At 60.3% G+C, this 57671-nt stretch carries 48 protein-coding genes and 1 pseudogene (2 of these 49 cut by a window edge); 37 read left to right on the top strand and 12 right to left on the bottom strand.

The genetic code is table 11. From position 1 onward, the window contains the following. The 5 genes from aceE to msrA all read left to right on the top strand — a co-directional run. Positions 1-1937, top strand: partial view of a pyruvate dehydrogenase (acetyl-transferring), homodimeric type gene (gene aceE / locus M9827_RS00855; protein WP_123448340.1) — the 3' portion only. Its footprint begins 709 nt before the window's first position; the window shows 1937 of its 2646 coding nt (coding positions 710-2646); its start codon lies off the left edge, out of view; it ends in the stop codon at positions 1935-1937. Positions 1938-1948: 11 nt separating this feature from the next. Continuing rightward, on the top strand, positions 1949-3904 hold the full coding sequence (gene aceF, locus M9827_RS00850) for a dihydrolipoyllysine-residue acetyltransferase (RefSeq protein WP_250602881.1): 1956 nt from the start codon (positions 1949-1951) through the stop codon (positions 3902-3904). A 274-nt stretch (positions 3905-4178) separates the two neighbouring features. After that, the gene (locus M9827_RS00845; RefSeq protein WP_250602880.1) at positions 4179-5576 is read left to right on the top strand and encodes an alkaline phosphatase D family protein; all 1398 of its coding nucleotides are present in this window, start codon (positions 4179-4181) and stop codon (positions 5574-5576) included. Positions 5577-5830: 254 nt separating this feature from the next. Beyond that, a complete protein-coding gene (locus M9827_RS00840) occupies positions 5831-8527 on the top strand; it encodes a putative bifunctional diguanylate cyclase/phosphodiesterase (RefSeq protein ID WP_250602879.1) in 2697 nt (898 codons plus the stop codon). A 202-nt stretch (positions 8528-8729) separates the two neighbouring features. Beyond that, positions 8730-9395: a peptide-methionine (S)-S-oxide reductase MsrA gene (gene msrA / locus M9827_RS00835; protein WP_250602878.1), complete on the top strand. Its 666-nt coding sequence runs from the start codon at positions 8730-8732 to the stop codon at positions 9393-9395. A 129-nt stretch (positions 9396-9524) separates the two neighbouring features. On the opposite strand, the gene M9827_RS00830 is transcribed toward msrA, so the two are convergent. Further along, complete coding sequence (locus M9827_RS00830) at positions 9525-10364, bottom strand: 23S rRNA (adenine(2030)-N(6))-methyltransferase RlmJ (RefSeq protein WP_007915674.1); 840 nt, start codon at positions 10362-10364, stop codon at positions 9525-9527. A gap of 423 nt (positions 10365-10787) precedes the next feature. Between M9827_RS00830 and M9827_RS00825 the strand changes: the two genes are divergently transcribed. Then, on the top strand, positions 10788-11219 hold the full coding sequence (locus tag M9827_RS00825; RefSeq protein ID WP_250602877.1) for a T6SS amidase immunity protein Tai4 family protein: 432 nt from the start codon (positions 10788-10790) through the stop codon (positions 11217-11219). A 90-nt stretch (positions 11220-11309) separates the two neighbouring features. Here M9827_RS00825 and M9827_RS00820 read toward each other — a convergent pair whose 3' ends face one another. From M9827_RS00820 to putP, 4 genes are all read right to left on the bottom strand, one after another. Further along, complete coding sequence (locus M9827_RS00820; protein ID WP_038360201.1) at positions 11310-11630, bottom strand: hypothetical protein; 321 nt, start codon at positions 11628-11630, stop codon at positions 11310-11312. 330 nt (positions 11631-11960) lie between these two features. Beyond that, positions 11961-12674, bottom strand: a complete 714-nt coding sequence (locus M9827_RS00815) for a DUF4123 domain-containing protein (RefSeq protein ID WP_250602876.1) — start codon at positions 12672-12674, stop codon at positions 11961-11963. Further along, positions 12664-14679 (bottom strand): type VI secretion system Vgr family protein, encoded by a 2016-nt coding sequence (locus M9827_RS00810; RefSeq protein WP_250602875.1) that lies wholly within the window; start codon positions 14677-14679, stop codon positions 12664-12666. The genes M9827_RS00815 and M9827_RS00810 overlap by 11 nt, the downstream gene beginning before the upstream one ends. 353 nt (positions 14680-15032) lie before the next feature. Continuing rightward, on the bottom strand, positions 15033-16517 hold the full coding sequence (putP, locus tag M9827_RS00805) for a sodium/proline symporter PutP (RefSeq protein ID WP_123448331.1): 1485 nt from the start codon (positions 16515-16517) through the stop codon (positions 15033-15035). 458 nt (positions 16518-16975) lie between these two features. Here putP and putA point away from each other — a divergent pair, with 458 nt between their 5' ends. The 3 genes from putA (at position 16976) to M9827_RS00790 (ending at position 23818) form a co-directional block, all read left to right on the top strand. Beyond that, on the top strand, positions 16976-20929 hold the full coding sequence (putA, locus tag M9827_RS00800; RefSeq protein WP_250602874.1) for a trifunctional transcriptional regulator/proline dehydrogenase/L-glutamate gamma-semialdehyde dehydrogenase: 3954 nt from the start codon (positions 16976-16978) through the stop codon (positions 20927-20929). 212 nt (positions 20930-21141) lie between these two features. Further along, on the top strand, positions 21142-22944 hold the full coding sequence (locus tag M9827_RS00795) for an acyl-CoA dehydrogenase (RefSeq protein WP_250602873.1): 1803 nt from the start codon (positions 21142-21144) through the stop codon (positions 22942-22944). Then, positions 22931-23818: a hypothetical protein gene (locus M9827_RS00790; protein WP_250602872.1), complete on the top strand. Its 888-nt coding sequence runs from the start codon at positions 22931-22933 to the stop codon at positions 23816-23818. Before M9827_RS00795 ends, M9827_RS00790 begins: the two co-directional genes overlap by 14 nt. Before the next feature lie 68 nt (positions 23819-23886). Here the strand turns inward: M9827_RS00790 and M9827_RS00785 are convergent, their stop codons facing one another. Beyond that, a complete protein-coding gene (locus M9827_RS00785) occupies positions 23887-25824 on the bottom strand; it encodes a methyl-accepting chemotaxis protein (RefSeq protein ID WP_250602871.1) in 1938 nt (645 codons plus the stop codon). 251 nt (positions 25825-26075) lie between these two features. Between M9827_RS00785 and M9827_RS00780 the strand changes: the two genes are divergently transcribed. Continuing rightward, positions 26076-26447, top strand: a complete 372-nt coding sequence (locus M9827_RS00780) for a hypothetical protein (protein ID WP_250602870.1) — start codon at positions 26076-26078, stop codon at positions 26445-26447. 57 nt (positions 26448-26504) lie between these two features. On the opposite strand, the gene M9827_RS00775 is transcribed toward M9827_RS00780, so the two are convergent. Both M9827_RS00775 and M9827_RS00770 read right to left on the bottom strand, forming a co-directional pair. Next, positions 26505-26807 carry a cell division protein ZapA gene (locus M9827_RS00775; RefSeq protein ID WP_016987569.1) on the bottom strand — a complete coding sequence of 101 codons (303 nt, stop codon included), beginning with the start codon at positions 26805-26807 and terminating at the stop codon, positions 26505-26507. Next, a complete protein-coding gene (locus M9827_RS00770) occupies positions 26804-27034 on the bottom strand; it encodes a hypothetical protein (RefSeq protein WP_007909525.1) in 231 nt (76 codons plus the stop codon). Before M9827_RS00770 ends, M9827_RS00775 begins: the two co-directional genes overlap by 4 nt. Before the next feature lie 171 nt (positions 27035-27205). Here M9827_RS00770 and M9827_RS27915 point away from each other — a divergent pair. The 5 genes and pseudogenes from M9827_RS27915 to selO all read left to right on the top strand — a co-directional run. Further along, a pseudogene (locus tag M9827_RS27915) lies at positions 27206-28036 on the top strand (MCP four helix bundle domain-containing protein); the annotation flags it as partial. 30 nt (positions 28037-28066) lie between these two features. Beyond that, positions 28067-28939 carry a methyl-accepting chemotaxis protein gene (locus tag M9827_RS27910; protein WP_371042268.1) on the top strand — a complete coding sequence of 291 codons (873 nt, stop codon included), beginning with the start codon at positions 28067-28069 and terminating at the stop codon, positions 28937-28939. 317 nt (positions 28940-29256) lie between these two features. After that, positions 29257-30999, top strand: coding sequence for a potassium/proton antiporter (locus M9827_RS00760; RefSeq protein ID WP_250602868.1), 1743 nt, complete (start codon positions 29257-29259; stop codon positions 30997-30999). A 34-nt stretch (positions 31000-31033) separates the two neighbouring features. Next, complete coding sequence (mscK, locus tag M9827_RS00755; RefSeq protein WP_250602867.1) at positions 31034-34387, top strand: mechanosensitive channel MscK; 3354 nt, start codon at positions 31034-31036, stop codon at positions 34385-34387. 48 nt (positions 34388-34435) lie between these two features. Then, complete coding sequence (gene selO, locus M9827_RS00750; RefSeq protein WP_250602866.1) at positions 34436-35899, top strand: protein adenylyltransferase SelO; 1464 nt, start codon at positions 34436-34438, stop codon at positions 35897-35899. Positions 35900-35905: 6 nt separating this feature from the next. On the opposite strand, the gene mazF is transcribed toward selO, so the two are convergent. Next, positions 35906-36268, bottom strand: a complete 363-nt coding sequence (gene mazF / locus M9827_RS00745; protein ID WP_077570482.1) for a type II toxin-antitoxin system toxin MazF — start codon at positions 36266-36268, stop codon at positions 35906-35908. Further along, positions 36268-36537, bottom strand: a complete 270-nt coding sequence (gene mazE, locus M9827_RS00740; protein WP_008077592.1) for a type II toxin-antitoxin system antitoxin MazE — start codon at positions 36535-36537, stop codon at positions 36268-36270. Before mazE ends, mazF begins: the two co-directional genes overlap by 1 nt. Positions 36538-36773: 236 nt before the next feature. Between mazE and trxC the strand changes: the two genes are divergently transcribed. Next, positions 36774-37208: a thioredoxin TrxC gene (gene trxC / locus M9827_RS00735; RefSeq protein ID WP_250602865.1), complete on the top strand. Its 435-nt coding sequence runs from the start codon at positions 36774-36776 to the stop codon at positions 37206-37208. Positions 37209-37339: 131 nt separating this feature from the next. On the opposite strand, the gene M9827_RS00730 is transcribed toward trxC, so the two are convergent. After that, entirely contained in the window at positions 37340-38110 is a 771-nt protein-coding gene (locus tag M9827_RS00730) for a ParA family protein (protein ID WP_016772022.1), read from the bottom strand. Between the two features lie 356 nt (positions 38111-38466). On the opposite strand from M9827_RS00730, the gene M9827_RS00725 reads away from it, so the two are divergent. The 21 genes from M9827_RS00725 to M9827_RS00625 all read left to right on the top strand — a co-directional run bounded on the left by M9827_RS00725 (position 38467) and on the right by M9827_RS00625 (position 57496). Further along, positions 38467-39192, top strand: a complete 726-nt coding sequence (locus M9827_RS00725) for a beta-ketoacyl synthase chain length factor (protein WP_250604192.1) — start codon at positions 38467-38469, stop codon at positions 39190-39192. Then, positions 39168-39980 carry a lysophospholipid acyltransferase family protein gene (locus M9827_RS00720; protein WP_250602864.1) on the top strand — a complete coding sequence of 271 codons (813 nt, stop codon included), beginning with the start codon at positions 39168-39170 and terminating at the stop codon, positions 39978-39980. The genes M9827_RS00725 and M9827_RS00720 overlap by 25 nt, the downstream gene beginning before the upstream one ends. Then, positions 39958-40233: a phosphopantetheine-binding protein gene (locus tag M9827_RS00715; protein WP_250602863.1), complete on the top strand. Its 276-nt coding sequence runs from the start codon at positions 39958-39960 to the stop codon at positions 40231-40233. Before M9827_RS00720 ends, M9827_RS00715 begins: the two co-directional genes overlap by 23 nt. 9 nt (positions 40234-40242) lie before the next feature. Continuing rightward, entirely contained in the window at positions 40243-40497 is a 255-nt protein-coding gene (locus tag M9827_RS00710) for an acyl carrier protein (RefSeq protein WP_007909503.1), read from the top strand. Then, positions 40494-41039, top strand: a complete 546-nt coding sequence (locus M9827_RS00705) for a COG4648 family protein (protein WP_007909501.1) — start codon at positions 40494-40496, stop codon at positions 41037-41039. Before M9827_RS00710 ends, M9827_RS00705 begins: the two co-directional genes overlap by 4 nt. After that, positions 41036-42715 carry an acyl-CoA synthetase family protein gene (locus M9827_RS00700; RefSeq protein ID WP_250602862.1) on the top strand — a complete coding sequence of 560 codons (1680 nt, stop codon included), beginning with the start codon at positions 41036-41038 and terminating at the stop codon, positions 42713-42715. Before M9827_RS00705 ends, M9827_RS00700 begins: the two co-directional genes overlap by 4 nt. 77 nt (positions 42716-42792) lie before the next feature. After that, positions 42793-43527 (top strand): glycosyltransferase family 2 protein, encoded by a 735-nt coding sequence (locus M9827_RS00695; protein WP_250602861.1) that lies wholly within the window; start codon positions 42793-42795, stop codon positions 43525-43527. Next, a complete protein-coding gene (locus tag M9827_RS00690; protein ID WP_250602860.1) occupies positions 43524-44471 on the top strand; it encodes a lysophospholipid acyltransferase family protein in 948 nt (315 codons plus the stop codon). Before M9827_RS00695 ends, M9827_RS00690 begins: the two co-directional genes overlap by 4 nt. Continuing rightward, the gene (locus M9827_RS00685; protein ID WP_250602859.1) at positions 44452-45996 is read left to right on the top strand and encodes an HAL/PAL/TAL family ammonia-lyase; all 1545 of its coding nucleotides are present in this window, start codon (positions 44452-44454) and stop codon (positions 45994-45996) included. Before M9827_RS00690 ends, M9827_RS00685 begins: the two co-directional genes overlap by 20 nt. Next, positions 45989-46414 (top strand): acyl-CoA thioesterase, encoded by a 426-nt coding sequence (locus M9827_RS00680; RefSeq protein WP_250602858.1) that lies wholly within the window; start codon positions 45989-45991, stop codon positions 46412-46414. Before M9827_RS00685 ends, M9827_RS00680 begins: the two co-directional genes overlap by 8 nt. After that, positions 46411-47013 carry an outer membrane lipoprotein carrier protein LolA gene (locus tag M9827_RS00675; protein ID WP_250602857.1) on the top strand — a complete coding sequence of 201 codons (603 nt, stop codon included), beginning with the start codon at positions 46411-46413 and terminating at the stop codon, positions 47011-47013. The genes M9827_RS00680 and M9827_RS00675 overlap by 4 nt, the downstream gene beginning before the upstream one ends. After that, entirely contained in the window at positions 46997-49336 is a 2340-nt protein-coding gene (locus M9827_RS00670) for an MMPL family transporter (RefSeq protein ID WP_250602856.1), read from the top strand. The genes M9827_RS00675 and M9827_RS00670 overlap by 17 nt, the downstream gene beginning before the upstream one ends. Further along, positions 49333-50496, top strand: a complete 1164-nt coding sequence (locus M9827_RS00665; protein WP_250602855.1) for a cation:proton antiporter — start codon at positions 49333-49335, stop codon at positions 50494-50496. The genes M9827_RS00670 and M9827_RS00665 overlap by 4 nt, the downstream gene beginning before the upstream one ends. Then, entirely contained in the window at positions 50483-51730 is a 1248-nt protein-coding gene (locus M9827_RS00660) for an NAD(P)/FAD-dependent oxidoreductase (RefSeq protein WP_250602854.1), read from the top strand. The genes M9827_RS00665 and M9827_RS00660 overlap by 14 nt, the downstream gene beginning before the upstream one ends. Continuing rightward, positions 51727-52452 carry a class I SAM-dependent methyltransferase gene (locus tag M9827_RS00655; RefSeq protein WP_250602853.1) on the top strand — a complete coding sequence of 242 codons (726 nt, stop codon included), beginning with the start codon at positions 51727-51729 and terminating at the stop codon, positions 52450-52452. Before M9827_RS00660 ends, M9827_RS00655 begins: the two co-directional genes overlap by 4 nt. Before the next feature lie 158 nt (positions 52453-52610). Next, complete coding sequence (locus M9827_RS00650; RefSeq protein ID WP_502943368.1) at positions 52611-53066, top strand: hypothetical protein; 456 nt, start codon at positions 52611-52613, stop codon at positions 53064-53066. After that, the gene (locus tag M9827_RS00645; protein ID WP_250602851.1) at positions 53063-54259 is read left to right on the top strand and encodes a beta-ketoacyl-[acyl-carrier-protein] synthase family protein; all 1197 of its coding nucleotides are present in this window, start codon (positions 53063-53065) and stop codon (positions 54257-54259) included. Before M9827_RS00650 ends, M9827_RS00645 begins: the two co-directional genes overlap by 4 nt. Next, the gene (locus M9827_RS00640; protein WP_250602850.1) at positions 54256-54720 is read left to right on the top strand and encodes a hotdog family protein; all 465 of its coding nucleotides are present in this window, start codon (positions 54256-54258) and stop codon (positions 54718-54720) included. The genes M9827_RS00645 and M9827_RS00640 overlap by 4 nt, the downstream gene beginning before the upstream one ends. Beyond that, positions 54713-55441 carry a 3-oxoacyl-ACP reductase FabG gene (fabG, locus tag M9827_RS00635; RefSeq protein ID WP_250602849.1) on the top strand — a complete coding sequence of 243 codons (729 nt, stop codon included), beginning with the start codon at positions 54713-54715 and terminating at the stop codon, positions 55439-55441. The genes M9827_RS00640 and fabG overlap by 8 nt, the downstream gene beginning before the upstream one ends. Next, positions 55441-56667 (top strand): beta-ketoacyl-ACP synthase, encoded by a 1227-nt coding sequence (locus M9827_RS00630; RefSeq protein ID WP_250602848.1) that lies wholly within the window; start codon positions 55441-55443, stop codon positions 56665-56667. Before fabG ends, M9827_RS00630 begins: the two co-directional genes overlap by 1 nt. Before the next feature lie 25 nt (positions 56668-56692). After that, positions 56693-57496, top strand: a complete 804-nt coding sequence (locus M9827_RS00625; protein ID WP_250602847.1) for a hypothetical protein — start codon at positions 56693-56695, stop codon at positions 57494-57496. A gap of 57 nt (positions 57497-57553) precedes the next feature. Here the strand turns inward: M9827_RS00625 and M9827_RS00620 are convergent, their stop codons facing one another. Next, on the bottom strand, positions 57554-57671 hold the 3' portion of the coding sequence (locus M9827_RS00620) for an addiction module antidote protein (RefSeq protein ID WP_038360089.1). It continues 170 nt past the right edge of the window; the window shows 118 of its 288 coding nt (coding positions 171-288); its start codon lies off the right edge, out of view — the gene reads right to left on this strand; it ends in the stop codon at positions 57554-57556.

Genomic DNA, 57671 nt, shown 5'->3' with positions numbered 1-57671 from the left:
TCTCCCTGGCCGGCCGCGAGAAGCTGGACAACCTGATCTTCGTCATCAACTGCAACCTGCAGCGCCTCGACGGCCCGGTTCGCGGCAACGGCAAGATCATCCAGGAGCTCGAAGGCGTGTTCCGCGGTGCGCAGTGGAACGTGACCAAAGTCATCTGGGGCCGTTTCTGGGACCCGTTGCTGGCCAAAGACGTCGACGGCATCCTGCAACGCCGCATGGACGAAGTCATCGACGGCGAGTACCAGAACTACAAAGCCAAAGACGGCGCGTTCGTGCGTGAGCACTTCTTCAACACGCCTGAACTCAAGGCAATGGTTGCCGATCTGTCCGACGACGAGATCTGGAAACTCAACCGTGGCGGCCACGACCCGTACAAGGTCTACGCGGCGTACCACGAAGCGGTCAACCACAAAGAACAACCAACCGTCATCCTCGCCAAGACCATCAAAGGTTATGGCACCGGTGCCGGCGAAGCGAAGAACACCGCGCACAACACCAAGAAAGTCGACGTCGACAGCCTGAAGTTGTTCCGCGATCGTTTCGACATTCCGGTCAAGGACGAAGAGCTGGAGAACCTGCCGTTCTTCAAGCCGGAGCCAAACAGCGCCGAAGCCCGCTACCTCAGCGAGCGTCGTGCAGCCCTGGGCGGTTTCGTGCCTCAACGTCGCGCACAGAGCTTCAGCGTACCGACTCCGGATCTGGACACCCTCAAAGCCATCCTCGATGGTTCCGGCGACCGTGAAATTTCCACCACCATGGCCTTCGTGCGGATCCTCGCGCAACTGGTCAAGGACAAGGAAATCGGCCCGCGCATCGTCCCGATCATCCCGGACGAAGCCCGTACCTTCGGTATGGAAGGCATGTTCCGTCAGCTCGGCATCTACTCGTCCGTTGGCCAGCTCTACGAGCCAGTCGATAAAGACCAGGTGATGTTCTACAAGGAAGACCAGAAAGGTCAGATCCTTGAAGAAGGCATCAACGAAGCAGGCGCCATGAGCTCCTTCATCGCTGCCGGTACTTCGTATTCGAGCCACAACCAGCCAATGCTGCCGTTCTACATCTTCTACTCGATGTTCGGCTTCCAGCGTATTGGCGACCTGGCCTGGGCTGCCGGCGACAGCCGCACCCGTGGCTTCCTGATCGGCGGCACCGCCGGCCGTACCACCCTGAACGGTGAGGGTCTGCAACACGAAGACGGTCACAGCCACCTGCTGGCCGCGACCATCCCGAACTGCCGCACCTACGATCCAACCTACGGCTATGAGCTGGCGGTGATCATTCAGGACGGCATGAAGAAGATGACCGAAGAGCAACAGGACATCTTCTATTACATCACCGTGATGAACGAGTCGTACCAGCAGCCAGCCATGCCGGCCGGTGCCGAAGAAGGCATCAAGAAAGGCATGTACCTGCTCGAAGAAGACACCCGCGATGCGGCGCACCACGTCCAGCTGATGGGCTCCGGCACCATCCTGCGTGAAGTCCGTGAAGCGGCGAAGATTCTGCGTGAAGAGTTCAACGTCGGCGCTGACGTGTGGAGCGTTACCAGCTTCAACGAACTGCGTCGCGACGGCCTGGCCGTAGAGCGCAGCAACCGTCTCAAGCCTGGCCAGAAGCCTAAGCTGAGCTATGTCGAAGAGTGCCTGAACGGCCGTAAAGGTCCGGTCATCGCCTCTACCGACTACATGAAACTGTTCGCCGAGCAGATCCGTCAGTGGGTACCGTCCAAGGAATTCAAAGTCCTGGGCACCGACGGTTTCGGCCGCAGCGACAGCCGCAAGAAACTGCGTCATTTCTTCGAAGTCGACCGTCATTTCGTGGTGTTGGCAGCCCTGGAAGCACTGGCTGACCGTGGTGATATCGAACCTAAAGTCGTGGCTGAGGCCATCGTCAAGTTCGGCATCGACCCGGAAAAACGCAACCCACTGGACTGCTGAGGAGACATTTTGTGAGCGAACTCATTCGCGTACCTGACATCGGCAGCGGTGAAGGTGAAGTAATTGAACTGTTTGTGAAGGTCGGCGACCGTATCGAAGCCGACCAGAGCATCCTGACCCTGGAATCGGACAAGGCCAGCATGGAAGTGCCGGCCCCGAAAGCCGGCGTCATCAAAAGCCTGAAAGTGAAGCTGGGCGATCGTCTGAAAGAAGGCGACGAACTGCTCGAGCTGGAAGTCGAGGGCGCCGCTGAAGCGGCCCCTGCTCCTGCCGCTGCGCCTGCTGCAAAAGCTGAAGCCAAACCGGCTGCCGCTCCTGCTGCCGCTGCTCCAGCCGCTGCCCCTGCTGCCGCTTCGGTTCAGCAGGTGCACGTGCCGGACATCGGTTCGTCGGGCAAGGCGCAGATCATCGAGATCCAGGTCAAGGTCGGCGACACCGTCGAAGCTGATCAATCTTTGATCACTCTGGAATCGGACAAGGCGAGCATGGAAATCCCGTCGCCTGCCGCTGGCGTGGTCAAGGCCATCAGCGTCAAGCTCAATGACGAAGTCGGCACTGGCGACCTGATTCTGGATCTGGAAGTGGCGGGTGCTGCGGCCCCTGCGGCTGCCGCTCCGGCCCAGGCTGCTGCACCGACCGCTGCCGCTGCGCCTGCTCCGGCAGCCGCGCCAGCAGCTCCGGTTGCCGACAGCGTTCAGGACATCCACGTTCCGGACATCGGCTCGGCTGGCAAAGCCAAGATCATCGAAGTGTTGGTCAAGGCGGGCGATACCGTTGAAGCCGACCAGTCGCTGATCACTCTGGAATCCGACAAGGCAAGCATGGAAATCCCATCGCCTGCCGCTGGCGTGGTGGAAAGCGTTTCCATCAAGCTGGATGACGAAGTCGGTACCGGCGACCTGATCCTCAAGCTGAAAGTCAAAGGCGCGGCCCCTGCTGCTGCCCCGGCTCCAGCTGCCGCAGCTCCGAGCGCTCCGGCACCTGCCGCTGCTGCTCCGGCTGCCGCTGCACCTGCTGCCGCTCCAGCCGCCCCGGCCAAGCCCGGCGCGAAGGTTCACGCCGGCCCAGCCGTGCGTCAACTGGCCCGCGAGTTCGGCGTCGAGCTGAACGCTGTCGGCGCCAGCGGCCCGCACGGCCGTATCCTCAAAGAAGACGTGCAGACTTACGTCAAAGCGATGATGCAGAAGGCCAAGGAAGCACCGGCCGCTGCAGCGGGCGCAACCGGTGGCGCGGGCATCCCGCCGATCCCGGTCGTCGACTTCAGCCGTTTCGGCGAAATCGAAGAAGTGCCGATGACTCGCCTGATGCAGATCGGCGCGTCGAGCCTGCACCGCAGCTGGCTGAACATCCCGCACGTGACTCAGTTCGATTCGGCTGATATCACCGAGCTGGAAGCCTTCCGCGTCTCGCAGAAAGCCGTTGCAGAGAAGGCCGGCGTCAAGCTGACCATCCTGCCGCTGCTGCTCAAGTCGTGCGCGCACATGCTCAAGGAGCTGCCGGACTTCAACAGTTCGCTGGCGCCAAGCGGCAAGGCGATCATCCGCAAGAAATACGTGAACATCGGCTTCGCCGTCGACACCCCGGATGGCCTGCTGGTACCGGTCATCAAGAACGTCGACCAGAAGAGCCTGTTGCAACTGGCAGCCGAAGCCGCTGCGCTGGCCGCCAAAGCCCGCGACAAGAAGCTCACCGCTGACGACATGCAGGGCGCTTGCTTCACCATTTCCAGCCTCGGCCACATTGGCGGCACCGGCTTCACGCCGATCGTCAACGCGCCGGAAGTGGCGATCCTCGGTGTTTCCAAGGCAACCATCCAGCCAGTCTGGGACGGCAAAGCCTTCCAGCCGAAACTGATGCTGCCGCTGTCGCTGTCCTACGATCACCGTGTGATCAACGGCGCCGCCGCCGCACGCTTCACCCAGCGTCTGGGCAGCCTGCTGGCGGACATCCGCACGATCCTGCTGTAACTCGATCGGCCCTCCGGCAACGGAGGGCCGATTGCTGCACCCTTTCGAGCGCCACACGCTCGTACCTCAACCCCGTCAGTCTGGCGGGGCTTTTTTTTGCCTGAAAAAACCCTCTGGTCTTTTTTCCCACATGTTGCGCTGATATCGGCCACAAGCCTGGTCGACTTGGCACCGATCTTTTTTATTCGACAGGCAACTAACCTAGGCGCATACAGCTTAACTAAGCAAACTTCGAAATTTTATATTTATCCAAACTCACTCGAATGGATTCGACATGTTAAAACCAACTATTGGCCCGATCGTCGGCCACGTTACAACTAATCACGCACGCATATTCATGCGTGGCGACCGGCACAACAATGCACTGGTGTTTTCCGCGATACGTTATCGTGCATCCGGCACACAACAATGGTCGAAAGGCAACTTCGCGCGCCTGAGCGAATTACGCGATATGTCGCAAGTATTCGCCCTCAACAACTTGAGCACTGACACCGAGTATGAATATCAGGCCGGCTGGTTCAGCCCGATGAGTCCGGTGCATACGGCGGACAGCGTTGCCGAACTGCCGTTGCAATGGCCGCGGGAAATTTACCGCCTGCGCACCCGTTCCAGCAAAGTCATGCAGCCTAGGGCCTATATCGTTGGCTCGTGCCGCTATCTGCGCATGACCGCCGGTATCGCCTCCCTGCCGCAATTGGGCGACCGAATCTTTGCATCCATCAATCAGGTGATTGAAGGCATACAACCACCGATCAGTGCGGTATTGATGACCGGCGATCAAATCTACGTCGACGATTTGAATCTGCTTGCACCAGATCGCGAATACAAAGACATCCTGAACAAGTACCGCGCGGCTTTTTCCCAGCCCAATATAAAACGACTGATGTCTGGCACTTCGACTTACATGATTCTCGACGATCATGAAATCGAAGATAACTGGCCGGCCAATGCCAGCAAATCCGACGGTGATTTATATCGTAACGCCATGGCTGCTTATGAGCTGTATCAGGCCAGTCACAGCCCGGTACATCCGCTGACAACTAACGGAGATATAGATCACGCAACACTCGAGCATTACTGGTATCAATTCAGCGATGGCGATATCGAATGGTTTGTCACCGACAGTCGCACCCGCCGCAACTTGTCCGCCAATGACCGACGCATCCTCGACGAAGCGCAGGAACAGGCCTTGCTCAAATGGCTGAGCCATAGCAAAGCGCGGGTCAAATTCGTGGTCACCAGTGTGATGTTCTATCCCGATCGCAAACTTCACGGCGATGACGCCTGGAAAGCCTTTCCCGAGCAGCGCCTGCGCCTGCTGGAAACCATTCGCACCCGGCGGATCAAGAACGTCGTGTTCATCTCCGGGGACGTGCACGGCTCGCTGACCGCGCGTTTGACCCACAGCGAAGACCCGGACTTCGAAGTCCACACAGTGGTGTCCTCACCGCTGTGCAACAGCAAACTGCTGCCCTATGCCAAAGCGTCGACGTTCATGCTCGATCGACCGCTGGCGCGCACGGCGGCGGGCGATTATCGGCATGAACTGACCAGCACGGTGGTGAGTGAAGACAACTTCGCCCATGTGGTGGTCGAGGCTGATCAGATTGTGGTCAATTACCATGATCGGGATGGGAAACGGCTGCAGTCGATTGGCCTGAAATTGCGTTGAATGCTGAAAAGATCGCAGCCTGCGGCAGCTCCTACACAGAGTGCATCCCCCTGTGGGAGCTGGCGCAGGCCGCGATCTTTTGCTCTTTTCCGACAGACGCTGGAGAAATGCCCGATGCGGCCGACATATTCTTATAGCACTTGGCCTTCATGTCTCTTGTCAGTCAGTGCCGCAATGATGCAACCTTGCCGCAGGCAACAGTAAAGAGGGCGAGAGCCCGGCGCGTTCAGCATATTTCCAAGCGAGTTCCCTTCATGAAGAGCCAACCCGATGCTGCCAGCCGTATGGCGGCCGAGGTAGTGACGCAGTTGCCTGTGCCCTCGCGGCTCGGCATGCTGCGTTTCGAGCGCTTGAATGAAGCCAGTTGGGCCATGCTGTTTCTCGATCCCAACTGTGAACGCCAGTTCGGCCAACCGGCCGTTGAACTCTGCGCGCTGGTCGGTTCACCCTACGCCAGCCTGATGGAGCCCGAAGCGCGCTATCAACTGCACGATGCGATCCAGCAACAACTGACCGTCAGCCCGCATTATCTGGTGCGCTACACCCTGCACACGGCGGCCGGTGCACTGAGCATGCTGGAACTGGGCGAAGCCTACAAACAACACAACCGTCATCTGCTGCGCGGCTATCTGCTGGCGGTTGATCAGGTCTTCGACGAAGCACCACCCGCCCCTTCCGTCGACCTCGAAACCCAGAACTCGCGCCTGCAAATCGCCCTTGAACTCAATCAACGCGCCCAGCAGGAGCAACTGCAGCATCTTGAGCGAGTGCGCGCCCAGCAGGATCTGATCCTGTTGCTGGCCCGTCAACGCTACAGCAGCCACAACTCGCTGCAGGAAGCCGCCGAACTGATCACCCGCTGCGCCTGCGACATCTATGAAATCGACTGCGCCAGCCTGTGGAACCTCGAAGGCCAGCAGTTGGTGCCGATCTCCGCGTACCACCGCGCAACCCAGGAATACATCCTGCCGGACGTGATCGACATCAGCAGTTTCCCGGATTACATGGAGGCCCTGCACGGCAGTCGCGCCATCGATGCACACAACGCGATGCGCGACCCGCGCACCCGTGAAATGGCCGAAGCCCTGCGCCCGCGCGACGTCAACGCCATGCTCGACGCCAGTATTCGCGTCGATGGCCAAGTAGTCGGCGTACTGTGCCTGGAGCAGACCGGCGTCACCCGCGCCTGGCAGTCCGACGAAATCGCTTTTGCCGGCGAGCTGGCCGATCAGTTCGCGCAAGTCATCAACAACCACAACCGCCGCACTGCCACCAGCGCCCTGCACCTGTTCCAGCGTGCAGTCGAGCAAAGCGCCAACGCGTTTTTGCTGGTCAATTGCGACGGCGTGGTCGAATACGTCAACCCGAGCTTCACCGCGATCACCCAGTACACCACCGAAGAAGTCCACGGCCAGCGTCTGTCCGAGCTGCCGGCGCTGGAAAACCTCAGCGAGCTGCTGTTCGACGCGCCCTCGGCGCTGGCCAAGAGCAACAGTTGGCAGGGTGAATTCAAGAGCCGGCGCAAGAACCTCGAACCGTACTGGGGCCAGTTGTCGATCTCCAAGGTGTACGGCGACAACCGCGAACTGACGCACTACATCGGCATCTACGAAGACATCACCCAGACCAAACTGGCGCAGCAGCGCATCGAGCGCCTGGCCTACACCGACAACCTGACCAACCTCGGTAACCGCCCGGCGTTTATCCGCAATCTGGACGAACGCTTCGCCCGCGACAGCGATACGCCGATCAGCCTGTTGCTGGTGGACATCGACAACTTCAAGCGGATCAACGACAGCCTCGGTCACCAGACCGGCGACAAACTGCTGATCAGTCTGGCCCGGCGCCTGCGCAACAGCCTCAGCCCGAGCGGCAGCCTCGCGCGGTTTGCCAGCAACGAGTTTGCCGTGTTGCTCGACGATACTGATCTTGCCACCGGCCAGCAGATCGCCAACCAATTGCTGGCGACCCTCGACAAGCCAATGTTCGTCGACAACCAGTTGATCAGCGTCACCGGCTCGGTCGGCCTGGCGTGCGCGCCGCTGCACGGTCGCGACCCGCAAACGCTGATGCGCAACGCCGGTCTGGCGCTGCACAAAGCCAAAGCCAACGGCAAACATCAGGTGCAAGTCTTCACCGAAGCACTGAACGCCGAGGCCAGTTACAAACTGTTCGTCGAGAACAACCTGCGCCGCGCCCTGACGCAGAACGAGCTGGACGTGTTCTACCAGCCCAAGCTGTGCCTGCGCAGCGGACGCTTGCTGGGCATGGAAGCGCTGTTACGCTGGAATCACCCGGAACGCGGCATGATCCGCCCGGACCAGTTCATCAGCGTCGCCGAAGAAACCGGCCTGATCATTCCGATCGGCAAGTGGATTGCCCGCCAGGCCTGCCGCATGAGCAAAGCGCTGACCGCCGCCGGCATGGGCAATCTACAGGTGGCGATCAACCTCTCGCCGAAACAGTTCTCCGACCCGGATCTGGTCGCCTCCATCGCCAACATCCTCAAGGAAGAAGCGCTGCCGGCCAATCTGCTCGAACTGGAACTGACCGAAGGCCTGCTGCTGGAAGCCACCGAAGACACGCACTTGCAGCTCGATCAACTCAAGCGTCTCGGGCTGACCCTGGCCATGGACGACTTCGGTACCGGTTACTCGTCGCTGAGCTACCTGAAGAAATTCCCGATCGACATCATCAAGATCGATCGCAGCTTCATCCACGAAATCCCCGACAACCAGGACGACATGGAAATCACCTCGGCGGTGATCGCCATGGCGCACAACCTGAAACTCAAGGTTGTGGCTGAAGGCATCGAAACTGCCGAGCAACTGGCGTTCCTGCGTCGACACCGTTGCGACGTCGGCCAGGGATACCTGTTCGACCGGCCGATCCCGGGCGGCGAGCTGATCCAGGCCCTCAAACGCTACCCGCGCGGCCCGCTCTGCCTCTAACCCCGCTACCCCATTCTCGCCATAACATGCCGCCCCCTGTAGGAGCTGCCGAAGGCTGCGATCTTTTGATCTGGTTTTTAAAAAGCAAAATCAAAAGATCGCAGCCTTCGGCAGCTCCTACATTGGGTAGTGATTAACTCGGCATCATTCGGCACACTGGCGGTCTGACTTTTTACATCCAACCTGACTGAGAGGAACGATCATGGTTCTGCGCTCGGAAATTCTGGTGAACAAAAACGTGCTCCCGACCAAAGAACAAGCTCTGCCCGGCCGCGAAACCGCGATGACCCTGCCTGAAAAGCACTTCGTCTTCGAAGAAACCCCACTGCTTGGCCCGTTTTTCCAGGACGTCGACTTTGCGATCTTCGGTCTGGGCTGCTTCTGGGGCGCCGAGCGCCGCTTCTGGCAGCGTGAAGGCGTGGTCAGCACGGTCGTCGGTTATGCCGGTGGCTTCACGCCGAATCCGACCTACGAAGAAGTCTGCTCGGGCCTGACCGGCCACGCGGAAGTGGTGCTGGTGGTGTATGACAAGGCCAAAGTCAGCTACGAAGAACTGCTGGCGATGTTCTGGGAACTGCACAACCCTACGCAGGGCATGCGCCAGGGCAATGACATCGGCACCCAGTACCGCTCGGTGATCTACGCGACCTCGCCTGAGCATCTGGATGCAGCGCTGAAAAGCAAAGCTGTGTATCAGGCGGAACTGTCGAAGGCCGGCCTGGATGAAATCAGCACCGAGATCGAACAGGCGCCGACCGTGTACTTCGCCGAGGCGTATCACCAGCAGTATCTGGCGAAGAACCCTGAGGGTTACTGCGGGATTGGCGGCACCGGCGTGTGCATGCCAGCGAGCCTGGCGGGTAATTAAACCCTGAAAGCAAAAGATCGCAGCCTTCGGCAGCTCCTACAGGAGATCAGTGATCGTCCGCACATTGGTGGACGACGCCGAACCGTGTAGGAGCTGCCGCAGGCTGCGATCTTTTGATCTTGCCGTTGATCAGCTCTCGGCAATCAACCAATCCATCTGCCAGCCACCCTGAGTCTGCCCAAGCTTTTTGGACAACCACGGCAGCAGCTCACGCAATTCCTCTTCCAGACCCCACGGCGGATTGGCAATCGCCATGCCCGAACCGTTCAGGCTGTTCGGCGTATCCAGCGGGTGCACCAGCAGTTCCACACGCAGCAACTTCGGCGCACCGGTGCCGGCCAGATCCTGATAGAATCGCCGCAACGCACGCTGATCCTTCACCGGATACCAGATCGCCGCCACGGTTTGACGCATGCGGCCAATCGCTTCTTTCAACGACGCCGCGCAACGCTGCATCTCGTCGAGCTGCTCGAACGGCGGATCAATCAGCATCACCGCGCGTTTCTCCTGCACCGGCAGCATCGCTCGTGCAACGTGCCAGCCCTCGCCGAGATGAACTTTGACCCGACGATCACCGGCCATGTTGTCCTTGAGCAGCACGCCGTCTTCAGGGTGCTTCTCGTTGAGCATCACCCGATCCTGCGGGCGGGTCAGACGCCGCGCCAGCTCCGGCGAACCTGGGTAATAGCGCAACTGGCCGTCCGGGTTCATCTCGTGCAGCACCTTCATGTAGTCGGCGGTCAGCGCCGGCAGATCCGGCTGATCCCACAAGCGCGCGATGCCTTCCAGGTATTCGCCGGTGCGATTGGCCTGATCGCCCTGCAAGTCATACAGACCGATGCCGGCGTGCGTGTCGAGATAGGCAAACGGCTGTTCCTTGCGCGACATCAGGGCGATGAGGCGGGTCAAGGTCAGGTGTTTGAACACATCGGCGTGATTGCCGGCATGGAAGGCGTGACGATAATTCATGATTGCTCCTGCGAAGGGCGCAAAGTTTACCTTTTACCGGGCGGCAAGTCAGGGGTTGGCGGCTGAGCGGACAAAAGCCTTTCCCTCACCCTAACCCTCTCCCGGAGGGAGAGGGGACTGAAGGTGGTGATCTTGCGGGTTACATCGACCTGAAAGATCAGCGTGATCTCAGGCTTGGCCAAGCGAAGATCAGCGCGGAAGTCGCAGGTCGGCGCACATCACCCAGGCACCTCGGTCAGTCCCCCGAAAGAACACCACCCTCCAGGCTTGGCCAAGCCAAGTTCACCGCTTAAGTCGCAAGCCGGCGTAGATCACCCAGACAACTCGGTCAGTCCCCTCTCCCTCTGGGAGAGGGCTAGGGTGAGGGGCTTTGCTTTTATGGCGTTAAACTGGCTAACCATGAACGACAGGAAGTCAAAACTCATGCGATATCTGATCATCTGTTTACTCAGCCTTCTTAGCCCATACCTCGCCCTTGCCGACGAAACCCACATTGAACAGGCACGCCAGACACTAAAGAACTACGGCCTGAGCCACTGCATTCTGAAGCCATTCAAAGAACGCTCCGCGCTGGAAAAAGACATTGCACTGTCCGCCAATGCCTATTCGTTCATGGGCAAAGGCATGCATACCATTCTGCAAAATGAAGACACGCTGCAGGTGCTGCACGATCCCTATGAAGAAACCCGAAACTACGTGTTGACGGCTTACGAGCAGACACCTTCAAACAGCAAATACTCGAATGAAAAAGTAGTGTTTCCTGGGTGCCTGCAGGTCTACAACTCCGAAGCGTTCAACAGTTTTATCAAAACTCAGGATGCGTACATTTCCGACCGACGCGTTGATCTCCATTAACGTCAAAAGATCGCAGCCTTCGGCAGCTCCTACAAGGTAAACACCAATCCCGTGTAGGAGCTGCCGAAGGCTGCGATCTTTTGATCTTTTTCAGGCGGGCATGCTGCGCAGGCGCCTGCCGATGACATCGAGCACATCGCAGCCGTCACGCAGAGGGATCACGCAGAGCTGGGCGAAGTCGCTGAGGATGACGGAGTCGCATTCGACCGAGCCGCGCATGCACATGTTTTCCAGCACCTGGATCACGGCGCGCAGACGATGGTTGGCGGCGTCCATAAGGATGTCGAGGGGCACGTGGGTGTCGATGAACAGCGTAGGCATGTCGCTGCAATTGCCGGTCAGGGCCATGAAGCGGTTGTCGGGATGGGGGATGATTTTTTCGTAGGGTGGATCGGGTGTGAGCGTTTTCATTTTTGAACCTCTGGTAGTGAAATGAGCTTCCACCATCGCCCTCCTACGGGTTTGGGTGGCAGCCGTACGCGGGGTAGGAGTACCGAGACCAGAGAACTCGGCCACGCCGAAGCGTGCCCGCGCATAGCCGCCGCAAATGATCTTACGGACGCACGTAGACTGCCGCAAATCGGGCAACGACGTTTATGCACTCTTCTAGTCTCAAGGCTCCTACACCCTGTCGCCGCATCTGCGGTGACCTTTTAAGACTATCCCTGCAACCCACCGCCCACCAGTTCATGAAAACCGCCGCAACTCGAAGGAAACGTCCGAAGCCTTCGCCCCGAAAACTCACTCCGACTCTGCCAGCAAAAACGCCAGCAACGCCGATTGCGACGAATCTTCCGACATTGAAACCTGAAAATACCGCCTCACTTTGCAGCGCAAAACCACCTCGGGAAATGCCTCGAACAATGCCGGATGCTCCTCGCTCAGCCACTGCACAGCGTTGCCTACGCGGACTTCATCCCCCGCCGAAGCCAACACCGAGTCAGGCACCGTCCACCAAGGAAACACACGCCCCGAAACCTGCGCCCGCCCCCCGATTTCCAAGGCCTGACCATTGATCAGTCCGCGTGAAATCACCGGCAACAGCTGCGCCGCCTCCACGGCTTCGGATTGCAGGATCGGTAACAAAAACCGCCCATCCCAAAAACGGAAAAACACCGCTTTGCCACCCGGCATCAGCACTTGGGTCAGGCTGCGAAAGTGCGCCACCACCTCTTCAAGACTCGCCGAAGACACCGCCAACCATCCCCAATCCTGCGACTCGGTGCTGGCGACCCAATGCAGAAACTCACTGTCGGCGGCGACAATTCCCACGTGAGGCATCACCGCATCCCACTCGGCATAGATCGTCTCGGCCCAGACTGGACTGGCCGCTTCTGACCAAGCCTTGAACGGCTTCGCCTCGCTGGCATTGCTGAACACCGCGAACAATTGCTCGGATGCACTCAACGGTTCGCGCGCCAGCCAATCAGCAGGCAAAAGAAAATCAGGCTGCACAGAGACCGTCCTTGCAACGCTCACACTCTTCGCAGAATGGCGCATCACCCTTGAAGCTCATGATTTGTGCGGCGGTGAGCATGGCTGCCGGCGCGGCGGCGAGTTTCTCCGGCAATCCCGGCGCCACTGGTGCGGCACTCATCGCCGCCATCGGCGCGCCGCCCACGACAATCGGCACGCTGCTGAAAATGCCGCCGGGGCCGATGTTGATCCACTGCCCACCGGCCTGAATCGTCGCACTCGCGCCGCCATCGATGACCACTTGCTGACCGGCGCTGACGTGGAACTGCTGGCTGGCACTGGTTGCCTGATTGGCCACCTTGATATGTCGGCTGCCGATCACGCTCAGATGGTCGTCCTGCTTCACTTCGGTCTGGCGCTGACCGTGAGTGATGCGCTGCTCATCGGCCTTCAACTCATGCCGAGCAGTCCCGGTGACGACGATGCTGCGCTGGTTGTCGACCTGCACCTGTTGATCATTCAACACATGCTGCGTCCAGTTGCGTTGAGCACGCAGGTAGATTTCTTCGGCGCCTTTGCGATCCTCGATGCGCAGTTCGTTGTAGCCGCCACCGCCGGGGCTGCTCTGGCTGCGGAAAATGCTGCGGGTCTTGTCCGCTGGCAAGTCCAGCGGGATCGGTGTCGCGGCGTTGGGCAGGCAGCCCACGACCAGCGGTTTATCGGCATCGGCATCGATGAAGCCGACCAGCACTTCCATGCCTACTCGCGGAATCAACACGCTGCCGTAACGGTCGTGCGCCCAGTTAGTGGCAACGCGCAGCCAGCAACTGGAATGCTCGTTCAATTCACCGTCGCGATCCCAGGCCAGTTGCACCTTGACCCGGCCGTACTCGTCACAGTGGATTTCCGTGTCTTTCGGCCCGGTCACAACCGCCGGTTGATAGCCGAGCATACGTGGTTTTTCCAGCCCCATTGCCGGACGGAAAAACACGTCCCACGGCGTGGCAACAAAGGTATTACGGTAACCCTGAAATCCCTCGCCATCGCTGGTCACCGATTCCTCCAGCACTTGCGGCTGACGGCCATGATGCTCGAGGGCGGTCAGCAGCCACAGGTCATTCCAGTCGTGGCGCGGATGCTCGGTCAGTTGCAGGAAATGCCCGCAAACCAGTGCGGATTGGTCGCTGATGCCCTCGGCCTGACGGTAATCGGCGACATGTCGCTCGAGTGCCCGCTGAGCGAGATGCTTGCCAGTTTCCCGATCGTTGAATTGGCCGGGAAAGTGATAGTCCTCGAGCACCGGGCGCTGCTCGCCGTCGACTCGGCTTTGCAATTGCAGCCGCGGTTTTTCGAAGTTGTAATCGCGCCGGGTGACCACGCTGGTGCGGGTTTCCACGCGCACATTGAAACGCTGAATCGCCGGCGCACCAGCAGACATGCCACTGCCCGGCAGATACACCGTCGACTCGGCCAGACGCGGGAACACGGTCTGATCATCGCCGAAGACCAACAGGTGACCTTGCGGGCTGTGCTGAAAGTGGTAATGAATGCCGACCTCGGCACACAGGCGCTGGATAAAGGCCAGATCGCTCTCGGCGTACTGCACGCAATACTCACGTACCGGGTATTCGCTGCCGAGGCGAAATTCAAAGGCATCACGCAGAATCGAATGATCCTTGAGCACTCGCGCGACAATTTGCGGCACCGTCAGATGCTGGAAGATCCGCTGATTGATCCGTTGCCCGAGGTAGGTCAGACGCGGGACCAGGCTTAAGTGATAACGCGTCAGACGTTTCCCGGAATCACCCTGCCCGACCTGATAAATCTGACCGTGGATACCGGAACCCTGAGCATCCAGACTCAGAAAAGCCTGACAGTGCAGCAGGCTTTCGAGGTCCAGATCCGGCCGTTCGCTGACCAGTTCCAGCTCGAAACGAAAGGGTTGGCTGATGGCTTCCTTGCCCGTGAACTCAAGGACTTTGAGGTCATGCTGGGCGCCTTCGAGGGTCAACGTGAAACGCGGTTGATTGGCAGGCGCGAACATCCGATGTCTCTCTGCAGAATGAAGGGCGGGCGATTCTGCATGAGGGGCAAGGGGTGAAGAATGGGGGACGGGAAAATCAGATTTGCCCTACTTTCATTGATGAAAAACCCTGCAAAAAGCAGCGCCTTCAACTACAGACAAATCCTACAATCCCACCACGGATCCCTGTGGGAGCTGGCTTGCCAGCGATGAGGTCGGCACATTCAACCTATTCGCTGACTGACACACCGCTATCGCTGGCAAGCCAGCTCCCACAGGTTTCTTCAGGGTTGGCAAGAAATCACAGGCACAAAAAAACGGCCCGTCTCCTGTAGGAAACGGGCCGTTTTCGGGTGAGCATCAGCTCAGAACAATTACTTGTTCAGGTGGAAATCTTTTTCCGCCGCTTCGAAGCGCTGCACCATGCCTTTGGTCGGCTCGCCCATTTTGCTGACGATGTAGATGGCCAGGCTGGCGAAGATAAAGCCCGGGATGATTTCGTACAGACCCAGCAGTTCGAAATGCTTCCAGACCACCACGGTGATCGCGCCGACCAGGATACCGGCCAGTGCGCCGTTGCGGGTCATGTCTTTCCAGACCACCGAGATCAGCACAACCGGACCGAACGCAGCACCGAAACCGGCCCAGGCGTAGGACACCAGGCCCAGTACGCGGTTTTCCGGGTTGGCGGCCAGGGCGATCGCGATCAGTGCAACCAACAGCACCATGGCGCGACCGACCCAGACCAGTTCAACCTGGGAAGCGGATTTACGCAGGAAGGTTTTGTAGAAGTCTTCGGTCAGGGCACTCGAGCACACCAGCAACTGGCAGCTCAGGGTGCTCATCACTGCAGCCAGGATGGCCGACAGCAACACACCGGCAATCCATGGGTTGAAGAGGATCTTGGCCAGTTCGATGAACACACGCTCGTGGTTTTCGGTCACGGGACCGGCCACTTCCGGGTGCGCCGAGAAGTAAGCGATACCGAAGAAGCCCACCGCCACGGTGCCGCCCAGGCACAGGATCATCCAGGTCATGGAAATGCGACGCGCCTTGGCGATCGACTTCACCGAATCCGCCGCCATGAAACGCGCGAGGATGTGCGGCTGACCGAAGTAGCCCAGACCCCAGCCCATCAGCGAGATGATGCCGATGAAGGTAGTGCCTTTAAGCATGTCGAAGTTGCTTGGATCTTGAGCTTCGATGGCCAGGAACGTGGTGTCGACGCCGCCAGTGGCCAGCAGCACGATGATCGGCGTCAGGATCAGGGCGAAAATCATCAGCGTGGCTTGTACGGTGTCGGTCCAGCTCACCGCGAGGAAACCACCGATAAAGGTGTAGGCGATGGTCGCCGCAGCACCGGCCCACAGCGCCGTCTCGTAGGACATGCCGAAGGTGCTTTCGAACAGACGTGCACCGGCGACGATGCCGGAAGCGCAGTAGATGGTGAAGAACACCAGAATCACGATCGCCGAGATGATCCGCAGCAGACCGCTTTTGTCTTCAAAACGGCTGGCGAAGTAGTCCGGCAGGGTCAGGGCGTCGCCGTTGTGCTCGGTCTGCACGCGCAGACGGCCGGCAACGAACAGCCAGTTCAGGTAGGCACCGATGACCAGACCGATGGCGATCCAGCTTTCGGACAGACCGGACATATAGATGGCGCCCGGCAGGCCCATCAACAACCAGCCGCTCATGTCGGACGCACCGGCGGACAGCGCGGTGACGACGCTGCCGAGGCTGCGACCACCGAGAATATAGTCAGAAAGGTTGTTGGTGGAGCGATAGGCCATCAAGCCGATCAGCACCATTGCTGCGATGTAGATCACGAACGTGATCAGGGTTGGATTGCTTACGCTCATTGAGTTACGCCCTGGCTTTGTTTTTATGTAGCGGCGGTGATGAACCGCACGCAAACGACGACGTTTGGCAGACGATCCGGGATCCCGCGCATTTAGGACTGATGTTTCCCCAGGAAAGCCATCAGCCGGCACACCGGGTTATTCCCGGTTGCACCTAGGGCGCGAATGCTATGCAACAAATCAAATAAGGTGCAACCAGTTTCGTGAGAATAAGTTGCACCCAGTCGGATTTATCGACAAACACCCCGTTTTTGCTCCCTTTTGTGGCAGTCACGCCCCTTTGCTAGAAGCAAAAGCACCAAGCAGGAGCGGTACTTTCGTACCGGAAAATAATTCCTGACGAGCTGCGTATTATTCCGACAAAAAAAGGGTTGCACCCGGTTGCACCTCTTTCAGCGCACGGCTAATCTTGCCGCCAGCTGATGCCACGCAACTGTGGCAACCATGAGGATAAAAATATGGCTACCACCACCCTTGGGGTCAAACTTGATGACCCGACCCGCGAGCGCCTGAAGGCGGCCGCGACCTCGATTGATCGCACACCGCACTGGCTGATCAAGCAGGCAATTTTCAATTACCTGGAAAAACTCGAGGGTGGTGCAACCCTGACCGAGCTGAACGGTTTGACCGCCAAGGACGCCGATGAGGCGGGCGAAGTCCACACCGATCACGCCCACCAGTGCTTCCTCGAATTCGCCGAAAGCATCCTCCCGCAGTCCGTTCTGCGCGCTTCGATCACCGCCGCTTACCGTCGCCCTGAGCCGGAAGTCGTGCCGATGCTGATCGAGCAGGCTCGCCTGCCGGCACCGATGGCTGAAGCCACCAACAAACTCGCCGCTTCCATTGCGGAAAAACTGCGTAACCAGAAAAGTGCTGGCGGTCGTGCAGGCATTGTTCAGGGTCTGCTGCAGGAATTTTCCCTGTCGTCCCAGGAAGGCGTAGCCCTGATGTGCCTGGCCGAAGCGCTGCTGCGTATCCCGGACAAAGGCACTCGCGACGCACTGATCCGCGACAAGATCAGCACCGGCAACTGGCATCCGCATTTGGGCAACAGCCCGTCGCTGTTCGTCAACGCCGCCACCTGGGGCCTGCTGCTGACCGGCAAACTGGTCTCGACGCACAACGAAGCCGGCCTGACTTCTTCGCTGAGCCGCATCATCGGCAAGAGCGGCGAGCCGATGATCCGCAAAGGCGTCGACATGGCCATGCGCCTGATGGGCGAGCAGTTCGTCACCGGCGAGACCATCGCCGAAGCGCTGGCCAACGCGAGCAAGTTCGAAGCCAAGGGCTTCCGTTACTCCTACGACATGCTCGGTGAAGCGGCCCTGACCGAGCACGACGCGCAGAAGTACCTGGCGTCGTACGAACAAGCCATTCACTCGATCGGCAAAGCCTCCCACGGCCGTGGGATTTATGAAGGCCCGGGCATTTCCATCAAGCTGTCTGCATTGCACCCGCGTTACAGCCGTGCGCAGTACGAGCGCGTGATGGACGAGCTGTACCCGCGCCTGCTGTCGCTGACCCTGTTGGCCAAGCAATACGACATCGGCCTGAACATCGACGCCGAAGAGGCCGACCGTCTCGAACTGTCGCTGGATCTGCTGGAGCGCCTGTGTTTTGAGCCGCAACTGACCGGCTGGAACGGCATCGGTTTCGTCATCCAGGCTTACCAGAAGCGTTGCCCGTACGTGATCGACTATGTGATTGATCTGGCACGTCGCAGCCGTCATCGCCTGATGATCCGTCTGGTGAAAGGCGCGTACTGGGACAGCGAAATCAAGCGTGCCCAGGTCGAAGGTCTGGAAGGCTATCCGGTGTACACCCGCAAGGTGTACACCGACGTTTCCTACATCGCTTGCGCACGCAAACTGCTGTCGGTGCCGGAAGTCATCTACCCGCAATTCGCCACGCACAACGCCCACACCCTGTCGGCCATTTACCACATTGCTGGTCAGAACTATTACCCGGGCCAGTACGAATTCCAGTGCCTGCACGGTATGGGCGAACCGCTTTACGAGCAGGTTGTCGGCAAAGTTTCCGAAGGCAAGCTGAACCGTCCGTGCCGCGTGTACGCACCGGTCGGCACCCACGAAACCCTGCTGGCGTACCTCGTACGTCGCTTGCTGGAAAACGGCGCGAACACCTCGTTCGTCAACCGCATCGCCGACCAGTCGATTTCGATTCAGGAACTGGTGGCCGATCCGGTGGCGCAGATCGAGCAGATGGCGACCGTGGAAGGTGGTTTCGGCCTGCCGCACCCGCGCATTCCGCTGCCGCGTGATCTGTACGGTGCCGAGCGCGCCAACTCCAGCGGCATCGACATGGCCAACGAACATCGTCTGGCTTCGCTGTCCTGCGCCTTGCTTGCCACTGCGCACAACGACTGGAAAGCCGCGCCGATGCTCGGTTGCGCCTCCAGCAACGAAACGCCGGCAGCCGTTCTGAACCCTGCCGATCACCGTGATGTGGTCGGTCATGTTCAAGAAGCCACCGTCGAAGACGTCGACAACGCCATTCAGTGCGCCTTGAATGCAGCGCCAATCTGGCAGGCCACCCCGCCGGCCGAACGTGCCGCGATTCTGGAGCGTGCCGCTGACTTGATGGAAGGCGAAATCCAGCCGTTGATGGGCCTGCTGGCTCGCGAAGCGGGCAAGACCTTCGCCAACGCCATCGCCGAAGTCCGCGAAGCCGTGGACTTCCTGCGCTACTACGCGGTGCAGGCTCGCAACGATTTCAGCAACGACGCCCACCGCCCACTGGGCCCGGTGGTGTGCATCAGCCCGTGGAACTTCCCGCTGGCGATCTTCAGTGGCCAGGTCGCTGCCGCACTGGCTGCCGGTAACCCGGTACTAGCCAAACCGGCCGAACAAACCCCGCTGGTGGCTGCTCAGGCTGTGCGCCTGATGCTTGAGGCCGGCATCCCGGAAGGCGTGCTGCAACTGCTGCCGGGTCGCGGCGAAACCGTCGGCGCTGGTCTGGTTGGCGATGAGCGCGTCAAAGGTGTGATGTTCACCGGTTCGACCGAAGTTGCGCGTCTGCTGCAACGCAACATTGCCGGTCGCCTCGACAATCAGGGCCGCCCGATTCCGCTGATCGCCGAAACCGGTGGCCAGAACGCGATGATCGTCGACTCCTCGGCACTGACCGAACAAGTGGTGATCGACGTGGTGTCCTCGGCCTTCGACAGCGCCGGCCAGCGCTGCTCGGCGCTGCGGGTACTGTGCCTGCAGGAAGACTCTGCTGATCGCGTCATCGAAATGCTTAAAGGTGCGATGGCTGAAAGCCGTCTCGGCAACCCGGAGCGTTTGTCCGTGGACATTGGCCCGGTGATTGACGCCGAAGCCAAGGCTGGCATCGACAAGCACATCCAGGGCATGCGCGACAAAGGTCGCAACGTCTACCAGGTCGCTATCGCCGACACCGAAGAAGTCAAACGCGGCACCTTCGTCATGCCGACGCTGATCGAACTGGAAAGCTTCGACGAGCTGCAACGCGAGATCTTCGGTCCGGTGCTGCACGTGGTGCGCTACAAGCGCAAGGAAATCGATCAACTGATCGGCCAGATCAACGCTTCCGGTTATGGCCTGACGCTGGGCGTGCACACGCGCATCGACGAGACCATCGCCAAGGTGATCGACAACGTCAATGCCGGTAACGTCTACGTTAACCGTAACATCGTCGGTGCCGTGGTCGGCGTGCAGCCATTCGGCGGCGAAGGCCTGTCGGGTACAGGTCCGAAAGCCGGTGGCCCGCTGTATCTCTACCGCTTGCTGTCGACGCGTCCTGCCGACGCCATCGAACAATCCTTCGCTCGCGGTGATGCTGCCGTAGCGCCGGACGTTCGTCTGCGCGACGCCATGAGCAAACCGCTGACCGCGCTGAAAGCCTGGGCTGACAGCAACAAGTACGCCGACCTGAGCACCCTCTGCGTGCAGTACGCTGCGCAATCGCAGAGCGGCATCACCCGCGTACTGGCCGGCCCGACCGGTGAGAAAAACAGCTACGCGATCCTGCCGCGTGAGCACGTGCTGTGCCTGGCAGAAGTCGAAGGTGATCTGCTGACGCAATTGGCAGCGGTACTGGCGGTAGGCGGTTCGGCGGTATGGCCGGAGTCCGACATCAGCAAGGCACTGTTCGCACGCCTGCCGAAGGACATTCAGGCGCGGATCAAACTGGTTGCTGACTGGAACAAGGATGAGGTGGTGTTTGATGCGGTTCTGCATCATGGCCATTCCGACCAGCTGCGCGGCGTTTGCCAGCAGATCGCCAAGCGTGCCGGCGCGATCGTTGGCGTTCAGGGCTTGTCCCAGGGCGAGACCAACATTGCGCTGGAGCGTCTGGTGATTGAGCGGGCGTTGAGTGTTAACACGGCTGCGGCGGGTGGTAATGCGAGCTTGATGACGATCGGTTAAACCGCTGTAACTCCAGGCGACCGCAATGGTCGCCTGGAATCACTCCTACAGAAGATCAAAAGATCGCAGCCTTCGGCAGCTCCTACACCGTCCCATGTAGGAGCTGCCGAAGGCTGCGATCTTTTGCTTCTGTATCACGCCCATCAATCATCCTGTTCAGCCTTTATCCGCACGCCTAGACTCGGCCCAACCCCAATTTCAGGTAGGCCGCCATGTCCGAGACGCTGCTCAGTTCCCGCAATCTGGCTTTCGAGCTGTATGAAGTCCTTGATGCCGAGGGCCTGACCCGGCGTGAGCGCTTTGCCGAGCACAACCGCGAGACCTTCGACGCCGCCATTGGCACCGCGCGCAGCATCGCCGAGAAGTACTTCGCGCCGCACAACCGCAAGGGCGACGAGAACGAGCCGCGCTACGAGGACGGTAAGGCGATTCTGATTCCTGAAGTGAAACCGGCGGTGGATGCCTTCCTTGAGGCCGGGTTCCTCAACGCCGCGAGAGGTTTCGACGCCGGCGGTATGCAATTGCCTACACTGCTGTCCCAAGCCTGTTTTGCGCATTTCCAGTCGGCCAATGCTGCGTCGACCTCGTATCCGTTCCTGACCATGGGCGCGGCGAACCTGATCGAGAGTTTCGGCACTGACGAGCAGAAACAGCGCTTCCTGCAGCCCATGATCGACGGCCGTTTCTTCGGCACCATGGCGCTGACCGAACCCCACGCCGGTTCATCGCTGTCGGATATTCGTACCCGCGCCGAGCTTGCGCCGGACGGCACCTTTCGCCTGAAGGGCAACAAGATCTTCATTTCCGGCGGCGATCACCCGCTCTCGGAAAACATCGTGCACATGGTGCTGGCCAAGCTGCCGGACGCGCCGCCGGGGGTCAAAGGCATCTCGCTGTTTATCGTGCCGAAGTTTCTGGTCAACGATGACGGCAGTCTCGGTCAGCGTAATGACGTGCTGCTGGCCGGACTTTTCCACAAGATGGGCTGGCGCGGCACCACTTCGACGGCGCTGAACTTCGGCGATAACGGCGAGTGCGTCGGTTATCTGGTGGGCAAGCCGCATCACGGCCTGAGCTACATGTTCCAGATGATGAACGAGGCGCGGATCGGCGTCGGCATGGGCGCAGTGATGCTCGGTTATGCCGGTTACCTGTATTCGCTGGAATACGCCCGCGAACGCCCGCAAGGCCGGGTACCGGATAGCAAAGACCCGACCACCGCGCCGGTTGCGATCATTCAACACGCCGACGTCAGACGTATGCTGTTGACGCAGAAATCCTACGTCGAGGGGGCATTTGACCTCGGCTTGTATGCCGCTCGCCTGTTCGATGACACCACTACGCTTGAAAGCGAAGCCGAGCGTAAACAGGCGCATGAGCTGTTGGACTTGCTGACGCCGATCGTCAAATCCTGGCCATCGGAGTTCTGCCTCAAGGCCAACGAACTGGCGATCCAGATCCTCGGCGGCCACGGTTACACCCGCGAATATCCCGTAGAGCAGTATTACCGCGACAACCGTTTGAACCCGATCCACGAAGGCACCCACGGCATTCAGTCGCTGGACCTGCTCGGGCGCAAACTGGCACAGAACGGTGGCGCGGGGCTCAAGCAACTGATTCGTCTGATCGCCACCACTGCCGAACGCGCAATGGCATACGAATCGCTGACCGCGTTGCGTGAGCCTTTAGAGCAACTGGTGGCGCGCCTGCAAACGGTGACCATCGGTTTGTTGACTGATCTGGGGCAAGGCAAGGTCAATAGCAGCCTGGCGAACTCGGCGTTGTACCTGAAGGTATTCGGCCACACAGTGATTGGCTGGCGCTGGCTGGAGCAGGCGATTCGTGCCGAGGAAGGGTTGCTGAAAGGTAATGCGGCGGATGTCGACTTCTACAAGGGCAAGTTGCAGGCGGCGCGGTACTTTCTGACGTGGGAGGTGCCGGGTTGCCACCATGAACTGGCATTGCTGGAGGCGCGGGATGATACGTGCCTGGCGATGCAGGATGCGTGGTTCTGATTTACGCGCCTTCACCCACACAAAACACATTCTTGGACTTTCCACACCTGTCATGTTTGACAGGTGTGGAAATGAGTTCTGCACGATAGGCTGGTTTGGCCAGACATTTATTAGCAGTTTGCCCGGCAAGTTCGGACTTAACGTCCTCTTCTTACCCTACAAAAGAGCGAACGCCATGGACAGCCAGACTGCCGACCAAACCATCAAACTTGCCGGACTGGTAACGCGAGACTATTGCGTCCTTGCCTCCATTTCGCAATTTGGATCACGAAACGGCACGGTCTGGACTAACCAAGACTCCTCGGTTTCCACCGTGACCAGCAAAAATCACCATCGTCTTTCTGATGAGCGATCGCAGATCAGCATCACCACATCGCCGGATAATTCATCGCCGGCTGTCGAAACAACGGCAGCAGCAATGTTCGAGATCATCATGGCGGAGGACCGTTATGAGACGGTCAATCGCGTAGCTTACAAAGATTACACGTTCATAGGTGTCACTCAGGTGCGAGCAGTAGTGTATGGCGGCGCAGACGCGAAATTGCTGATTGATCCTAACGTCGTTCTGAGCGCAGAAGAGTTTGTTTTTTCGGCAAGAGTCAATGACGTAGTAAAAGATCCCACTGCAGAGCGCGTTACGGAAAAGCGTTACATCAAAAAAGGGGAAAATCTCTACCAGGCCATGGTTATCACTTCGCGCTCGAGTTATATCAGCAAGCAGGATTTCAATAGAGACGATATGTTCAGAACACTGGCAGCTGGCGACACTTACCACGAAGACCAGCAGGTGTGGACTGTGCGAGAGAAGCGAGTGTTTTATCTGGAGACAATTGGTGGCATCGATTTCTATGGGCGAGAAATCCTGCTGTTCTGAATGGCGAAACTAAAGTGAAACCGACGCGCCTTCGAGGCGCGTCGGGTCTGTACCAGAGTCAGAGTCACTCATTTCAATCGGAAGCCCCCCATCTGCCGCGCCAGATCATCCGCCAACCGCTGCAACATCTGACAATCCTCGCGACACGCCCGAACCTCCCCTGCTGTGGCCCGCGCCAGGTCGGAAATCCCCTGCACATTGCGATTGATCTCCTCCGTCACCGCTGACTGTTCCTCGGTCGCCGTCGCCACCTGATGGTTCATATCGCTAATGCGCTCGACCTGTCCGGTAATCGCGGTCAGTGACGCCCCGGTGCGCTGGCTCGATTCAACGCCAGTCCCGGTCGCGGCCTGACCGGTGCGCATCGACGACACCGCGTTTTCCGCACCTTGTTTGAGGCTGCCGATCATCTGCTGAATCTCGTCAGTGGATGCCTGCGTTCTGCGCGCCAACGTTCGAACTTCATCCGCCACAACAGCAAAGCCTCGTCCCATATCACCGGCGCGCGCAGCCTCGATAGCCGCGTTCAACGCCAATAGGTTGGTTTGCTCAGACACACCACGGATGACCGCTAACACCGAATCAATCGACGCCACTTGGTGCGCCAGTTCCCCCACCGCCCCCGCCGCAACGCCAATCTCATCGGACATGCTCTCAATATGCCGAATCGAGCCGCCGACCACTTCCCGCGCCTGCATCGCTTCATCTCGCGCGGTTTGCGAGGCCAACGCTGCATTACCAGCGTTCTGCGCGATCTCCTGTACCGTCAGGCCCATCTCGTGAACCGCAGTCGCGACCATGTCGGTCATTTCCTGCTGACGGCCAGAGCGTTCAGCGGTGTTCTCCACCACTTTCGCCACCTGCCCCACGGCCGTGCGCAGACGTTCGCTGGTGGTCAGCACTTCGCCGATCATCCCGCGCTGACTGTCGAGGAAGCGGTTGAAGCCTCGGGCAAGGTCGCCCAGCTCATCAGCGCGGCTGGAATCTAACCGGTGGGTCAAATCTCCACCACCGCTACCGATTGCTACCAGTGCGGCTGTTACTTGGCGAATCGGCCGGACCAAACCTTGCGCCAGCCACACCACCAAAGCCAGGCACACCAGTGCCACCGCAAGGCCGATGCCGCCACTCAACCACATGGCTTTGCGCGCCTCGGCATAGATCTGCGACTGTGGCACTTCAGCCACCAACGTCCAGCCCAAATCACGCAATGGCAGACTGAAGGCTAGGAAGTCTTCGCCATCCCTCTGGAAGCTGCTGCTGATCGCCGCTTTCTGGCCCATGACGGCCTGCGCTGCATTGGCGCCGATCTGCTCGCTCAAGGTGCGTTTACCGCTGAACTGCGCCTCGGGATGCACCTGAATCAAACCGTCGGAACGCACGAGATAGACCTTGCCGCGCTCGCCAAAGCTGAAGTTGTGAATCAGCTCCGACAGCTCTTTCATGCTCAAACCGAGCCCAGCCACACCGACCACTTTACCGGCCTGCTCGACCTTCAAATCGATGAACAGGGCCAGCTCTCCGGTGGCGCCGTCATTGTCGATGTTCAAGGTGCGCGGCTGACTGCTGTCGAGGAAGGAATAGAACCACGCGTCGGCCGGTTTGGCACGACTGAGGGTGCGATCAAGGCCTTTTTCGGTGATGTAATGATTGGATTCGGTGCCGATGATCAAAGCGGTAAAGGCTTTATGTTCGGCTCGGATGCCTTCCAGATACTGCGCGAAGCCAGCAGTTTTGCTGCTGTCCTCACCCGAGGCCAGCCAGTCGCGGACCATCGTGTTGCTGGCAATATCCTTGGCCGCCGTCAGCGGTTGCACGAGGATCCGTTCGATGTCGTTGCGCGTCGCTTCGATGCTCGACGGCAGGGCTTGTTCGACCAGATAGCTCTGGGCGAGGCGGTTGACCACCAGGGTATAAATGCCAACCACGATCAGGATGCTGACCAGCAGGGCGGTGCCCATACTGAGAATCAGCTGCCATTGGATACTGCGTCGCCACAACTGCATGGAGCACCCCCAAAGAATAAGAGGCTGAAACACTGCAACTGCTATGCCGACTGTATACAAAAAACACAAAAAACAGAGACAACCATGAATGCAATGAATTGCGAGCAGCAAGAAGCGGGCCGCTTTCATGGGGAGAACACTGTCAACTCTGACAGGTTACAGGCCACAACATGTGGCATAGATTGCAGTTTCCCTGTCTGTGCCCAAGCATTCGCTTCACAGACTCATGCTGTACTAGCAGGAGAAAGATAATGGCTGATACAAGTCCAGCGGAAAGCTTTGTACAGACAATGTCTGACAACGATACGTTTGTGAAATCAGCGCAGATCGGCGACTTTGTCGACGGATCCAGCATGCAATCGATGATCACCCGAAAACACTTTACCGAAGTCATGGTTTTCCCCGTAATCCATTACAAAGCTACGATCACCACGTTCTCAGGCGCGACGTTCAGTACAACTCAGCCGATCGCAGGATCAGAATATGTAAACCTGCTTTCGCGCGGAGATGAAGTGACGATCAACGAGACGACCTACAGGGTCTCCCACGGAGAGTTCAAAAAGCAAACCAACGGAGAGTGGTCGAGGAAGATCTACTGGCAACCAGTGACTAAAACTCAATAAACACAGAGCCGTTCGATTATTAGCGCCTCGAAGTACCGAGGCGCTGCAAAACGCGCATCAACCCTGGTTGATGGTCTTGGCGATGGTGTCGACCGTGGCGCTGACTTGCTCTTGGTAACGGTCGAGTTCTTCCTGGTGCTGCTTCTTCATTTCGATCTGCTGCGAGCACAGATTCATCGCCGCCAGTACCAGCAAGCGGTCACCGATCAATGTCGGGTATTTGCGCTTGGTGTCGTCCAGCGCTGCCTTGAGCATCATGGCCGCGTCCAGCAGGGTCTGTTCTTCCCCGGCCGGTGCCTTGATCGAATAGTCCTCCCCGAGAATGGAGACGACTTTTACCCCTGCTGTGTGGTGGTTCATGCGCTGACAGGACCTGCGTTGACGCGATCAACCAGGGCTTGAATGCGTGCAGCGGTGGCGCCGTGCTTTTCTTCCTGCTCCATCAGGTTCAGTTGCAGGCTTTCGTTTTCATCCTTGGCCTGGGCCAGTTCCGTGGACAGGGTCTGGTTGGTTTGCGCGAGGGTCTGGTTCTGTTGCACCAGGTCGCTGACGAGCTGTTCCAATTGGCTGAGGGATGCTTCCAACATTTTGATCTTCCAAGCGTTTTTCAAAGGGCGCGTACGATAAAGAAAAGTCATCACGGATGCCAGGGTTAAACCGGCGCAAAGCCTTGATTTTCCTGGTGGCCGACCGTTCTCGCGAGTTTTAAAGACTGTGATCTGCCGATCTGGTTCCTGCACTTCGTCGCCCAGGCCCTTATGCGACAAATCCGCACACTGCCTCAAGACTTTAGTCGTATGACCGATAAGTCATCCATACAGCAGTCTCAGCCCGCATGGATGCGGCCCTCTCTTGGTATCCGCCCCATGTCCCTTCGCAATATGAACATCGCCCCACGGGCGTTTACCGGCTTCGCCCTGATCGGCGGCCTGATGCTGATTCTCGGCGTGTTTGCGCTGAATCAGATGAGCAAAATCCGCGCAGCGGGCGAAGACATCGCTACTGAAAGCGTGCCGTCGATCAAGGCCCTCGATGAATTCACGCAATTGACGCTGCGCCTGCGGGTGCTGTCGTATCGATTGCTGATCAACCGCGAACCGGACGTGCAGCAAAAAACCATCGAGCTTTTTGAATTGCGCAATCGGCAGATTGCCGACGCCCAGCGTGCCTACGAACCGTTGATCGACGGCCCGCAGGAGCGTGCAGCCTACGACCAGTACGTGCAGCTCCTGGGTCAATACCGTCAACTCGAAGACCGGATGAAAACCCTGTCGCGCAACAATCAGATCGATGAACTGCGGCAGATGCTCAACTCGGACTTGCTGAGCAATTCGGAAGCGGTGAACACCGCCCTGGCGCGTTTGCTGGAGATCAACACTCAGCAAATCGCCGAGACCGATCAAGGCGCCAAAGATCAGTATTCGATGTCGTTCGATCTGGTGGTCACCTTGCTGGTGATCGCCACTGGGCTGACGTTGCTCTTCGCCTGGCTGCTGACGGTGAGCATCACCAAACCGATTTCCAAAGCACTGGACGCTGCGGAAACCATCGCCGAAGGCAACCTGACCCAGCCGATCCACGTTGACGGTGAAGACGAGGCCGGGCGCCTGCTGGCAGCCATGGCCAAGATGCAATCGAAGCTGCGCGACACCCTGCAGCGGATTTCCGGTTCGGCCACTCAGTTGGCTTCGGCGGCTGAAGAACTGAACAGCGTCACCGACGAAAGTGCGCGTGGCCTGACTCAGCAGAACAACGAAATCGAACAAGCGGCCACAGCGGTCAACGAAATGACCAGCGCCGTGGAAGAAGTCGCGCGCAACGCCGTGAGCACTTCGGAAGCCTCGAAGAACGCCACGACTTCGGCCGGTGACGGTCGTGATCTGGTCCAGGAAACTGTCAGCGCCATCGAACGCATGAGCGCCGACGTGCAGAGCACTGCCAGCCTTATTGGTGATCTGGCCAACGAATCCCGTGACATCGGCAAGGTGCTCGACGTGATTCGAGGTCTGGCTGATCAGACTAACCTGCTGGCACTGAACGCGGCGATTGAAGCGGCGCGAGCCGGTGAAGCCGGGCGTGGTTTTGCCGTGGTGGCCGATGAAGTGCGTGCCCTGGCGCACCGCACGCAGCAGTCGACCAGCGAGATCGAGCGGATGATCGGCAGCATCCAGAGCGGCACCGAACACGCCGTGGATTCGATGCGCAACAGCACCGAGCGTGCCGAGTCGACGCTGAACATTGCGCGCGGTGCCGGCATGTCGCTGGACACCATCAACACCGCCATCGTCGAAATCAACGAGCGCAACCTGGTGATCGCCAGCGCCGCCGAAGAGCAGGCGCAGGTGGCGCGGGAAGTGGATCGCAATCTGGTGAATATTCGTGATTTGTCGGTGCAATCGGCGACTGGGGCGAATCAGACCAGTGCAGCGAGCAATGAGCTATCACGCCTGGCGCTGGATCTGAACAACATGGTTGGGCGGTTCAGCCTCTAAGATCAAAGGCTACCCCCTCACCCCAACCCTCTCCCCCAAGGGGGCGAGGGGGAAGGGAGCAGATCTTCATGCATTTCTAAGTCTGAGTTCGACTCCGGACTTTCAGGTCCGCGTACCTCGCACAAACACCACGATCAGTCCCCTCTCCCTCCGGGAGAGGGCTAGGGTGAGGGCAGCAATCGCCAGCCGAACCCAAACCTCGAATCCCTCAGCGTAAAAACCTTTTTGACAGCATCACATTTCAACAGGTTAGAATCGCTGGCACGCAGACTGCATGGTCAGTTTGTGCCCGTCTTTACGCTTCTGGAGTACTGCCTTTGAATGCGACGACCATCAACAGCCTGTTCTTGATCGGCGCGTTGCTGGTAGGTGCAAGCATTCTCGTCAGCTCACTCTCCTCCCGTCTCGGCATTCCGATTCTGGTCATTATTCTCGCGGTCGGCATGGCCGCCGGGGTCGATGGCGGCGGGATCATTTTCGATAACTACCCGACGGCCTATCTGGTCGGCAACCTCGCACTGGCGGTGATTCTCCTTGACGGCGGCTTGCGCACGCGGGTGTCGAGTTTCCGTGTCGCATTATGGCCGGCACTGTCGCTGGCCACGGTCGGGGTGTTGATCACCACCGGGCTGACCGGCATGGCTGCGGCGTGGCTGTTTGACCTTAATCTGATTCAAGGCCTGCTAATCGGTGCCATCGTTGGCTCAACCGACGCCGCAGCGGTGTTCTCGTTGCTTGGCGGCAAAGGCCTCAACGAACGGGTGACCGCCAGCCTGGAAATCGAATCCGGCAGCAACGACCCGATGGCCGTGTTTCTCACCGTCACCCTGATCGATATGCTCGCCAGCGGCCAGACCGGTCTGCACTGGAGCCTGCTGACCCATCTGATCCGCGAGTTCGGCATCGGTGGCGTGATCGGCCTCGGCGGCGGCTGGCTGATGCTGCAACTGGTCAACCGCATCAATCTGGCGGCGGGCCTGTATCCGATTCTGGTAATCGCCGGCGGCCTGGTGGTGTTCGCGCTGACCAACGCCTTGCATGGCAGCGGCTTCCTCGCGGTCTATCTGTGCGGTCTGGTGATCGGCAACCGTCCGGTGCGCAGCCGCCACGGCATTCTGCACATGCTCGACGGCATGGCGTGGCTGGCGCAGATCGGCATGTTCCTTGTGCTGGGGTTGCTGGTGACGCCGCATGATCTGCTGCCAATCGCCCTGCCCGCCCTCGGTCTGGCACTGTGGATGATTCTGTTTGCGCGGCCGTTGTCGGTGATCGTCGGCCTGCTGCCGTTCAAAGCATTCCATGGCCGTGAGAAAGCGTTTATTTCCTGGGTCGGCCTGCGCGGCGCGGTGCCGATCATTCTCGCGGTGTTCCCGCTGATGGCCGGGCTGCCGAATGCGCAGCTGTACTTCAATCTCGCGTTTTTCATCGTGCTGGTGTCACTGCTGGTGCAGGGTACGAGCCTGCCGTGGGTGGCCAAGCTGTTGAAGGTGACGGTTCCGCCGGAGCCCGCGCCGATCTCGCGCTCCGCGCTCGAGGTGCACATTACCAGCGAGTGGGAGTTGTTCGTTTACAAGCTCGGCGCCGAAAAATGGTGCATCGGTTCGCCCCTGCGCGAGCTGAAAATGCCCGAAGGCACGCGCATCGCGGCCCTGTTTCGTGGCCAGCAATTGCTCCATCCGTCGGGTAGTACGGTGCTGGAAGTCGATGATTTGCTATGTGTTATCGGCCATGAACACAACCTCGGCGCCCTCGGAAAACTGTTCAGCCAGGCGCCGCAACGCGGCCTCGATCTGCGTTTCTTCGGTGACTTTGTGCTCGAAGGAGACGCCCAGCTTAAAGCGGTTGCCGCACTCTATGGCCTGCCGGCCGAGGGTATCGATCCGGACATGACCCTGGGCGCGTTCATTGCCCACAAGGTCGGCGGTGCGCCGATCGTCGGCGACCAGGTGGAGTGGAACAACACCCACTGGACGGTTGCGGTCATGGACGGGAACAAGATCGGCAAAGTGGGCGTCAGATTCCCCGAAGGAAGTCGCCCGGGCCCCGGGCTCTTCCTCTAAACTGCGTCCACTCTCACTTGCTTGACCGGTCACTATGCCTACCCTGCGCTCCTTTTTCGCCGCGGCCCTGCTGGGCCTGAGTCTCACTGTCGGCCCGCTGTACGCCGCCGAACCACCGTCCAGCGACGCCGTGCAGGCCAGCCTGGACAAACTCGCCGACAGCAAACTGCCGGATGCCGATAAAAAGAGCCTGCAGACCGTCCTGCAGAACACGCTCAATCAGCTGAACAACCAGCGTGATTACGAACAGAAGCTGATCGACCTCAAGCAGCAACTGGCGACCGCGCCGAAGCAGACGATTGAAAACACCCGCGAACTGACGCGCCTCAAGGCCACGCCCGTGGTGCCGGTGGCGCAGCGTTTTCCCAAGGAGTCGATCCAGCAGCTGGAGCAGATCCTCACCGATCGCTCGACTCAGCAAAGTGACCTGCAAAAAGCCCTGGCCGACGCCAACAGCCTGATCATCACCGCGCAGACGCGTCCGGAGCGCGCTCAGGCAGAGATTTCCGCCAGCCAGACGCGCATTCAGCAGATCAACAACATCCTCAAATCCGGCAAGGACGCGGGTAAAACAGTCACCGCCGAGCAGCGCGACCAGTTGAATGCCGAGTTGGCGGCGCTGAATGCGCTGATCCCGCTGCGTCGCCAGGAATTGGCCGGCAACAGTCAGCTGCAGGATCTGGGCAACGCTCAGCATGACTTGCTCTCGGAAAAATCCGACCGCCTCGACCGCGAGATCCAGGAACTGCAAACCCTGATCAACCAGAAGCGTCTGGCGCAGTCGCAGGAAACCGTGACGCAGCAATCGATTGAAGCGCAGAAGGCCGGTAGCAGCAGCCTGCTGGCCATCGAAAGCACGGCGAACCTCAAGCTCTCCGACTACCTGCTGAAAAGCACTGACCGCCTCAACGAAGTCACCCAGCAGAATCTGCAGACCAAACAACAGCTCGACAGCCTGACCCAAAGCGATTCAGCGCTGGATGAGCAGATCAGCGTGCTCAAGGGCAGCCTGCTGCTGTCGAAGATTCTCTATAAACAGAAACAAGCCCTGCCACGGCTCAAGGTCGACCGCGATCTGGCGGACCAGATCGCCGACATTCGCCTGTGGCAATTCGACGTCAGCCAACAGCGTGAGCAACTGAGTAATCCGGCCGCCTATGTCGACAACCTGCTGGCCACTCAGCCGCCGGAGCAGGTCACCCCGCAATTGCGCAAAAACCTGCTGGATCTGGCCAACACCCGCGCCGATCTGCTGGAGCGGTTGAACCGCGAACTGAGCGCCATGCTCAACGAGTCGATCACGCTGCAACTCAACCAGAAACAACTGCTGAGCACCGCGCAAAGCCTGCGCGCGACCCTTGATGAGCAAATGTTCTGGATTCCGAGCAACAAGCCGCTGGACCTGGAGTGGATGCGCGCAGTGCCGGAGCGCCTGAAGCGTCAGGTCGACACCCTGCCATGGGCCTCCAGTCTCAGCGAGCTGACCGACGGCCTGACCCAGCGGCCGTTGCTGTTCCTGCCACTGGCGCTGTTGATCGGCGCGCTGCTGTGGCGACGCAAGAATCTGTACGCGCGGCTGAACAAGGTTCACCAGGACATCGGTCACTTCAAACGCGACAGCCAATGGCACACCCCGCAGGCGATCCTGATCAATATCCTGCTGGCGATGCCGGTGGCGCTGGGCCTGGCGCTGTGCGGTCTGGCGTTGCAGATCGACGCCCGTGGGCAGAACGCCAACATGGGCGCCGCACTGCTGCAAATGGGTCAGGCGTGGCTGGTGTTCTACACCGCTTACCGAATCCTGGCCCCGGGCGGCGTGGCTGAACTGCACTTCCGCTGGGAAAAGCCGCAGGTCGAGTTCCTGCAAGGCTGGATCCGTCGACTGGGTCTGGTGGTCATGGCGTTGGTGACCATTGTTGCCGTAGCCGAACTGCAACCGGCCGCACTCGCCGACGATGTGCTCGGCATGCCGGTGGTGCTGACCTGCTATGCCCTGATGGCCTGGCTGCTCAGCCGCCTGTTGATCAGCAGCCCGGCCCACGAAAACACCTCGCTGTTCCGCAAAGCCGTCGGTGTGATGTTCACTTTGCTGCCAATCGCCCTGTTTGTGGCGGTGTGCTTCGGCTACTACTACACCGCGCTGAAACTCAGCGATCGTCTGATCAATACCCTGTACCTGCTGATGTTCTGGCTAGTGATCGAAGCCACCTTCGTGCGCGGTCTGAGCGTTGCCGCCCGGCGTCTGGCCTACCAGCGCGCCCTGGCCAAGCGTCAGGCGGCGAAAGAGGCTGGCGACGGCGAAGCGGTGATCGAAGAGCCGACGCTGGACATCGAAAAGGTCAACGAACAGTCCCTGCGCCTGATCCGCCTGGCCCTGCTTGGCGGTTTCATTGCCGCGCTGTACTGGGTCTGGTCCGATCTTATTTCGGTGTTCTCGTACCTCGACAACATCACCCTCTACGAATACACCAGCGGCACCGGCGCCAACATGAGCATGGTGCCGATCAGCATCGGCGACATGCTCGGCGCGCTGATCATCATCGGCATTACCTTCGCCCTCGCGCGCAACTTGCCCGGCCTGCTCGAAGTGTTTGTGCTGTCCAAGCTCAATCTGGCTCAGGGCAGCGCTTACGCGACCACGACGTTGCTGTCGTATGTGATCGCCGGCGTCGGTTTCGTCTCGACCCTGTCGACCCTCGGCGTGAGTTGGGACAAGTTGCAATGGCTGGTGGCGGCGCTGTCCGTCGGCCTCGGTTTCGGTATGCAGGAGATCTTTGCGAACTTCATCTCCGGCATCATGATCCTCTTCGAACGTCCGGTGCGGATCGGTGACACCATCACCATCGGCAACCTGTCGGGCACGGTGAGCAAGATCCGCATTCGCGCCACGACCATCACCGACTTCGACCGCAAGGACATCATTGTCCCGAACAAGACGTTCATCACCGGGCAATTGATCAACTGGTCGCTGACCGACACCATCACCCGCGTCACGCTGAAACTCGGCGTCGACTACGGCTCCGATCTGGATCTGGTCAAGGAACTGCTGCTCAAGGCTGCCCGGGAAAACCCGCGCGTACTCAAAGAGCCGGAGCCGCACGTGTACTTCCTCAACTTCGGCGAAAGCACCCTCGACCACGAGTTGCGCATGCACGTGCGTGACCTCGGCGACCGTAACCCGGTGCTGGATGAGGTCAACCGCTTCATCAACCGCGAGTTCAAGAAGCAGCACATCAACATCTCGTTCCGCCAGATGGAGGTTTATCTGAAGAACCTTCACGGTCAGGAATACAAGATGGTGCCGATCGAGCCGGAAACGAAAACCATCGTGCCGATTGCCGACGATCAGAAACCGTTGCAAGAGCCGCCGCCGGCCAAACTCGACTAACCGGTCTAATCCCAGCAGAATGCTCGGACATTCTGCTGGAGCCGGCCCTTGAAAGCCCTCGACGAACTGACCTTCGACAATCGCTTCGCCCGCCTGGGCGACGCGTTCTCCGCCCACGTGCTGCCCGAGCCGATCGACCATCCGCGTCTGGTCGTGGCGAGTCCGGCGGCGCTGGCCTTGCTGGATCTCGACCCGGCGAGCGCCGAAACCGGGGAATTTGCCGAACTGTTTGGCGGCCACAAGCTGTGGGCCGATGCCGAGCCGCGGGCGATGGTCTATTCCGGGCATCAGTTCGGCGGCTACACGCCGCAACTGGGCGACGGTCGTGGCTTGTTGCTGGGCGAGGTGTACAACGCCGCCGGCGAGCATTGGGACCTGCATCTGAAAGGCGCCGGGCAGACGCCGTTTTCACGTATGGGCGACGGCCGTGCGGTGCTGCGTTCGTCGATCCGAGAGTTCCTTGCTTCCGAGGCGCTATACGCGCTGAACATCCCTTCATCACGCGCAGCGTGCGTGATCGGTTCCGACACCCCGGTCTGGCGTGAAAAACAGGAACGTGCGGCGATGGTGTTACGGCTGGCGCCGAGCCATATCCGCTTCGGCCACTTCGAATACTTCTATTACACCAAGCGTCCCGAGCAGCAAAAGCAGCTCGGCGAGCACGTGTTGGCGATGCACTTCCCTGAATGTCTGGAACAGCCGGAACCGTATCTGGCGATGTTCCGTGAGATCGTCGAGCGCAACGCCGAACTGATCGCCAAGTGGCAGGCCTATGGCTTCTGCCACGGCGTGATGAACACCGACAATATGTCGATCCTTGGCATCACCTTCGACTTCGGCCCGTTCGCCTTCCTTGACGATTTCGATGCCAACTTCATCTGCAACCACTCGGATGATCAGGGTCGCTACTCGTTCAGCAATCAGGTGCCGGTGGGCCAGTGGAACCTCAGTGCATTGGCTCAAGCGTTGACGCCGTTCATCAGCGTCGAAGCCCTGCGCGAAACCCTCGGCTTGTACTTGCCACTGTTCCAGGCGCACTACCTCGACCTGATGCGCCGCCGCTTCGGCTTCACCACGGCCGAGGACGACGACCAGAAGCTGCTGGAGGACCTGCTGCAACTGATGCAAAACAGCGGCGTCGACTACACGCTGTTCTTCCGCCGACTCGGCGAAGAATCAGCTGAGCAAGCCGTTGCCCGTTTGCGCGACGATTTCGTCGACATCAAGGGCTTTGATGCCTGGGGCGAACGCTACGTTGCCCGGGTTGCCCGCGATGCCGACGCTGATCAGGCACAGCGCCGAGCGCGGATGCATGCAGTCAATCCGCTGTACATCCTGCGCAATTATCTGGCGCAAAAGGCTATCGATGCGGCTGAGCAAGGGGATTACTCGGAAGTACGCCGGCTGCATGGGGTGCTGAGCAAGCCGTTTGAAGAGCAGCCGGGGATGGAGGCTTATGCCGAGCGACCGCCGGAGTGGGGCAAGCATTTGGAGATCAGTTGTTCTTCCTGAGGCGTTTCAGCTTAGCGGATCGATTGCACTGATTACACGGTCGACAATGTCAGACATTGTCACGTCATCCAGTCGCTCGATGAATTTGGCCGTGCCGTCTCGTACCCGTTGTTCGATGTCAAAACTCCGAACCTGATTACACACCGCTACACCATTGGTTTCGTGGCCAGTAATGGCCACCGCCAAACCCAAATTCCGGCTGAAATTCCCACCGCTAGTAACAGGCACCGTCATGCTCACGCCCAATGCGTTGATCTCTCTGGGCGTAATCACCACAAAGCGATGTCTGTTCATCATCTCCCGCCCCGCCACTGGGTTCGGATCAATCCAGTAAACGTCACCCCGCTGAGGGGGCTGTCGGCGCACCATCAACCCAGCTCCCGGCCGACAGAATCACCTTCAAGAGTCTCGCTAGTCTGGGCGTTAAGTTTCTGCAGTTCTTCTGCGCCTTCGAGTAGCTCTGACAAGCTATAACGCTTACGCGTAGCGGCTACGGCTGGACGAGCAATCAGTTCGCCATCGACCACATTCAGCTCTAGCTGTGCGCCAACCTCCAGATGCAACAACTTTAAAAGCGTGGGCGGAATCGTAATGACGGCAGCGCCGCCTTGGCGGCGTATCTTGGAAGTTACGGACATTATGTCGCTCCGATTTGATGCATAGGAATCATCGATTCCTGGATTAGTGCAACAAAAGTAGCACGCAGATAAAGACAAAGCGATCTCCTCACGACAAGCGTAAAACGCCGAATTGGCCTTCAGACTAGCCATCGATCCCGGAACGGTTTTGAGAAAAATGTGAGCAGTTGCGACATTGATAAGTTGGCAGATCGACTCCAAATCGGTTCTATAGACTGCCTATCAGAGAACCAATCATGACCAGCCCACTCCTCATCCCCTGCCCCTCCTGCAACGGCCTCAACCGCATCCCGGCCGAGCGCCTCGCAGATCAGCCAAAATGCGGTCGCTGCAAATCCGCCGTGCTGCTGAGCAAGCCGTTCGAACTCAAGCAAGGCGATTACGCCAGCCAGATCAAGGGTGATCTGCCGCTGCTGGTGGACGTGTGGGCGGACTGGTGTGGGCCGTGCAAGTCGTTTGCGCCGGTGTTCGAGCAAGCGGCGGCGCAACTGGCGGGCAAGTGCCGCTTGGCCAAGCTTGATAGCGAGGCCAATCAGCAGTTGTCGGCGCAGTTGGGGATTCGCTCGATTCCGAGTCTGATTCTGTTCAAGAACGGCAAGGAAGTGGCACGGCAGAGTGGTGCGTTGCCGTTGCCGCAGTTGATGGCGTGGCTGCGTAGCCAGGGGATCTGACTCAACACAAATCCAATTGTGGGAGCGAGCCTGCTCGCGAAGGCGTCCGGTCAGTCAACTGTGATGTTGAATGTACTGGCCTCTTCGCGAGCAGGCTCGCTCCCACAGGGGTTAATGGATAGCTCAGAAGATCAGTGATCTTCGAGCAAGTTGTGCAGTTCGACGAATTGCTGGGTCAGCTTGTGACGCGGGTCGAGGTGGATCAGCGGCATGCTGGCCTGGTGCGATTCGCGCATGCGCACTGAACTGCTCAGGTACACCGGCAGCACCGGCAGACCTTCGGCAATCAGCTCATCGAGAATCTGTTGCGGCAGGCTCGCGCGGGCCTGGAACTGGTTGACCACGATGCCTTCGACTTCCAGGCCTTCGTTGTGGTCGTCCTTCAGCTCTTCGATTTCCGCGATCAGGCCGTACAGCGCCTGCCGGGAAAAGCTGTCGCAATCGAAAGGGATCAGCACGCGATCGGCAGCAATCAACGCCGATACCGCGTAGAAGTTCAGCGCCGGCGGCGTATCGAGGTAGATCCGGTCGTAATCCTCGGACAGCTCATCAAGCAACTTACGCAGCTTGTTGATCTTGTGTTTGGCCTCAAGCTTGGGCTGCAAGTCAGCCAGCTCGGCCGTTGCGGTGATGATGTGCAGGTTGTCGAACGGGGTTTCGTAGATGTCCGCCTGATTCTTTTTCGAGAACGGCCCTGAAGACAGAGTCTGTTTGAAGAAGTCGGCAATACCCATCGGGATGTCGTCGCCGGTGAGCCCGGTCAGATACTGAGTGGAGTTGGCCTGGGCATCGAGGTCGACCAACAGCGTGCGATAACCCTCGCTGGCGCTGACCGCCGCCAGATTGCAGGCAATGCTGGACTTGCCTACGCCACCTTTCTGATTGAACACCACGCGCCGCATGACAAAACCTCCGTGTATCAAAGAATGACCGAGTGTAGATGCGCGCGACCTCGCTTCGCTACCTTCATGGACATGGACTACAGAGTCGGGTGCAAATATCTGCGGACAGATAGCGCAATAACCGCCAATGATCGCCGAGATCCCCGACAGACAAGCCGCTGACAATCTGGATAATGGCCAAGTGACAGTTTTCTTGCGAACCACTCGGTACATTTCGTTGCGCAAAATGTAACCAGCATTTGCTACACACTCGTCGCACCGGGATAATGCGCGCCACCCGGCGCCAAGCGCCACGTCAAGCCTGCTGCGGCTTTGGCGATTCAACGCGTCAACAAAAGCCTGCAGGGGCGGGATGAATATCCGTGATCAACTTCAACATCGCCCAATGGCGCGCGTGGGCCCCTGGCCTCGACAGCGTGGATGCCTGGCAGGCCTGGAGCCGACAACCGGTCGTACTCCAGCGCAGTGATGCCGCACCCGATGTGTCGTTTTTACCGGCCATGCAGCGCCGCCGCCTCAGCCGGCTGGCACGCATGGCGTTCAGCGTAGCCTGGCCCCTGGCCGACGGGCGGGACAACCTGCCGCTGGTATTCGTCTCGCGCCACGGTGAAACCCCGCGCACTTACGACATCCTCAGTGATCTGGCGACCGAACAGCCGCTGTCGCCGACCCAGTTCAGCCTGTCCGTGCACAACGCGATCATCGGTCTGTGGTCGATCATGCGTGGCGAAACCAGCGAAATGACCGCCCTCGCCGCGGCCGGCGACGGCCTTGAGCACGGCATGCTCGAAGCGGCGGCGCTGCTCAATGAAGGCGCCCCGGCGGTGCTGCTGGTCATTACCGAAGAACAACCGCCCGAAGCCTATTCGGCGTGGATCGATGACGTGCCGTTTCCCTACGCGCTCGGGCTTTTGCTCACCCCCGGTACCGACTGGCGGCTGACCCTGAACAGCGCCCCGGAAACACGGTCAAAAGCGCACTGGCCCCACGCGCTCAATCTGTTGCAAACCCTGCTCGGCCAGCAAACCCATTGCCAACATGCCTGGAAAAATCGTGTATGGACCTGGCAACGCAACCCGTGACTGAAAAAAACCGCGATGCCTATTACTGGCGCCTGCTGGCCACCGCCGCAAGCTTCGCCCTGTTCGGGCTAGGCGGGCTGTGCCTGCGTGTGCTGGTGTTTCCGCTGTTGGCTTGCCTGCCCGGTGACGCCGTTGTGCATCGCCAACGCGCGCGGCAGACCGTCAGTCGGCTGTTCTGGTTTTTCGTGCGGTTCATGGCCCGCACCGGCGTGCTGACCTATGACATTCAGGGCGCCGAACGCTTGGGGCGACCCGGGCAGATGATCATCGCCAACCACCCATCGCTGATCGACGTGGTGTTCCTCATCGGTCTGGTGCGTCAGGCCAATTGCGTGGTGAAGAAAAGTCTGTGGGAAAACCCCTTCACCCGTGGCCCGCTGCGCCGCACCGAATACATCAGTAACGACGGCAGCATGGACATGCTCGATGCCGCCGCGCAGTCCCTGCAAAACGGCCAGACCCTGATCATTTTCCCGGAAGGCACGCGCACCCAGCCCGGTCAGGCGCCGGCCTTTCATCGGGGCGCTGCGGCGATTGCCCTGCGCGGTGCGAAAATCCTCACGCCGGTGATCATCAAGGTCAGCCCGACCACATTGACCAAAGCCGAACCCTGGTACCGGATCCCCAGCCGCCGCGTGCACTTCAGTTTTCGCGTGGGAGCCGATATAGATCCACAGTCTTTTGCCGCGCAGGGGCCTGCCCCGCAAGCCTCGCGCAAGCTCAACGATTATTTGCACACCTACTTCATTAAGGAGCTCGCCGAAGATGAGCGATCTGAACACCCCTAGCCTGGTGCGTGACATCAAACTGCTGATCATCGACGCCCTTGGCCTCGAAGACATCAGCGCCGACGACATCGGCGACGACCAGACGCTGTTTGGCGAAGGCCTGGGTCTGGATTCCGTCGACGCGCTGGAACTGGGTCTGGCCATCCAGAAAAAATATGGCATCAAGATCGATGCCGACGCCAAAGACACCCGTAACCATTTCACCAACGTGGCCAGCCTTGCGGCGTTCGTCACGGCAAAACAGGCAGCTTGAGACCGGACCATGCAAACTCGTGACGATATTTTCAACACCCTGCGCGATGCCTTGGTCGAGCTGTTCGAACTGGATCCGGCCCGTGTGAGCCTGGAGTCCAATCTGTATCAGGATCTGGAAATCGACAGCATCGACGCGGTCGATCTGATCGATCACATCAAACGCCAGACCGGCAAGAAAATCGCCGCCGAAGAATTCAAATCGGTGCGCACTGTCGGCGACGTGGTCGAGGCGGTCTACCGTCTGGTTCAACCGGCCGCATGAGCCGATTGATCGGCCTGGGCCTGCTGCTGGCCGGTCTGCTGTACCCCTTTGCGGTGTATTTCGGCATGGAGCACTTTGCCCCGTGGCAGTTTGGTCTGCTGCTGGGCAGCCTGTGGCTGGCGCGGGCGCTGACCGGTGAGCGCAAGCCCGGCAGCCTGTGGATGGCCGGCGTGGCCATTGTGTTCTGCCTGCTGCTGGCGCTGTTCGACAGCCCGCTGTTGCTGCGCTGGTACCCGGTGCTGATCAGCGGATTCATGCTTGTGCTGTTCAGCCTGAGCCTGAAATTCGGGCCACCGATGGTCGAGCGCCTGGCGCGGTTGCGTGAGCCAGAGCTACCGGACATCGCGATTCGCTACACGCGCAAGGTCACCGTGGCCTGGAGCGTGTTTTTCTTCTGCAACGGTTTGTGCGCTGCCCTGCTGACCCTGTGGGCGCCGCTGAATTGGTGGATGTTGTACACCGGCCTGATCTCCTATGGATTGATCGGCCTGATGTTTGCCATTGAATGGCTGATACGACAACGGGTAAGAGGCCGTACATGAACTGGATAAAACTTGAGCAGCTGTTGCTCAAGCCTGAGCCGACGCGGGCCATCAGCCACGTACCGGCGCTCGAACATGCGCAACTGTGCGAGCAGGCGCTGAGCGTTGCCGCCGGCCTGCAAGCTCGAGGCGTGAAACGCCTGGCTGTGCACCTGGAAGATGCCGCCGAACTGGCCATCGCTTTGCTGGGTGCATGGCGTGCAGGCGTGAGTGTTCTGCTGCCCTCGGACCTGCAAGCGCAAACCCGCCAGCGCTGGTCGGCTGAAGTCGATCTGTGGCTGACGGATCAAGCCGATGACGCGCAACTGAGCGACGTTCAGCAGCCGCCGCTGCCCGGTGCCGAACTGGATCTCGACAAGTGCCGTCTGAGCCTGTGCACGTCCGGCTCCAGCGGCGAGCCCAAGCGCATCGACAAGTCCCTGCGCCAACTGACCAACGAGGTCGAAGCGCTTGAGCAATTGTGGGGCGCGGATCTCGGCGAGTCCTGCATCATCGGCAGCGTCGCCACACAGCATATCTACGGTTTGCTGTTTCGCGTGCTGTGGCCGCTGTGTGCCGGGCGCCCGTTTGTACGCAAGCAACTGGCGTTCCCCGAAGACTTGCAGCGCGCCAGCCGCGAACATCCAGCCTTTGCCTGGGTGGCCAGCCCGGCATTGCTCAAGCGCATGGGCGACAATCTCGACTGGCCGGCCCTGAGTGCCGTGCGCCGGGTGTTTTCTTCCGGTGGCGCGTTACCGCTCGAAGCTGCGCAAAGCCTGCAGCAACGCTTGCAGCAATGGCCGACGGAAATCCTCGGCAGCTCGGAAACCGGCGGTATCGCCTGGCGTCAGGGCGAACAACTGTGGCAACCGTTCGCCGGTGTTGAATTGAGCCAGGACAGCGAAGGCGCCCTGCTGATCGCTTCACCTTACCTGCCCGCCGGGCACGTCGAGCACAGCGCCGACGCCGCGCGTATCGCCGCCGATGGCCGTTTCGAATTGCTCGGACGGCTGGACCGGATCGTCAAACTGGAAGAAAAACGCATCTCGCTGCCCATGCTTGAGCAAGCCTTGGTTGCCCACGACTGGGTCGCCGAAGCGCGCTTGGGCGTGGTCCAGGAAAACCGCGCTTCCCTCGGTGCGTTGCTGGTGCTCAGCGAGGACGGCCTGTTTGCCTTGCGTGAACACGGCCGTCGCAGTCTGACCGAAACCCTGCGCCAGCATTTGCGCCACCACTGTGAAGCCTTGGCCCTGCCCCGCCGCTGGCGGCTGGTGCGGCAATTGCCATTGAACAGCCAAGGCAAACTGCCGCAGGCCGATATCGAAGCGCTGCTGATGGCGCCGCGACCGAAAGCGCCCGAAGTGCTGGAACAAGTCGAAACCTCTGGCGAATGGAGCCTGCAACTGAGCGTGCCTCCGGATCTGGCTTATTTCAGTGGTCACTTCCCTAAAGCCCCGGTATTGCCCGGCGTGGTGCAGGTGGAATGGGCACTGAACCTCGGTCGCCAATTGCTCAATCTGACTGGCCCGTTTGCCGGCATGGAAGTGCTGAAATTCCAGCAACTGGTGCGGCCTGGGGATGAAATTCAACTGCACCTGCGCTTTGATCCTGAGCGCGGCAAATTGTACTTCGCTTATCGCAATGACACGGCGACCTGTTCCAGTGGGCGGATTCTTTTGGGTGTAGAGCATGGCTGACCTTGGTGAGTGCTGCGCACTCAATCGCGAGCAGGCTCACGCCTACAGGGATCGCGGTCTTCCAATGGAGAACACGTATGCATAACCCTTGTGCCGTTATCCCGGTCTACAACCACGAAACCGCGATCGGCACCGTGGTCGACGCCCTGCTCGCGCAAGGTCTGCCGTGCATTCTGGTGGACGACGCCAGCACGCTCTCCTGCGCCAGAGTGCTCGACGGTTTGGCGGAACGCGACAACGTGCACCTGGTGCGCCTGACCGCCAATCAGGGCAAGGGCGGCGCAGTCATGACCGGTTTGCGCGAAGCCGTGCTATTGGGTTTCAGCCATGCGCTGCAGGTCGATGCCGACGGGCAACACGATCTGCACGATGTCGCCCGTTTTGTTGAAGAATCCCGCGCCCATCCCGAGGCGATGATCTGCGGTTATCCGCTGTTCGACGAGAGCGTACCGAAAGGTCGTTTGTACGCGCGCTATCTGACCCATGTGATGGTCTGGATCAACACGCTGTCGCTGCAGATCCGCGATTCGATGTGCGGTTTCCGCGTCTATCCGCTGGCCCCGACGCTGGCGGTGATCGACTCGGCAAAAGTCGGCAAGCGCATGGATTTCGACTCGGACATTCTCGTGCGCCTGTCGTGGCGCAATCAGCCGATGCGCTGGCTGCAAACCAGCGTGCATTACCCGCTGGACGGCGTATCGCACTTCCGTCTGTTCCACGACAACGCACTGATTTCCAGCATGCACACACGGTTGTTTCTCGGCATGTTGCTGCGTTTCCCGGCGATCCTCTGGCGGCGGTGGCGCGCATGAGCGGCGAAGCCGACAAGCAGCACTGGGCTGACCGCGAGGAACGCGGCAGTTTCCTGCTGATGAAATTCACCGCGTTCGCCGCCAAGGTCCTTGGCCGACGCCTGCTCAGTCCGTTGCTGTACGGCATCGTCCTGTACTTTTTCCTGTTCGGTAGCACCGCACGGCGCAGTGCCTGGCAATACCAGCAGCGCCTGGCCGCATGGAGCCAGCGCGAAGATTTACGCCCCACGCATTGGCGGGTGTTCGGCCAGTTCATGGCATTCGCCGATTCGATGCTCGACAAGCTCGATGTGTGGAACGGCAAGCTGCGCATCGAACAGATCGAAATCATCGACCCCGCCCTGCTGCGCAATCAATTGCGCGGCAGTCGCGGGCAACTGCTGGTCGGCGCGCACCTGGGCAACCTGGAAGTCTGTCGCGCACTGGCGGAGATCGGCGAAAAGGTCACCATGAACGTGCTGGTACACACCAAGCACGCTGAGCAATTCAACCGTTTGCTGGGCGAGGCTGGAGCGACCAATCTGCGTCTGATTCAGGTCAGCGAACTCGACCCGGTGATCATGCTGCAACTGCACGAACGCCTGGAGCGCGGCGAGTGGCTGGCGATTGCTGGCGACCGCGTGCCGCTGCACGGCGGGCGCAGTGTCACCGTGGACTTTCTCGGCCATCCGGCGCCGTTCCCGCAAGGCCCGTGGCTACTCGCCGGCCTGCTGAAATGCCCGGTCAATCTGCTCATGTGCCTCAAACAGCCGGACGGCCACTATCGCCTGACCCTCGAACCCTTCGCCGACGCCGTGGTGTGGAAGCGCAGCGAGCGCGAGCAGGTCATTCATCAGTGGGCCACCCGCTATGCGCAGCGCCTGAGTCACTATTGCCTCGAAGCGCCGCAACAATGGTTCAACTTTTACCCTTTCTGGAAGACCGATGACGACGCCAACCCATGAGCCGGTAACCTTCGGCGAACGCCCTTTGCGCATCGAAGACGTGCTGGCCCTGGCCAACCGTCAGGCACCCGTGCAGTTGCAGAGCGACGCCGACTATCGCGAACGCATCGCCAAGGGTGCACGTTTTCTCGATTCGCTGCTGGACAAGGAAGGCGTGATCTACGGCGTGACCACCGGTTATGGCGATTCCTGCGTGGTTGCGGTGCCGCTGCATCACGTCGAAGCGTTGCCGCGCCACCTCTACACCTTCCACGGTTGCGGGCTGGGCAAACTGCTCGACGCGCAAGCCACTCGCGCGGTGCTGGCGGCGCGTTTGCAGTCGCTGTGTCACGGAGTCTCCGGGGTGCGCGTTGAATTGCTGGAGCGTCTGCATGCCTTCCTCGAATACGACATCCTGCCGCTGATTCCTGAAGAAGGTTCGGTCGGCGCCAGCGGCGATCTGACGCCGCTGTCCTATGTCGCCGCAACGCTATCCGGTGAACGTGAAGTAATGTTCCGTAGCGAACGTCGCCAGTCTGCCGATGTGCATCGCGAACTCGGCTGGGCGCCGCTGGTGTTGCGTCCGAAAGAAGCCTTGGCCCTGATGAACGGCACTGCGGTGATGACCGGTCTCGCCTGCCTCGCTTACGCCCGCGCCGACTACCTGCTGCAACTGGCCACGCGCATCACTGCGCTCAATGTGGTCGCACTGCAAGGCAACCCGGAACACTTCGACGAACGTCTGTTCGCCGCCAAACCACATCCAGGGCAAATGCAGGTCGCCGCGTGGCTGCGCAAGGATCTGGCGATCGACGCACCGACCGCGCCGCTGCATCGATTGCAGGATCGTTACTCGCTGCGCTGCGCCCCGCATGTCCTCGGGGTGTTGGCCGACAGCCTGAACTGGCTGCGTTCGTTCATCGAAACCGAACTGAACAGCGCCAACGACAACCCGATCATCGACGCCGAAGCCGAACGCGTGTTGCACGGTGGGCACTTCTACGGCGGGCATATCGCGTTCGCCATGGACAGCCTGAAAAACCTCGTGGCCAACGTTGCTGACCTGCTGGATCGGCAACTCGCGCTGCTGGTCGACGAACGCTACAACCACGGCCTGCCGAGCAACCTCTCCGGTGCTCCGGCGGACCGGACAATGATCAACCATGGCTTCAAAGCCGTGCAGATCGGTACCAGCGCGTGGACCGCCGAAGCGCTGAAAAACACCATGCCGGCCAGCGTGTTCTCGCGCTCCACCGAGTGCCACAACCAGGACAAAGTCAGCATGGGCACCATCGCCGCCCGCGACGCGATTCGCGTGCTGGAGCTGACCGAACAAGTCGCCGCCGCCACCCTGCTCGCCGCCAATCAAGGCGTATGGCTGCGCGCCCAAGCTGAAGATGCCCGACCGCTGCCACCGTCGCTGGCGGCAATGCACGCAGAACTGGCCAAGGACTTCCCGCCGGTGATCGAAGACCGCGCGCTGGAAGGCGAATTGCGCCTGTGCCTGCAACGTATCGCCGCACAACACTGGAGGCTGCATGCGTAGCGCCGGAGTACTTCACGCCGACACCGAAATCCTTGTGCCGTTCTTTGACGTCGACACCATGCACGTCGTGTGGCACGGCCATTACGTCAAGTATCTGGAAGTGGCGCGTTGCGCGTTGCTGGACATGATCGGCCACAACTACACGCAGATGGCCGAGTCCGGCTTCGCCTGGCCGATCATCGACCTGCAATTGCGCTACGTCCGTGGCGCGGTGTTCGGTCAGCGCCTGAATGTACGCGCCAGCCTGGTCGAGTGGGAAAACCGCCTGAAGATCAATTACCTGATCACCGACCTGCAAAGCGGCGAACGCCTGACCCGCGCCAGCTCGGTGCAGGTTGCCGTTGAAGTGAGCAGTCGCGAGATGCAACTTGCCTCACCGAAAGTCTTCACCGAAGCCGTGGAAAGGATGCTGCGATGAACCTGTTATTCAGAAGCCTTGGCGCAGTGGCGCTGCTGGCCGTGTCGTCGCTGGCCAACGCCTTCGACCTGCAACAACTGAGCGAGCAACTGGCGAAACCGGACGTGATCCACGGTCAGTTCATTCAGGAAAAACACCTGCGTGCATTACCGCAGCCGCTGATCAGCAAGGGCAGTTTTGTTCTGGCAAAAAACCACGGCCTGCTCTGGCTGCTGAAAACCCCGCTGCAACAGGACTACCGCATCACCGCCAAAGGCATCGCCCGGCGTGAAGGCAATGGCTGGCAGATGCTGCCGAACAAGAGTGCCGGGGCCGAGCAGAACCGCTTGTTCCTCGCCGTGCTGCAAGGCGACAGCAGCGGCCTGCAACGCGACTTCGAACTGGCCCTGAGCGGCGACGCACAGCAGTGGAAACTGACCCTGACCCCGCGCTCGCTGCTGCTCAAGCAAGTGTTCAACCAGATCAATATCGACGGCGGCACGCTGGTGCAAACCATCGAACTGCTGGAAACCCAGGGCGACAGCACCGTGCTGCGCATGCAGGACAGCACTGCTGATCAACCGTTGAGCGACGCGGAGCAACATGACTTTGCCGAGTGAACGCAGGCTGCCCTGGCTGTTTTTGATCCTTTTGCTGGCGGTCGTCGCCCTGGCCGGCTGGCAGTGGCGCGACGGTGCGCCGCTGTCGGCCAATCTGATGGAACTGGTCCCCGGCACCCACCCCGACGCCCTCGAACTGCGCGCCGAACAGCGCATGCAGGAACCGCTCAACCGCGAGATGCTGGTGCTGGTCGGCCACGCCGATCGTCAGCACGCGGTGGCCATGGCGCAGGCGCTGGGCGAGCAATGGCAGGCCAGTGGTCTGTTCGAGAAAGTGCAGTGGAACCTGCAGGCGGATCTGCCAGCGCTGCGCACGCAACTGCTGCACGGGCGGCTGGCGATGCTTTCGGCAGATGATCGGCAACTGCTGATCGAACATCCCGACGTGTTCATTCAGCAACGCGTGCAGGCCCTGTTCGACCCGTTCAGCGGTTTCAGTCTGGTGCCGAGCCAGGATGACTGGCTGGGCCTGACCGGGCGCATCCAGAACAGCCAGCCACAGCACGGTTCGGTGCAACTGGACATCGGCAGCGGCACGTTGATTGCCGACGCCGACGGCAAGAGCTGGGTGCTGCTGCGCGCACGCACCACCGGCAATGCCTTCGATATGAACCTGCCGCTGCAAGTCGCGGCGCTGCTACAACACAGCCGCGAGCAGGCGGCGAAATCCGACGTGCAACTACTGGCCGCCAGCGGCTTGCTCTACGCGGCCAACGGTCAGCAGCAAGCCACGCGCGAAATGACCTGGGTCGGCGGCGGTGCCACGGTCGGTATCCTGTTGCTGCTGTTGCTCGCTTTCCGCCGCTGGCGCGTGTTGCTGGCGTTCGTGCCGGTGCTGGTCGGCATGCTCTTCGGTGCGGTGGCGTGTGTGGCGCTGTTCGGCCATATGCACGTGATGACGCTGGTGCTCGGCTCCAGCCTGATCGGCGTGGCCGTGGATTACCCGCTGCACTATCTGTCGAAGAGCTGGAGCCTGAAGCCGTGGCGCAGTTGGCCGGCGTTGCGTTTGACGCTGTCCGGGCTGACTCTGAGCCTGGTCACCAGTGCCATCGGATACTTGGCGCTGGCGTGGACGCCGTTCCCGGCGCTGACGCAAATCGCGGTGTTCTCCGCCGCCGGCTTGCTCGGTGCCTATCTGTCGGCGGTGTGCCTGTTGCCGGCGTTGCTGAAAAACGTCGAACTGCGCCCCGCGCAATGGCCGCTGCATCTGGCCGAGCGCATGGTCGCGCTGCGCGAAAAACTCCTCGAACGCGTGCACACGCCGGTGTTGCTGGCGTTGCTGCTCGCCTTCTGTGTGGGCGGTCTGGTGCAGTTGCAAAGCAAGAATGACATTCGCCAGTGGGTCGGCGCGCCGCAACGCCTGACCGACGAAGCGCAGACCATCGCGCGCATCACCGGCTATCAGCCGACCAGCCAGTTTTTCCTCGTACGCGCCGACAATCAGCAGCAATTGCTCGAGCGGCAGGCCGCGCTGAGCGAGCGTCTGCAGCAACTGGTCAACCTCGAAAAGCTGCAAGGCTATCTGGCCCTCGATCAACTGGTCAGCCCGCCAAACCAGCAAGAACAGGTACGCCAGGCGCTGAACAAACTGCCGCAATACTGGCAGCCACTGCTCGACCTCGGCGTCCCGCTCGCCGCGCTGCAAACCGAACTACAGCAATTGCAGACCGTGCCTGCCGAGGACATCGACGCGGCATTGGCCGGCCCGCTCGGCGAGCCTTATCGCACGCTCTGGCTCGGTCCGACGGAAGACGGCGTAGCGGCAATGACCAGCCTGCAAGGCTTGAACAACCCGGCGCTGTTGCGGGTGCAGGCACTGGACTTGCCGGGGGTAATGCTGGTCGATCGTCTCGGTGAGTTGAATGAAGTCTTTGCTGCGACGCAAATCAGCGCTGCTGAACTGAAACTCGCCTCCTGCGCGTTGATCGTGCTGGTGCTGATGCTGCCGTTCGGCCTCGGCGGCGCGCTGCGCATTGTCGCCCTGCCGTTGCTCGCCGCTTTGTGCAGTCTGGCCAGCCTTGGCTGGCTCGGTCAGCCACTGACGCTGTTCAGCCTGTTCGGTCTGCTGCTGGTCACCGCGATCAGCGTCGACTACGCGATTCTCATGCGTGAACAGGTCGGCGGTGCGGCGGTGAGCCTGCTCGGCACCCTGCTGGCCGCTGTGACGACGTGGTTGTCGTTTGGTTTGCTGGCGGTTTCCAGCACGCCGGCGGTGAGCAATTTCGGTATGTCGGTGAGCCTCGGCCTCGCGTTCAGCTTCATGCTCGCACCGTGGGCCGGACGCCACGAACAGGCCGCCGCCGTCACGGAGCCAGCAGCGTGATGATCGTCGGCTTCTGGCTGCTGGCCCTGGCGCTGTTTGCCGTGGCCACTCGCGTCGGGCGCCACTTCGGCCTGATCCCGATCGTCAGCCAGTTGCTGCTGGCGAGCTTCGGCTTGCCGCTGCTGATGTACTTCTGGATAGAGCCGGGCTGGCAGCTCAGCGGCGCACAACTGATTGCGCCTGACTGGCTGAAAAACCTCTACAGCCTGAGCTTTGCTTTGCTGCTCGGGCATATCCTCAGCGATGTGATCGACCTGAAACTCGATCGGCAGAGCGTGAAAATCGCCGTGCCGAGTTTCCTCGTGCCGTTCGCCAGCGGTCTGGCGGCAGCGTACTGGCTGTTGCCCGCGCAGCCGTGGCTCAACTCATTGGCGATCGGTCTGGTGTTCGCGATTACCGCGATCCCGGTGCTTTATCTGTACCTGCGCCACATCGATTATCCGCCCGCCGCCACTCGGCGACTGGTGCAGACCGCGATCCTCATTGACCTGACCTGCTGGACGTTGTTCGGCCTCGCGCAGGGCAGTCTGCATCTGAGCAGTCTGTTACTGCCGCTGGGGCTCGCCTGTGTGCCGTTGTTGTTGCGTCTGCTCGCTGTGCGCCGGCCGTTGACCTACAGCCTCGGTTTCTTTGCGCTGCTGGTGATGGCCGAGCACTACAAACTCAATGCGCTGATCTTCGGCATCGGTTACCTGCTGTGCATGGCCGCGCTGCAAGTGCCGCTGGTGCTGCCGTTGCCGGCGCACTGGATGAGCCGTTTGCAGACGTGGCTGGCGATCCCGCTGATCCTCACCTTCGGCATCGTCCAGATCGATGTGCACAGCGCCCTCGCCAGCCTCGGCGCAGTGCAATGGGCGGCGCTGCTGCTGTTGCCGATTGCCAGTAAACTGCTCGGCAACTGGCTCGGCCTCGGCTGGGCCGGCGCGTCGTTCGAAGGCGCCAGCCGCTGGCGCGAAAGTGTGCTGCTGAACATTCGTGGTCTGAGCGAAATCGTCTTTCTCAATTTGCTGTTGCAACAACAACTCATCACCCCGGCGCTGTACTTTGCGCTGATGCTGATGGGTCTGATCGCGACGTTGCTGCCGGCTCTGATCGGCCTGCATCGCGCGCCTTTGAATCTGAAACAGCCTCTGTCCCGGAGCTCACGTGCCAATCGTTGAAATGGAATCCCGTCAGGTCGTGATCATCGGCGCCGGCCCTTCGGGCGCCATCGCCGCTGCACTGCTCAAGCGCAAGGGCCACGATGTGCTGGTGCTCGAGCGCCAGCACTTCCCACGCTTCTCCATCGGCGAAAGCCTGCTCAGCCATTGCCTGGATTTCGTCGAAGAGGCCGGCATGCTCGACGCCGTCAATGCCGCCGGCTTCCAGCGCAAGACCGGCGCCGCATTCGCCTGGGGCGAGCGTTACAGCGCCTTCGATTTCAGCGACACCTTCACCGATGGCAAGCCGACCACGTTCCAGGTGCAGCGTGCTGATTTCGACAAGCTGCTGGCCGATCAAGCGGCGTTGCAAGGCGCGGAAATCCGCTACGGCGACGCCATCGTCAGCGTCGATTTCGAGCGGACGAAACCGCAGCTGAATGTGCGTCGCGAGGACGGCAGCGACTATCGCGTCGAAGCGGATTTCGTCCTTGATGCCAGCGGCTACGGCCGCGTGTTGTCGCGACTGCTGGACCTCGAAGCGCCGTCGAATTTCCCGGTGCGTCAGGCGGTGTTCACCCACGTCGAAGATCACATCGATAACCCGGCATTCGACCGCGAAAAAATTCTCGTCACCACCCATCCGGAACACCGCGATATCTGGTTCTGGACGATCCCGTTCAGCAACGGACGTTGCTCGGTGGGTGTGGTCGCGGCCGAGGAACACTTCAAGGGCCGTGACAGCGATCTGGATGCCTGCCTGCGCAGCTTCATCGCCGAAACCCCGAGCCTTGCCGGCGTACTGAACAACGCTGTCTGGGACACCCCGGCGCGCACGCTCGGTGGTTATGCCGCCAATGTGAAAACCCTGCATGGGCCGGGCTTCGCCTTGCTCGGCAACGCGGCGGAATTTCTCGACCCGGTGTTTTCCTCCGGCGTGACCATCGCCATGCGCTCGGCGAGCATGGCCGCTGCCGTGCTGCATCGTCAGTTGCAGGGTGAAACGGTCGACTGGCAAAGCGAGTTCGCCGAGCCACTCAAGCGCGGCGTCGACACCTTCCGCTGCTACGTCGAGGGCTGGTATGCCGGTACTTTTCAAGACGTGATTTTTTATCAAGACAGCCAGGCCGACATCCGCCGGATGATCTGCTCGATCCTCGCCGGCTACGCCTGGGATGAACGCAACCCGTTCGTCAGCGAGGCGCGCCGCCGCTTGAAGATGATTTCCGAACTCTGTGCAAAGGACGCCCCATGAATTACTTGAGCGACAGCTACGTCGAGGAAACCCGCTTCGGTCTCTGGTTCCTGCGCAGCCACACCTGGCAGCACCATGTGTTGCGCGTGGCAATCAATGATTTGCGTGGCTTGTTCAGTGAAGCACTGCCGGAACATCCGGTGTTGCTGGACGCCGGTTGCGGACAGGGCAAGTCGTTCGGTCATCTGCGCCAGACCTTCGCGCCACAGCGTTTGATCGGCGTTGACGCCGATCCGCACAGCCTGGAGTTGAGCGCTGAAGAAGCGACGCGTCTGGGCCTTGATGTAGAGCTGATCGGCAGTGATTGCGCGACGCTCAATGTGCCGGACGCCAGTGTTGATCTGCTGTTCTGTCACCAGACGTTCCACCATCTGGTCGAGCAGGAAAAGGCCCTCGCCGAGTTTTATCGGGTGCTGAAACCGGGTGGCTATCTGCTGTTCGCCGAATCCACCGAGGCTTACATTGATACGTGGGTGATTCGCTGGCTGTTCCGCCATCCGATGCATGTGCAGAAGAGTGCGGCGCAGTATCTGCAGATGATTCGCGGGCAGGGTTTCGAGTTTGCCGAGAAGAATGTCTCATACCCTTATCTGTGGTGGAGCCGCTCGAAGGATTTTGGTTTGCTGGAGCGGTTTGGCTTGCGTAAGCCGAAGCCATTTGGTGAGCGCGAAGAGACGTTGGTGAACGTTGTCGCACGTAAACCGCTTGAAGGTGCCATCTGATGTCCCCCTTTCGACCTGCACACGTAGAACCCTGTGGGAGCTGGCTTGCCAGCGATAGCGGTGGATCAGCTTGCATCAGTGCCGGATGTGCCAACGCCATCGCTGGCAAGCCAGCTCCCACAGTGTCCGCGGTGTGGCGACTTTTTGTGGTCGGCTTGATGCTTTTGTTAAGTGCCTGCGCCAGCCAGGCGCCGCTACCGGCAGGCAACCCGACGCTGCCCCTGCCGCTGCAATTGCACATCGAACGCCAGCAAGCCGAACAACGTCAGGACTGGTTGCTGGTGATCCAGCGCGAAGGCCCAGGCATTCGCTGGTCGATGATGGATCCGCTGGGCATTCCCCAGGCGCGTCAGCAACTGATCGACGGCCACTGGCAGGCCGATGGGCTGCTGCCACCGAACCCGGAAGCCCGGGAATTGTTTGCCGCGCTGTTGTTCGCCCTGACCCCGTCCGGCGAGTTGCAGCGCAATTACCCCGCCGCGCTGCAACAGGGCCAGCAACGCTCCCTGCCGACACGCTGGGATATCCGTTATTCACAACCGTTGAGCTTCGAATTGAACCTGCCCCAAGGCCCGCACTATCGCGTTTCTCCGTTGGATGAACCAACGCCATGACCGCTTACCTGAATGCCCTCGGCGTGATCTGCGCACTGGGCCGCGATAAACAAACCGTTGCGCGCAACCTGTTCGCCGGCGACTGCTCGGGTATGCGCCCCGAGTCCGGCTGGGTGGCGGAGCGTGAGTTGCCCGTCGCTGCCGTCCGCGGTGAGCTGGCGCCGATCCCGGCAGAACTCGTCGATCAACGCAGCCGCAACAATCAGTTGCTGCTGGAAGCGGCGTTGCAGATTCGCGATGACATCGATCAAGCGATCCAGACCTTCGGCCGTGAGCGCATCGGCGTGGTCCTCGGCACCAGCACTTCGGGCATCGACGAGGCCAGCCGTGGTCTGGCGCACTATATTCGCGAGCAGGAGTTCCCGGCGGAATACGATTATCGTCAACAGGAACTCGGCGCACCGGCCAATTTCCTCGCCGACTGGCTGCAACTGAGCGGCCCGGCGTATGTGATTTCCACGGCGTGCACCTCCAGCGCCCGGGCACTGATGAGCGCTCAGCGTTTGCTCGATCTGGGCCTGTGCGACGCGGTGCTGTGTGGCGGCGTCGACAGCCTGTGCAAACTGACCCTCAACGGTTTCTCGTCACTTGAAGCGATGTCCGACGAGCGCTGCAATCCATTCTCGGCCAACCGCAGCGGCATCAACATCGGTGAAGCTGCGGTGCTGTTCGTCATGAGCAAGCAACCCGGCGACGGCCCGACCATTGCCTTGCTCGGCGCCGGCGCCAGCTCCGACGCCCATCACATTTCCGCCCCTGAGCCGACCGGGCGCGGTGCCTTGCAAGCGATGCAGAAAGCCTTGAACCGCGCTCATCTGCAAGCAGCGCAGATCAGCTACCTGAACCTGCACGGCACCGCTACCCAACACAACGACGCCATGGAAAGTCTGGCGGTTGCCACGCTATTCCCTGAGGGCGTGGCCTGCTCGTCGACCAAACCGATGACCGGCCACACCCTCGGCGCGGCCGGCGCGCTGGAGGCGGCGTTCTGCTGGCTGAGCCTGAGCGCCGACAATCCAGATCACGCCTTGCCGCCGCACGTCTGGGATGCGCAGGCCGATCCCGCGCTGCCGCCACTGCAGTGGGTGACCACGAGCGAGCGCCTGACGTCCATTGCACCCCGCTACCTGATGAGCAACTCGTTTGCCTTCGGCGGCAACAACGTCAGCCTGATTATCGGAGACGCCCCATGACTGATTGGCCGCTCGCCGAACTACTGCCCCATGCGGGCGACATGATTCTGATCGACAGCATCACGAGCTTTGACGACGAGCAGATTTACACCCGCCTCACGGTCAAGCCTGATGGCCTGTTCAATCTGCCCGACGGCAGCCTGCCGGCCTGGGTCGGCATCGAGCTGATGGCGCAAAGCGTCGCCGCGTTTGCCGGGTGCCACGCGCGGCAGAAAGGCAATCCGGTGGAGCTGGGCTTTCTGCTCGGTACGCGCAAGTTTGAGTGCAATGTCGAAGCCTTTCCCGCCGGCAGCGAGCTGACCATCCATGGCCTGCGCTCGCTGGAAGACGACAACGGCATGGGCGTTTTCGAATGCCATATCAACGGCGCCGGCATTCACGCCAGCGCGCGTCTGAATGTGTTCCGTCCGCCTCAGGTCAATCAATATCTGCAACAGACACAGGAGTCGAACGATGACTGAATCCGTACTGGTCACCGGCTCCAGCCGTGGCATCGGCCGCGCCATTGCCTTGCGCCTGGCACAAGCCGGGCACGATATCGTCCTGCATTGCCGCAGCGGTGTGGCCGAAGCGCAAGCCGTTCAGGCTGAAATCGAAGCCTTGGGGCGGCAGGCGCGGATTCTGCAATTCGACGTTGCCGACCGGGAAACCTGCAAAACCATTCTTGAAGCCGACGTCGAAAGCCACGGCGCCTATTACGGCGTGGTGCTCAACGCCGGGCTGACCCGCGACGGCGCGTTTCCAGCGCTGAGCGACGACGATTGGGACGTGGTTTTGCGCACCAACCTCGACGGTTTCTACAACGTGCTGCACCCGGTGATGATGCCGATGATCCGCCGCCGCGCCGCCGGTCGCATTGTCTGCATCACTTCGGTGTCGGGACTGATCGGCAACCGTGGCCAGGTCAACTACAGCGCCTCCAAGGCCGGCGTGATCGGCGCGGCAAAGGCGTTGGCGATCGAGCTGGGCAAGCGCAAAATCACGGTTAACTGCGTCGCACCGGGCCTGATCGACACGGCGATGCTCGATGAAAACGTGCCGGTGGAAGAATTGATGAAAATGATCCCCGCGCAACGCATGGGCACCCCGCAAGAGGTGGCCGCTGCGGTGAATTTCCTGATGTCGGCGGAAGCCTCGTACATCACCCGCCAGGTTCTGGCGGTCAACGGAGGCTTGTGCTGATGAAGCGCGTCGTCGTCACCGGCATGGCCGGCATCACTTCGCTGGGCAGCGACTGGGAGACCATTGCCGGCAACTTCGCGGCCAACCGCAGCGGCATCCGCCGCATGGACGAGTGGGATCGCTTCAGCGAACTCAACACGCGTCTGGCCGGGCCGATCGATGACTTCGAAGTGCCCGCGCACTGGACCCGCAAGCAACTGCGCAGCATGGGCCGGGTGTCGCGACTGGCAGTCGGCGCGGCGGAAAAAGCCCTGGCTGACGCTGGTCTGCTCGGCGATGAATCGATCAAGGACGGGCGCATGGGCGTGGCCTGTGGTTCGTCCACCGGCAGCACCGACGAGATCAAAGCGTTCGGCAACATGCTGCTCAACTCGGTGGCCGAAGGCCTCAACGCCAACTCCTACGTGCGGATGATGCCGCACACCACCGCCGCCAATATCAGCATTTTCTTTGGCCTCACCGGTCGTTTGATCCCGACGTCCAGCGCCTGCACCAGCGGCAGCCAGGGCATCGGTTACGCCTACGAGGCGATCAAGTTCGGTCGCCTGCCGCTGATGCTCGCCGGCGGCGCCGAAGAGCTGTGCCCGACCGAAGCCATGGTCTTCGACGCGCTCTACGCCACCAGCCTGAAAAACGATGCCCCACAGACCAGCCCACGCCCTTACGACAAGGGCCGTGACGGTCTGGTGATCGGTGAAGGCGGCGGCATGCTGGTGCTCGAGGAGCTGGAACACGCCCTCGCCCGCGGTGCGCACATCCACGCCGAGATCGTCGGTTTCGGCAGCAACGCCGACGGCCAGCACACCACCCGCCCGGAACAAGTGACCATGCGCCGCGCCATGGAACTGGCGCTGGAAGACGCTGGGCTGACCCCGGATGCCATCGGCTATGTAAATGGTCACGGCACGGCTACAGAACAGGGCGACATTGCCGAAACACTGGCGACCAGCAGTTTGTTCGGCGAACGCATGCCGATCAGCTCGCAGAAGAGCTTCCTCGGCCACACCCTCGGCGCCTGCGGCGCGCTGGAGTCGTGGTTCAGCATCGAGATGATGAACCGCGACCTGTACGTGCACACGTTCAACCTCGACGAGGTCGATCCGCATTGCGGCAAGCTCGATTACCTGCGCGGCGAATTCCGCCAGATGCATCACGACTACGTGATGAACAACAATTTCGCTTTTGGTGGCGTCAACACCTCGTTGATTTTCCGCCGCTGGCACTGACCGCAACACGTTTGGAGTGAAGGGAATGACTCAGTTTCACCGCATCGCCGCGCTACTGGCACTTGTTCTTGTGCTCGGCGGTTGCACCAGCAAACCGGTTTACAACGCCAAGGAAGAGTTCTCGCCCAACCTCGGCTTCACCCAGCAACAGATGAGCCGCGCGATCGTCACCGCGCTCAACGACCGCCAATGGGTCGTGCAGTCGGTGCGTCCGGGCATGATCAAAGCGGCGATCACCGTGCGCGGTCGCCATCACGCCGAAGTCGACATCCCGTTCACCCCGACTTCGTTTGAAATCGACTACCGCAGCAGCTACGGCCTCGATGCCAAGGACGGCAAGATCCATGGCAACTACAACCGCTGGGTCAACCGCCTGCGCGACAACGTGCTCAAAGAGCTGTCGATCAACCCGGACATCGAGTTCGTCAACGACCTGGGCATCGTCAAACAAGGCGCCGACGAGCCGACGTACCTGAGCTTCCGTGAAGGCGTCAAACGTGCCACCGACGCCGGCCTGCTCGACGGCAGCGTGAAGTTCTACCTGGCCGGCGAAACCCTGCCAAAACAGGTGCGCAAACTCGACACCGTGAGCAGCAGCCGCAAGACCAACGGCTCGAACAAATCCGATGAAGACGCCTGCTTCTGGGCCCTGCAATCGGCTCTGGCGACCCTGCAGAACGCGGCGAAGAACGCCGACGCCAATGCGGTGATCAACATCGCCAGTGTCGACCAGCGCGACCTGTACAAAGACACTGAAAAATTCCAGTGCCGTGCCGGGCTGGTGGTGTCGAGCGTGGCGCTGCGTGGGGATCTGGCGCACGTGGATTGATGGGATTGCAGAAACGACAAAGGGCGCCATTTGGCGCCCTTTGTCATTCAGCCCGGATCAAGTACTGGCGTGTAACTTCAACCCTAACGCCTTCACCACTTTCAGGATTGTTCCGAACTCGGGGTTTCCTTCACCTGATAGTGCGCGGTAGAGGCTCTCTCGGGACAACCCTGCG

It is taken from the genome of Pseudomonas sp. AKS31 (genome assembly GCF_023634765.1).
Classification (GTDB): domain Bacteria; phylum Pseudomonadota; class Gammaproteobacteria; order Pseudomonadales; family Pseudomonadaceae; genus Aquipseudomonas.
This window is presented reverse-complemented; position numbering and strand designations above follow the sequence as displayed.

Bases quoted from the DNA above. Each gene is read 5' to 3' on its own strand.
- M9827_RS00845 (WP_250602880.1), top strand. From the start codon at position 4,179: ATGTTAAAACCAACTATTGGCCCGATCGTCGGCCACGTTACAACTAAT.
- M9827_RS00840 (WP_250602879.1), top strand. From the start codon at position 5,831: ATGAAGAGCCAACCCGATGCTGCCAGCCGTATGGCGGCCGAGGTAGTG.
- msrA (WP_250602878.1), top strand. From the start codon at position 8,730: ATGGTTCTGCGCTCGGAAATTCTGGTGAACAAAAACGTGCTCCCGACC.
- M9827_RS00830 (WP_007915674.1), bottom strand. From the start codon at position 10,364: ATGAATTATCGTCACGCCTTCCATGCCGGCAATCACGCCGATGTGTTC.
- M9827_RS00825 (WP_250602877.1), top strand. From the start codon at position 10,788: ATGCGATATCTGATCATCTGTTTACTCAGCCTTCTTAGCCCATACCTC.
- M9827_RS00820 (WP_038360201.1), bottom strand. From the start codon at position 11,630: ATGAAAACGCTCACACCCGATCCACCCTACGAAAAAATCATCCCCCAT.
- M9827_RS00810 (WP_250602875.1), bottom strand. From the start codon at position 14,679: ATGTTCGCGCCTGCCAATCAACCGCGTTTCACGTTGACCCTCGAAGGC.
- putP (WP_123448331.1), bottom strand. From the start codon at position 16,517: ATGAGCGTAAGCAATCCAACCCTGATCACGTTCGTGATCTACATCGCA.
- putA (WP_250602874.1), top strand. From the start codon at position 16,976: ATGGCTACCACCACCCTTGGGGTCAAACTTGATGACCCGACCCGCGAG.
- M9827_RS00795 (WP_250602873.1), top strand. From the start codon at position 21,142: ATGTCCGAGACGCTGCTCAGTTCCCGCAATCTGGCTTTCGAGCTGTAT.
- M9827_RS00790 (WP_250602872.1), top strand. From the start codon at position 22,931: ATGCGTGGTTCTGATTTACGCGCCTTCACCCACACAAAACACATTCTT.
- M9827_RS00785 (WP_250602871.1), bottom strand. From the start codon at position 25,824: ATGCAGTTGTGGCGACGCAGTATCCAATGGCAGCTGATTCTCAGTATG.
- M9827_RS00780 (WP_250602870.1), top strand. From the start codon at position 26,076: ATGGCTGATACAAGTCCAGCGGAAAGCTTTGTACAGACAATGTCTGAC.
- M9827_RS00775 (WP_016987569.1), bottom strand. From the start codon at position 26,807: ATGAACCACCACACAGCAGGGGTAAAAGTCGTCTCCATTCTCGGGGAG.
- M9827_RS00770 (WP_007909525.1), bottom strand. From the start codon at position 27,034: ATGTTGGAAGCATCCCTCAGCCAATTGGAACAGCTCGTCAGCGACCTG.
- M9827_RS27910 (WP_371042268.1), top strand. From the start codon at position 28,067: ATGGCCAAGATGCAATCGAAGCTGCGCGACACCCTGCAGCGGATTTCC.
- mscK (WP_250602867.1), top strand. From the start codon at position 31,034: ATGCCTACCCTGCGCTCCTTTTTCGCCGCGGCCCTGCTGGGCCTGAGT.
- mazF (WP_077570482.1), bottom strand. From the start codon at position 36,268: ATGGTGCGCCGACAGCCCCCTCAGCGGGGTGACGTTTACTGGATTGAT.
- mazE (WP_008077592.1), bottom strand. From the start codon at position 36,537: ATGTCCGTAACTTCCAAGATACGCCGCCAAGGCGGCGCTGCCGTCATT.
- trxC (WP_250602865.1), top strand. From the start codon at position 36,774: ATGACCAGCCCACTCCTCATCCCCTGCCCCTCCTGCAACGGCCTCAAC.
- M9827_RS00730 (WP_016772022.1), bottom strand. From the start codon at position 38,110: ATGCGGCGCGTGGTGTTCAATCAGAAAGGTGGCGTAGGCAAGTCCAGC.
- M9827_RS00720 (WP_250602864.1), top strand. From the start codon at position 39,168: ATGGACCTGGCAACGCAACCCGTGACTGAAAAAAACCGCGATGCCTAT.
- M9827_RS00715 (WP_250602863.1), top strand. From the start codon at position 39,958: ATGAGCGATCTGAACACCCCTAGCCTGGTGCGTGACATCAAACTGCTG.
- M9827_RS00710 (WP_007909503.1), top strand. From the start codon at position 40,243: ATGCAAACTCGTGACGATATTTTCAACACCCTGCGCGATGCCTTGGTC.
- M9827_RS00705 (WP_007909501.1), top strand. From the start codon at position 40,494: ATGAGCCGATTGATCGGCCTGGGCCTGCTGCTGGCCGGTCTGCTGTAC.
- M9827_RS00700 (WP_250602862.1), top strand. From the start codon at position 41,036: ATGAACTGGATAAAACTTGAGCAGCTGTTGCTCAAGCCTGAGCCGACG.
- M9827_RS00695 (WP_250602861.1), top strand. From the start codon at position 42,793: ATGCATAACCCTTGTGCCGTTATCCCGGTCTACAACCACGAAACCGCG.
- M9827_RS00690 (WP_250602860.1), top strand. From the start codon at position 43,524: ATGAGCGGCGAAGCCGACAAGCAGCACTGGGCTGACCGCGAGGAACGC.
- M9827_RS00685 (WP_250602859.1), top strand. From the start codon at position 44,452: ATGACGACGCCAACCCATGAGCCGGTAACCTTCGGCGAACGCCCTTTG.
- M9827_RS00680 (WP_250602858.1), top strand. From the start codon at position 45,989: ATGCGTAGCGCCGGAGTACTTCACGCCGACACCGAAATCCTTGTGCCG.
- M9827_RS00675 (WP_250602857.1), top strand. From the start codon at position 46,411: ATGAACCTGTTATTCAGAAGCCTTGGCGCAGTGGCGCTGCTGGCCGTG.
- M9827_RS00670 (WP_250602856.1), top strand. From the start codon at position 46,997: ATGACTTTGCCGAGTGAACGCAGGCTGCCCTGGCTGTTTTTGATCCTT.
- M9827_RS00655 (WP_250602853.1), top strand. From the start codon at position 51,727: ATGAATTACTTGAGCGACAGCTACGTCGAGGAAACCCGCTTCGGTCTC.
- M9827_RS00650 (WP_502943368.1), top strand. From the start codon at position 52,611: ATGCTTTTGTTAAGTGCCTGCGCCAGCCAGGCGCCGCTACCGGCAGGC.
- M9827_RS00645 (WP_250602851.1), top strand. From the start codon at position 53,063: ATGACCGCTTACCTGAATGCCCTCGGCGTGATCTGCGCACTGGGCCGC.
- M9827_RS00640 (WP_250602850.1), top strand. From the start codon at position 54,256: ATGACTGATTGGCCGCTCGCCGAACTACTGCCCCATGCGGGCGACATG.
- fabG (WP_250602849.1), top strand. From the start codon at position 54,713: ATGACTGAATCCGTACTGGTCACCGGCTCCAGCCGTGGCATCGGCCGC.
- M9827_RS00630 (WP_250602848.1), top strand. From the start codon at position 55,441: ATGAAGCGCGTCGTCGTCACCGGCATGGCCGGCATCACTTCGCTGGGC.
- M9827_RS00625 (WP_250602847.1), top strand. From the start codon at position 56,693: ATGACTCAGTTTCACCGCATCGCCGCGCTACTGGCACTTGTTCTTGTG.